The sequence below is a fragment of the Thermodesulforhabdaceae bacterium genome, from assembly GCA_037482015.1.
Lineage (GTDB): Bacteria > Desulfobacterota > Syntrophobacteria > Syntrophobacterales > Thermodesulforhabdaceae > JAOACS01.
Map to the genome: position 1 here is coordinate 57,672 of JBBFKT010000005.1, position 57,671 is coordinate 115,342.

55 protein-coding genes (2 of these 55 cut by a window edge) are annotated in these 57,671 nt (G+C 42.1%); 33 read left to right on the forward strand and 22 right to left on the reverse strand.

The genetic code is table 11. From position 1 onward, the window contains the following. A protein-coding gene (locus WHS38_07525; protein MEJ5300822.1) for a chemotaxis protein CheW crosses the window boundary here: on the reverse strand, positions 1-58 show its start. It extends 461 nt beyond the left edge of the window; 58 of the gene's 519 nt are visible here — the first part of the coding sequence; it begins with the start codon at positions 56-58; its stop codon lies off the left edge, out of view. Between the two features lie 321 nt (positions 59-379). Between WHS38_07525 and WHS38_07530 the strand changes: the two genes are divergently transcribed. Genes WHS38_07530 through WHS38_07540 form a run of 3 tightly spaced genes read left to right on the forward strand, consistent with a single transcriptional unit; the run spans position 380 to position 2,684 of the window. Then, entirely contained in the window at positions 380-1,318 is a 939-nt protein-coding gene (locus tag WHS38_07530) for a 2-dehydropantoate 2-reductase (protein ID MEJ5300823.1), read from the forward strand. Between the two features lie 25 nt (positions 1,319-1,343). Further along, on the forward strand, positions 1,344-2,171 hold the full coding sequence (gene panB / locus WHS38_07535; GenBank protein ID MEJ5300824.1) for a 3-methyl-2-oxobutanoate hydroxymethyltransferase: 828 nt from the start codon (positions 1,344-1,346) through the stop codon (positions 2,169-2,171). Positions 2,172-2,186: 15 nt separating this feature from the next. Continuing rightward, a complete protein-coding gene (locus tag WHS38_07540) occupies positions 2,187-2,684 on the forward strand; it encodes a rubrerythrin family protein (protein MEJ5300825.1) in 498 nt (165 codons plus the stop codon). 224 nt (positions 2,685-2,908) lie between these two features. Here the strand turns inward: WHS38_07540 and WHS38_07545 are convergent, their stop codons facing one another. From WHS38_07545 to WHS38_07580, 8 genes are all read right to left on the reverse strand, one after another. Then, positions 2,909-3,130 (reverse strand): DUF2283 domain-containing protein, encoded by a 222-nt coding sequence (locus tag WHS38_07545; GenBank protein ID MEJ5300826.1) that lies wholly within the window; start codon positions 3,128-3,130, stop codon positions 2,909-2,911. Further along, positions 3,112-3,393, reverse strand: a complete 282-nt coding sequence (locus WHS38_07550; GenBank protein ID MEJ5300827.1) for a DUF4258 domain-containing protein — start codon at positions 3,391-3,393, stop codon at positions 3,112-3,114. Before WHS38_07550 ends, WHS38_07545 begins: the two co-directional genes overlap by 19 nt. Positions 3,394-3,772: 379 nt before the next feature. Next, positions 3,773-5,152: a dipeptidase gene (locus tag WHS38_07555; GenBank protein ID MEJ5300828.1), complete on the reverse strand. Its 1,380-nt coding sequence runs from the start codon at positions 5,150-5,152 to the stop codon at positions 3,773-3,775. A gap of 48 nt (positions 5,153-5,200) precedes the next feature. Further along, positions 5,201-7,255 carry a ribonuclease R family protein gene (locus WHS38_07560; GenBank protein MEJ5300829.1) on the reverse strand — a complete coding sequence of 685 codons (2,055 nt, stop codon included), beginning with the start codon at positions 7,253-7,255 and terminating at the stop codon, positions 5,201-5,203. A gap of 48 nt (positions 7,256-7,303) precedes the next feature. Next, on the reverse strand, positions 7,304-8,680 hold the full coding sequence (locus WHS38_07565) for an N-acetylmuramoyl-L-alanine amidase (GenBank protein ID MEJ5300830.1): 1,377 nt from the start codon (positions 8,678-8,680) through the stop codon (positions 7,304-7,306). Beyond that, positions 8,677-11,355: a DNA mismatch repair protein MutS gene (gene mutS, locus WHS38_07570; GenBank protein ID MEJ5300831.1), complete on the reverse strand. Its 2,679-nt coding sequence runs from the start codon at positions 11,353-11,355 to the stop codon at positions 8,677-8,679. The genes WHS38_07565 and mutS overlap by 4 nt, the downstream gene beginning before the upstream one ends. A gap of 15 nt (positions 11,356-11,370) precedes the next feature. Next, positions 11,371-11,907: a hypothetical protein gene (locus WHS38_07575; protein MEJ5300832.1), complete on the reverse strand. Its 537-nt coding sequence runs from the start codon at positions 11,905-11,907 to the stop codon at positions 11,371-11,373. A 286-nt stretch (positions 11,908-12,193) separates the two neighbouring features. After that, the gene (locus tag WHS38_07580) at positions 12,194-12,922 is read right to left on the reverse strand and encodes a hypothetical protein (GenBank protein MEJ5300833.1); all 729 of its coding nucleotides are present in this window, start codon (positions 12,920-12,922) and stop codon (positions 12,194-12,196) included. A gap of 567 nt (positions 12,923-13,489) precedes the next feature. Here WHS38_07580 and WHS38_07585 point away from each other — a divergent pair. The 12 genes from WHS38_07585 (at position 13,490) to WHS38_07640 (ending at position 26,315) form a co-directional block, all read left to right on the forward strand. Continuing rightward, on the forward strand, positions 13,490-15,166 hold the full coding sequence (locus WHS38_07585; GenBank protein MEJ5300834.1) for a sensor domain-containing diguanylate cyclase: 1,677 nt from the start codon (positions 13,490-13,492) through the stop codon (positions 15,164-15,166). Between the two features lie 561 nt (positions 15,167-15,727). After that, positions 15,728-16,426 carry an ATP-binding cassette domain-containing protein gene (locus WHS38_07590; GenBank protein MEJ5300835.1) on the forward strand — a complete coding sequence of 233 codons (699 nt, stop codon included), beginning with the start codon at positions 15,728-15,730 and terminating at the stop codon, positions 16,424-16,426. Further along, the gene (locus WHS38_07595; protein MEJ5300836.1) at positions 16,423-17,349 is read left to right on the forward strand and encodes an FtsX-like permease family protein; all 927 of its coding nucleotides are present in this window, start codon (positions 16,423-16,425) and stop codon (positions 17,347-17,349) included. Before WHS38_07590 ends, WHS38_07595 begins: the two co-directional genes overlap by 4 nt. After that, the gene (locus WHS38_07600) at positions 17,337-18,419 is read left to right on the forward strand and encodes a peptidoglycan DD-metalloendopeptidase family protein (GenBank protein MEJ5300837.1); all 1,083 of its coding nucleotides are present in this window, start codon (positions 17,337-17,339) and stop codon (positions 18,417-18,419) included. Before WHS38_07595 ends, WHS38_07600 begins: the two co-directional genes overlap by 13 nt. Before the next feature lie 9 nt (positions 18,420-18,428). Beyond that, positions 18,429-19,817: a S41 family peptidase gene (locus WHS38_07605; protein ID MEJ5300838.1), complete on the forward strand. Its 1,389-nt coding sequence runs from the start codon at positions 18,429-18,431 to the stop codon at positions 19,815-19,817. Positions 19,818-19,969: 152 nt separating this feature from the next. Beyond that, complete coding sequence (locus WHS38_07610) at positions 19,970-21,088, forward strand: divergent polysaccharide deacetylase family protein (protein ID MEJ5300839.1); 1,119 nt, start codon at positions 19,970-19,972, stop codon at positions 21,086-21,088. Between the two features lie 8 nt (positions 21,089-21,096). Next, the gene (locus WHS38_07615; protein MEJ5300840.1) at positions 21,097-21,918 is read left to right on the forward strand and encodes an ABC transporter permease; all 822 of its coding nucleotides are present in this window, start codon (positions 21,097-21,099) and stop codon (positions 21,916-21,918) included. A gap of 48 nt (positions 21,919-21,966) precedes the next feature. Continuing rightward, positions 21,967-22,731 carry a nucleoside phosphorylase gene (locus WHS38_07620; GenBank protein MEJ5300841.1) on the forward strand — a complete coding sequence of 255 codons (765 nt, stop codon included), beginning with the start codon at positions 21,967-21,969 and terminating at the stop codon, positions 22,729-22,731. A gap of 39 nt (positions 22,732-22,770) precedes the next feature. Next, positions 22,771-24,834 carry an NAD-dependent DNA ligase LigA gene (gene ligA, locus WHS38_07625; protein ID MEJ5300842.1) on the forward strand — a complete coding sequence of 688 codons (2,064 nt, stop codon included), beginning with the start codon at positions 22,771-22,773 and terminating at the stop codon, positions 24,832-24,834. A gap of 31 nt (positions 24,835-24,865) precedes the next feature. Next, on the forward strand, positions 24,866-25,141 hold the full coding sequence (locus tag WHS38_07630; protein MEJ5300843.1) for an acylphosphatase: 276 nt from the start codon (positions 24,866-24,868) through the stop codon (positions 25,139-25,141). Positions 25,142-25,167: 26 nt separating this feature from the next. Beyond that, the gene (locus tag WHS38_07635; GenBank protein ID MEJ5300844.1) at positions 25,168-25,506 is read left to right on the forward strand and encodes a hypothetical protein; all 339 of its coding nucleotides are present in this window, start codon (positions 25,168-25,170) and stop codon (positions 25,504-25,506) included. 26 nt (positions 25,507-25,532) lie between these two features. Continuing rightward, positions 25,533-26,315 (forward strand): glycosyltransferase family 2 protein, encoded by a 783-nt coding sequence (locus WHS38_07640; GenBank protein MEJ5300845.1) that lies wholly within the window; start codon positions 25,533-25,535, stop codon positions 26,313-26,315. A gap of 9 nt (positions 26,316-26,324) precedes the next feature. On the opposite strand, the gene fliS is transcribed toward WHS38_07640, so the two are convergent. From fliS to WHS38_07690, 10 genes are all read right to left on the reverse strand, one after another. Then, positions 26,325-26,729, reverse strand: a complete 405-nt coding sequence (fliS, locus tag WHS38_07645) for a flagellar export chaperone FliS (GenBank protein MEJ5300846.1) — start codon at positions 26,727-26,729, stop codon at positions 26,325-26,327. Positions 26,730-26,746: 17 nt separating this feature from the next. After that, complete coding sequence (locus tag WHS38_07650; GenBank protein MEJ5300847.1) at positions 26,747-27,166, reverse strand: hypothetical protein; 420 nt, start codon at positions 27,164-27,166, stop codon at positions 26,747-26,749. 20 nt (positions 27,167-27,186) lie between these two features. Beyond that, positions 27,187-28,482 carry a flagellar filament capping protein FliD gene (gene fliD, locus WHS38_07655; GenBank protein MEJ5300848.1) on the reverse strand — a complete coding sequence of 432 codons (1,296 nt, stop codon included), beginning with the start codon at positions 28,480-28,482 and terminating at the stop codon, positions 27,187-27,189. A gap of 160 nt (positions 28,483-28,642) precedes the next feature. Beyond that, the gene (locus WHS38_07660) at positions 28,643-29,467 is read right to left on the reverse strand and encodes a flagellin (GenBank protein ID MEJ5300849.1); all 825 of its coding nucleotides are present in this window, start codon (positions 29,465-29,467) and stop codon (positions 28,643-28,645) included. 137 nt (positions 29,468-29,604) lie between these two features. Next, a complete protein-coding gene (locus WHS38_07665) occupies positions 29,605-31,224 on the reverse strand; it encodes a glycosyltransferase (GenBank protein MEJ5300850.1) in 1,620 nt (539 codons plus the stop codon). Then, complete coding sequence (locus WHS38_07670) at positions 31,194-32,726, reverse strand: glycosyltransferase family 9 protein (protein MEJ5300851.1); 1,533 nt, start codon at positions 32,724-32,726, stop codon at positions 31,194-31,196. The genes WHS38_07665 and WHS38_07670 overlap by 31 nt, the downstream gene beginning before the upstream one ends. Further along, a complete protein-coding gene (locus tag WHS38_07675; GenBank protein MEJ5300852.1) occupies positions 32,723-34,351 on the reverse strand; it encodes a glycosyltransferase in 1,629 nt (542 codons plus the stop codon). Before WHS38_07675 ends, WHS38_07670 begins: the two co-directional genes overlap by 4 nt. Continuing rightward, positions 34,351-35,376 (reverse strand): glycosyltransferase, encoded by a 1,026-nt coding sequence (locus tag WHS38_07680; protein MEJ5300853.1) that lies wholly within the window; start codon positions 35,374-35,376, stop codon positions 34,351-34,353. The genes WHS38_07675 and WHS38_07680 overlap by 1 nt, the downstream gene beginning before the upstream one ends. A gap of 9 nt (positions 35,377-35,385) precedes the next feature. Beyond that, positions 35,386-37,113: a glycosyltransferase gene (locus WHS38_07685; GenBank protein ID MEJ5300854.1), complete on the reverse strand. Its 1,728-nt coding sequence runs from the start codon at positions 37,111-37,113 to the stop codon at positions 35,386-35,388. 60 nt (positions 37,114-37,173) lie between these two features. Further along, complete coding sequence (locus WHS38_07690; protein ID MEJ5300855.1) at positions 37,174-38,001, reverse strand: flagellin; 828 nt, start codon at positions 37,999-38,001, stop codon at positions 37,174-37,176. Positions 38,002-38,199: 198 nt separating this feature from the next. Between WHS38_07690 and WHS38_07695 the strand changes: the two genes are divergently transcribed. From WHS38_07695 to WHS38_07775, 17 genes are all read left to right on the forward strand, one after another. Then, positions 38,200-38,811: a hypothetical protein gene (locus WHS38_07695; GenBank protein MEJ5300856.1), complete on the forward strand. Its 612-nt coding sequence runs from the start codon at positions 38,200-38,202 to the stop codon at positions 38,809-38,811. 45 nt (positions 38,812-38,856) lie between these two features. Next, positions 38,857-39,252 (forward strand): flagellar protein FlaG, encoded by a 396-nt coding sequence (locus tag WHS38_07700; protein ID MEJ5300857.1) that lies wholly within the window; start codon positions 38,857-38,859, stop codon positions 39,250-39,252. A gap of 292 nt (positions 39,253-39,544) precedes the next feature. Then, positions 39,545-41,092 carry an HD domain-containing phosphohydrolase gene (locus WHS38_07705; protein ID MEJ5300858.1) on the forward strand — a complete coding sequence of 516 codons (1,548 nt, stop codon included), beginning with the start codon at positions 39,545-39,547 and terminating at the stop codon, positions 41,090-41,092. Further along, positions 41,089-41,655 carry a PilZ domain-containing protein gene (locus WHS38_07710; protein MEJ5300859.1) on the forward strand — a complete coding sequence of 189 codons (567 nt, stop codon included), beginning with the start codon at positions 41,089-41,091 and terminating at the stop codon, positions 41,653-41,655. Before WHS38_07705 ends, WHS38_07710 begins: the two co-directional genes overlap by 4 nt. After that, positions 41,630-42,406 (forward strand): ATP-binding protein, encoded by a 777-nt coding sequence (locus tag WHS38_07715; protein MEJ5300860.1) that lies wholly within the window; start codon positions 41,630-41,632, stop codon positions 42,404-42,406. Before WHS38_07710 ends, WHS38_07715 begins: the two co-directional genes overlap by 26 nt. A 139-nt stretch (positions 42,407-42,545) precedes the next feature. Further along, positions 42,546-42,995, forward strand: coding sequence for a hypothetical protein (locus WHS38_07720; GenBank protein MEJ5300861.1), 450 nt, complete (start codon positions 42,546-42,548; stop codon positions 42,993-42,995). A 14-nt stretch (positions 42,996-43,009) separates the two neighbouring features. Next, on the forward strand, positions 43,010-43,246 hold the full coding sequence (locus WHS38_07725) for a hypothetical protein (GenBank protein MEJ5300862.1): 237 nt from the start codon (positions 43,010-43,012) through the stop codon (positions 43,244-43,246). Between the two features lie 72 nt (positions 43,247-43,318). Next, on the forward strand, positions 43,319-44,161 hold the full coding sequence (locus WHS38_07730) for a protein-glutamate O-methyltransferase (protein MEJ5300863.1): 843 nt from the start codon (positions 43,319-43,321) through the stop codon (positions 44,159-44,161). A 188-nt stretch (positions 44,162-44,349) separates the two neighbouring features. After that, positions 44,350-44,832, forward strand: coding sequence for a chemotaxis protein CheD (locus tag WHS38_07735; GenBank protein MEJ5300864.1), 483 nt, complete (start codon positions 44,350-44,352; stop codon positions 44,830-44,832). Positions 44,833-44,850: 18 nt separating this feature from the next. Continuing rightward, entirely contained in the window at positions 44,851-45,270 is a 420-nt protein-coding gene (locus WHS38_07740) for a response regulator (GenBank protein ID MEJ5300865.1), read from the forward strand. Further along, positions 45,233-45,673, forward strand: coding sequence for a chemotaxis protein CheX (locus WHS38_07745; GenBank protein MEJ5300866.1), 441 nt, complete (start codon positions 45,233-45,235; stop codon positions 45,671-45,673). Before WHS38_07740 ends, WHS38_07745 begins: the two co-directional genes overlap by 38 nt. 34 nt (positions 45,674-45,707) lie before the next feature. Next, a complete protein-coding gene (locus tag WHS38_07750; protein MEJ5300867.1) occupies positions 45,708-46,223 on the forward strand; it encodes a chemotaxis protein CheD in 516 nt (171 codons plus the stop codon). A gap of 2 nt (positions 46,224-46,225) precedes the next feature. After that, on the forward strand, positions 46,226-47,320 hold the full coding sequence (locus tag WHS38_07755) for a chemotaxis response regulator protein-glutamate methylesterase (GenBank protein MEJ5300868.1): 1,095 nt from the start codon (positions 46,226-46,228) through the stop codon (positions 47,318-47,320). Positions 47,321-47,340: 20 nt separating this feature from the next. After that, on the forward strand, positions 47,341-47,727 hold the full coding sequence (locus WHS38_07760) for a response regulator (GenBank protein MEJ5300869.1): 387 nt from the start codon (positions 47,341-47,343) through the stop codon (positions 47,725-47,727). A gap of 10 nt (positions 47,728-47,737) precedes the next feature. Further along, the gene (locus WHS38_07765; GenBank protein MEJ5300870.1) at positions 47,738-49,981 is read left to right on the forward strand and encodes a chemotaxis protein CheA; all 2,244 of its coding nucleotides are present in this window, start codon (positions 47,738-47,740) and stop codon (positions 49,979-49,981) included. Between the two features lie 3 nt (positions 49,982-49,984). Beyond that, positions 49,985-51,316, forward strand: coding sequence for a protein phosphatase CheZ (locus WHS38_07770; protein MEJ5300871.1), 1,332 nt, complete (start codon positions 49,985-49,987; stop codon positions 51,314-51,316). Positions 51,317-51,436: 120 nt separating this feature from the next. Then, entirely contained in the window at positions 51,437-52,447 is a 1,011-nt protein-coding gene (locus WHS38_07775; GenBank protein MEJ5300872.1) for a glycoside hydrolase family 3 N-terminal domain-containing protein, read from the forward strand. Here WHS38_07775 and WHS38_07780 read toward each other — a convergent pair. Next, complete coding sequence (locus WHS38_07780; protein ID MEJ5300873.1) at positions 52,429-54,630, reverse strand: 6-phosphofructokinase; 2,202 nt, start codon at positions 54,628-54,630, stop codon at positions 52,429-52,431. The two genes, WHS38_07775 and WHS38_07780, sit on opposite strands and share 19 nt — an antisense overlap. 170 nt (positions 54,631-54,800) lie before the next feature. Further along, a complete protein-coding gene (locus tag WHS38_07785) occupies positions 54,801-55,550 on the reverse strand; it encodes a molybdopterin-binding protein (GenBank protein MEJ5300874.1) in 750 nt (249 codons plus the stop codon). Positions 55,551-55,665: 115 nt separating this feature from the next. On the opposite strand from WHS38_07785, the gene WHS38_07790 reads away from it, so the two are divergent. Next, on the forward strand, positions 55,666-56,742 hold the full coding sequence (locus WHS38_07790; protein ID MEJ5300875.1) for a branched-chain amino acid aminotransferase: 1,077 nt from the start codon (positions 55,666-55,668) through the stop codon (positions 56,740-56,742). Positions 56,743-57,027: 285 nt separating this feature from the next. Here the strand turns inward: WHS38_07790 and WHS38_07795 are convergent, their stop codons facing one another. Beyond that, positions 57,028-57,671 carry the 3' portion of a flagellar hook basal-body protein gene (locus WHS38_07795; protein MEJ5300876.1) on the reverse strand. 115 nt of this gene lie beyond the right edge of the window, so 644 of the gene's 759 nt are visible here — the last part of the coding sequence; the start codon falls outside the window, past its right edge — the gene reads right to left on this strand; the stop codon is at positions 57,028-57,030.

Consider the following 57,671-nt stretch of genomic DNA (forward strand, 5'->3'; position numbering starts at 1 on the left):
TAGCTCTTTTTGCTGTTGCTTCTGTTCTTTCAAGCGCCTGAGCTGCCGATGAGACCATAACTAGACCTCCTTTTAATTTTTACTGTCACCCCTGAACTAGCATTCGAGGAATCTCTCACGTATGAGAAACCAATATAGCCAGAGATTCCTCGAAGATTTTATTTTCCAGGATGACAGCCTCACCTAAGGCTAAGGATACTATTTTGCCAAGTGATGCATGCCATCCTGAAGACTTACAAATGGTTTGTTTTCAAAATACGAAAAACGAACTTTGCAGGTCAAGAAGTTGTTTATTGTTACTAGATTTTTTTCTTGTTATGCCGAATTTAGAAAGTGTAGCCTATAAAAGACCGGTTAGTCATTTGAGGAGGGGAATGTAATGAAAATTTTTATTATAGGCACTGGTGCTATAGGTGGTCTTTTGGGCGCCAGGTTTATAGAAGCAGGTGAAGAAGTCTATTTCTGCGACATAAAACCTAGTCTTGTAGAACAGCTTCTTTCGCAAGGAATTGTGGTGCGAGAAATTAACGGGCAAGAAAGGACTTTTTTTCCTAAAGGTGCATACGTTGATCCGGTATATTTGAAAGATCCCTGCGATATTTTCATATTCACGGTTAAGAGCTATGCTACCCGGGTTGCCGCTGAACGTGCCGTTTTGAGTCCTGCTCTGAGTCATGAAACTCTTATTCTTACGCTCCAGAATGGTCTTGGCAATCCCGAAATCTTAGAGAACATATTTGGCTCAGAACGGCTCATCGTAGGAACCACAGCCCAGGGGGCTACCTTACTTGAACCAGGTGTGATTCGCCATGGAGGAACAGGCCCCACTTTTATTGGTCCCTGGAAACAGGAAAATACAGCCATTGTCGAACCGGTTGTTGATATGTTTAATAAAGCCGGTCTGGAAGCTTACGTAAGAAACGATGTAAAAACTCTCATCTGGGAAAAGCTTCTTGTTAACGTAGGTATTAACGCTATCACCGCTCTTACGGGTATTTTGAATGAAGGAGTGTATCGTTTCAAACCCGCTAGCGAACTCTCAAGACAAGCTGTTAGAGAAGCAGTTGGTGTGGCTAAAAAGCTTGGGATTCCAGTGCGAGATGATATTGAAGATCATGTGCTCAAAGTTGCTCAATCTACGGGACGGAATCGATCTTCCATGGGGCAAGATGTAGATCGTAAGCATCGCACAGAAATTGACGCCATAAATGGAGCTATAGTTAACTTGGGGCAGGAGTATGGCATTTCTACCCCAGTTAACTGGACACTTGTGCAGCTTGTTAAAACCCTTGAGCTTGGATATGGTGCTGGCGAGTAAACACAAACCTTAGGGGAGCATGTCGATGAAGAAAGTTACGGTTCCCGACGTTATGGCCGCCAAAGGCCAAAGAAAACTAACTATGGTAACCGCTTACGATTATGCCACCGCCGTGTGGATAGATCGGAGTGGTATTGACATGATTCTGGTGGGAGACTCTCTGGCAATGGTCATGCTAGGTCATGAAGATACGCTATCGGTGGGAATGGATGAGATGATACATCATACTCGGGCTGTGACTCGTGCAGTTAAACGAGCTCTCGTAATAGGTGATATGCCTTTTATGTCCTATCAGGCTAGCGTTGAACAGGCGGTTATCAATGCGGGAAGATTTTTGAAAGAGGGACGAGCTCAAGCGGTGAAGCTTGAGGGAGGAGCATCAGTAATCGAGCAGGTTAGGGCTATTGTTAAAGCAGGTATACCCGTTCAGGGGCATCTGGGGCTTACTCCCCAGAGTATTGCTCAACTCGGGGGATTCAAAGTTCAAGGTAAAAATGCAGAAACAGCAAAGCGGCTTATAGATGACGCTCTTGCTCTTGCCGATGCGGGCTGTTTTAGCATTGTTCTGGAACTTATACCAGCACCAATTGCTGAACGCATAACCGAAGCTGTTCCTGTTCCTACCATTGGAATTGGAGCTGGTTCTAAGTGTGATGGGCAGGTTCTTGTGTTTCACGACATGGTGGGACTTTTCGATCGTTTCGTTCCTCGCTTCGTTAAGCAGTATGTTCATCTGGGACAAAAAATCGTTGAAGTTCTGGAACAATACAGACGTGAAATTGAAGAAGGTATTTTCCCGGGCCCGGAACATAGCTTTAGCATGCCTGAAGACGAACTGAAAAAATTGGAGTAAAGGGAATTGACCTCGATGAAGACTCAAACCCGTAAAAACCTGGAAGTTGCTTTTGTTGGGGAAAGCAAAGCCTACTTTAGATTGCTTAGCTTTGCGAAAAAGGCTGAAGAAGAAGGCTATCCCCAAATAGCTCTGCTCTTTCGAGCTGTGGCAGAGGCGGAAGCTGTGCATGCAAGAAACTATTTTTCTCTTTTGGAAGATGTAGGATCAACTGAAGAAAATCTCAAAAGATCATTTGAGAATGAGACTTTTGCAAGCGAACTTGCCTATCCCGACATGATAAAACAGGCGTGGCAGGATGAAGATAAAGCGGCTATATGGTGGTTTACTGCGGCAAGGAATGCTGATGAACGGCATGCCAAGCTTTACAAATACGCTCTCGATCATGTGATCTCGGAGAGAATGACGGTTTACCATGTATGCACCCACTGCGGCTGGATAGAGGACGGGTTTTTACCGGAAACGTGTCCAAACTGCGGAAAGAGCAGAGAATGGTTTAAGAAGATCGAATAGTAGTAGTTATTGAATAGTGGCTAAACTTTTGGCCATTAGCAATATGGCAGTTGGGCTTCCATTCGCTCCCAAGGGGTAAGAAGAGGCTTTCCTCCTGGCGAGTAAGGGTATTATGGAGAGGGGACTGTGGGGGGATTGTCCATCAGTTCCTTAAACCAATTTATAGCTGCCTGTTCGACCATGTAGTCTTCGGTAAGTTGTGCGTTCATATCTTTTCACTATTATCATACTTCTTTTATCGCTTCTTTTAGTTGAGAAGCCAAAGACTTTGCAACCATTTTTGTGATGTTATGAATTTCCACTCCTAAAATTTCCCTTTCTTTTCCATACTCAACACGCAGGTCTTCCGCTATTTCCTCTGAATCAAGCGCAGGTCCTTCTTTCAAGGAAACATAAAGTATATCCATCTCATCATCGTACCAGACTTTTATTTTATTCTTATCCATTTCAATCTCTCCTTCCTTTTAATTTCTTTATCTATATTTTTACATGGATAAGCAGTTATTATTTTTATTTCATCATCTTCTTTTTTGTGCACCACAATTAAATTTGTTTCCATTTCTCCAATTTTAATTTTTCCAATTGAAACAAAGCTTTTTGAGATGATGTCATAAAATATGAGTTCAGCATTTTTAAGTACTTTCTCTATATTCTCCAAATCAATTCTTCTTTCTTCAATTTTTAATTTCGCGTGTTTTGAAAGTTTCAATTTCGTATCTCCACCACCCTTAACTTATCAAAAACAAGTTTTGGAAGCAAAGCATCGCGTAATTTTTGCATAAGCATAATCTGTTGAGGATGATTTTTTGAAATAACAGCTCAACGAGGGAGTAGAAGCAATGTAGGATGGGGAAGAGGGAGCAGAAATTTTTTTAAAACTTTATCTGTATTTGACATACTTCACTTTATCAAAAAATCCTACCGAAGTGGAGTTTTCGCCACAGGCTTTGCAAATACGCCCTCGATCACGTGATCTCCGAAAGAATGACGATTTACTATGTATGAAGCCACTGCGTCTGAATGTCTGAATAGAGGACGCGGAGATTTACCGGAAACGTGTCCAAACTGCGGAAAGAACAGAGAATGGTTTAAGAAGATCGCGTAATAGCCAGCTCTTCAAGAAAGATAGCCGCCGCTCTTGTGCCGTTTCTGAAGTTTTCTACAGCAAAGTGTTCATTAGGGCCATGAGGACCATCGTCAGGATTGCCCCATCCAAGTAAAAGTATTGAGTTTATACCGAGAAGTTCTTTGAACGTAGAAACCACGGGTATTGATCCTCCTTCGCGAATGAACACGGGCTCCCGACCAAATCCTTTTTGAAGAGCCCTTTTGGCTGCATCAACCTCGGGTAGGTCTCTCGGGACTATTACTGGATCTGTACCGTGGAGGGATTTTACAGAGACTTTCACTCCTGATGGCGCTTTTTTTACGAGAAAATCGGTAACAAGAGAGTCTATTCGCTTTGAGGACTGATTAGGCACAAGCCTCATGCTTAACTTTGCTCCCGCTCTGGATGGAATAACCGTTTTCGCTCCTTCTCCCTGATATCCACCCCATATGCCGTTTATATCAAGAGTGGGGCGAGCGGCTTTACGTTCCAGGGCAGAATAGCCTTCTTCGCCAAAAAGTTCATCCACCCCAAGGTATGACTTGAGTTCGTCTTCATTTATGGCAAGTCTAGCCATTTCTTCACGTTCCCAGGGTTCTAGGGGCAACACGTCATCATAAAACCCTGGTATGGTTATGCGTCCTTTATCGTCTTTAAGTTGAGCTAGGAGTTGAACCAGAGTGTTTATCGGGTTTCTAACGATTCCACCGTAGCTTCCCGAATGGAGGTCAATCCGTGGTCCTACTACTTCGACTTCCAGGTAAGAAAGACCCCTGAGCCCGTAGGTTATAGCTGGAATGTCGTGGGAGTACTTTGACCCATCAGATATAGCTATAGTATCTGCAGAAAGAAGTTCTTTATGTTCCAGAATAAAACCGTGAAGGTTGGGACTTCCTATTTCTTCCTCACCTTCTATGAGGATTTTTACATTAATAGGGATGTTACCTGTTACTTCTTTTACTGTCTCCAGAGCCTTAATCCAGGTAAATAACTGTCCCTTATCGTCCGTTGCTCCTCGAGCGTAGATTAAACCGTTACGGATTGATGGTTCAAATGGTGGGGTTTCCCACTCCTCCAGTGGATCCTCAGGTTGGACATCATAATGTCCGTAGATCATAAGAGTCGGACGGTCAGAATATTGGCACAGCGAAGCAAAAAGGATGGGATGCCCCTTAGTTTGATAAATGTTGGTTTTCATACCCAGAGAGTCAAGCTTATTTTTTAGCCATTGAGCGGCGTTAAGAATATCGGCTCGGTGTTCAGATTTAGCACTTATGCTGGGAATTCTAAGGAATTCGCAAAGTTCTCCTATGAATTTATCAAGGTTTAAATCGATCGCTTTCAAAATTTTATCTTCCATGATTGCTCCTTCGTTCGTAAAGTTCCTGCTTGCATGTGCTTTGTCTGATCATTGCGGAATAACCGCTACCGTTTCTTCTCTTGGGCGGACTTTATCAATTTTTACAGGCACAATTTGCCCGAGAGCTAGAGATCTAAAAGCCTTTTTGGGAATGAAAGTTTCCAGCATAAAATCCGGTAGAACTACGTGAACGCTTCGGTCGTTGTAATCCAGTATCAGCGCAGATGTTTCACGAATGCTTTCTTGTTCAATATAACGGAGGAGCCAGTATCGGTTCCATCGTCGAGTGATCTGAAAGGCTTTAGGGATGATGTCGTTCATTTCAGTGATGATGGTTTCGAGTTCGTCCATGGTGTAAGCTGGATGTTGTCCTAAAAAGTAAGATCTAAACTGTCTTTGAAGCACAAGGTCCATGTATCTTCGAATAGGGGATGTGATGCTGGAGTAGTATTCTACTCCAAGGTTACAGTGTCGTTCTGGTGTTGTAGAGAGTTCGGCTCTGGCAAAAAGTCGTCTCTGCCGAAGGAGAACAAACAGAGGATGCACATTATCTCCGTAAGATTCATCTTCCTGCTTGGCTTCTCCCTGAGTTCGATACAGGGCAGGGATGTCATGTTCCGCGAAAAATTTTGCCGCCATAGCGTTCGCTGCAATCATGCACTCAGAAACAATTGTCTGGCTAGGTTCTTCTTGACTGTATTTTTTTAGGTGTATTAACCCCTGATCATCAACCATAGCATACACTTCGGGCACGTGAAGAATAATGGCGCCATGGCCTTTCCGTTCTTCTCTAAGAACGCTTGTCACTTTGTGAAGAAAATTAAGACGTTCGTCGCCAAGATTGAGCCTTTCGTTGACTTCTTCGTAGGTTAGTCTCTCCTTTACTTGAATGAATGAGGGCGTTATTCGAGTTTCCAAAACGGAGCCGTGATGATCCACGGTGATGAAGAAAGTGATAGCTCGTTTGTTTTCGTGGGCTATCAGGCTACAGAGATTTTCTGAAATGATGGGCGGGAGCATGGGAATTTTTTCGTCGGGTAAATATATTGAGGTCATGCGAGTTCTCGCTTCAGCGTCCAGAGGATCACCCTGTTCAATATAAGCCGCCACATCTGTGATGTGAATTCCGATACGAAATAGCCCGGAATCAAGTTCTTCTAGTGAGATAGCATCATCAATATCTTTGGTTTCTTCACTATCTATGGACACCGTCCATAGATGCCTCAAGTCTTCACGGTGCTCATCCAGAGGATCTACCGTTACATTGGGTTCTGAGGAGCCTTTTTTCTTAACCAAGTCTTCAGCATAAGAAATCACTTCAGGAGGAAAGTAACGAGGGATGCCAAACTTGTGTATCAATAAATTTTCGTCGGCCTTCCACACTCCAAGGCTAACCAGAAGGCGAAAAGCTACCTGTGGGTCAACATTAAGATCCGCTCTTTTGAAAAGTTCTTTTATTGTATTCAAATGTTCCGATTCATTTCCGGTTACGGCGAAGTCTTTGAGCTTTTCAATAATGTCTTGCTGTTCTTCAGAAAAGTCACGGTGGGAGGAAGGTTCGGATTCGCTTTTCCAAACTTCTTTAAGCCACAGGCTTCCTGACTGTAACATTAGTTCTCTTCTGACTTCCTGCTCCGCCTGAAACTTTAGGTGCTCCACATTTTCTTTAGATCTTGGTATGTAAAGGCTGTCTTTGTTTTGGAAATGAAATCGATCGGCAATAAGGGCTCGCTCCAGGGCTGCAAGCTGGTGGTGGTCAGGTTCGGTAAAAATAAAGCTGGCTAGTGCTTTGAGAGAATAGCTTCCGCCTTCCTCTTCAAGCAGTTCCCATAGTTCTTCAATGTTGATTTGGTGAGCGAGTTCTCGCCTCTTTTCACTGATTTCTTTAAGCCTTGTTACGAGTTTGTCTCTATCTTCCTTTGCATCCAGAACTGGACCAATAGTTTCCATAATGCGGTTCTGGGAGATGTTCATTTCCCTGTTTTGTTCAGAAAGGACAAATAGTCTTTGCCCTTTTGTGCCCAGTACCACTCCCGTGCAGATATTCTTTTCATTGAAAAACTCAACCACTGTTCCGCAGATAAGTTCTTGCTGTTCTCGCATTTATTTACACCACCTCATGAAGGCATGCCCCGTATCTTTCATTGTTAATTAAGGACCTGGGTTTTGAAGAGATTCTCTAGTCAATGGCTTTTCTAGTTTGTCCTTACGTTCTTTTTCCTGTGGAACTTCCGCAGACTCTTTTTTCTTAACAACTCTACCTTCTCTTTCCAGATTGTCTCGGTTTATTTCTTGCGCATATAGTTTTACTCCCTGAAGAATGCTTTTTGCAACAGCCTGAGTGAACTCGGGAGATCTAATCATATTTAGTTCTTCTTTGTTGCTGATGAAGCCAGCCTCTATTAAAACACCAGGCATGGTAATTCCAAAGAGCACATAAAAAGGTGCGCTCTTAACCCCCAAATCTTTAACGTCAGGAAAGGATGGTTTCAAAGCTTCCATCATTTGTCCATGCATTGCTCGAGCAAGTTTTGCCGATTCGGCTATGGAACTGGCTTTTAGAAGATCCTGAAGGATTGCTTCGAGGTCGGACATTTTCTTTTTTAGAACGGCATTTTCTATGGCGGCGACTCGAGCCGCTTCCTTATCCTGAGAGATATTCAGGTAGTAAGTTTCAATACCTCTCACAGAAGGATTTTCGTGGGCGTTGAAGTGAAGGGAGACAAAGAGATCTGCCTTGAGAGAGTTGGCTAATTTTACTCTTTGTTCAAGCGATAGATATTCATCACGGTATCGTGTGAGTTCAACCTTTACGTCGGGTAAAGTCTCTTCAATGATACGTTTTAAAGAACGAGCCATTATAAGAGTAAGGTCCTTTTCATAGACACCGCCAAAACCGGTAGCTCCCTTGTCCTTTCCACCGTGACCCGGGTCTATAACTATGAGCATGCTTCTCTTGACTTTGTCAGATGGATCGGACCTTGTTGGTTTCCCTTCAGGGGTGGATAAAAAGCCAACCTTTTCGGGAGAAATTACTTTGTTATTAGAAGTTGCCAGCGACTGATCGCCTGTAATTTTAGGCGAAGGTGGTTCTTTTTTAACCATTGTCACGACAATTCGAAAGGGATTTGGTGTCTCGGACCAGCTAAAGCCGACTTCTCGATAGGAAGAAATAGTTATAAGGGCTGACATCCCGGATCTGGCATTATAGCGGCTTGTTGCATTCAATGAAGCGATAAAATTCCTGTCTGGTCCAATGCGTTCAATCCGTGGATTTATCACGCAGTTTTGGATCAAAATAGTCAATTTTTTGCCTCTTTTGCCATGGCTTTGCTCGGAGATCTGGTAAGTGACCGGAGCGTCGAAAGAAAGAACAAGCTTAGCTGAATCGGAAGTCTTGGTGAAAGTCACATCTTTAAGATAGTGTAACGACCTGGGAGGTGAAAGCTCACTCGCCCCTTGAGATGTTCCACACATAAGCGAAATTGTTATCAGCAATACGACAGCGATTCGAGGAAGTCCTGTCATGACCCTTTTTCCTTTTTTAACCGTTCTTGTATTGCGTAAAGTATTTGAAGAGCGGCAAGAGGGGTTATACGGTCAAGATCCAGGGCTAAGAGTTCCTGTTTAAGCCATTCTTCGCTTAGAGCCATGATAGGAAGCTGAAAGCCAGCTTTTGGTTTTTTGACTGTTCTGGGATAAACTTTTTCAAATTCCCCTGTTTGTTGTTCTGGTTCAGCTTTGGATTGTGGTTCTTTCAAAGTATGATGGTCTTCGAGTTCTCTAAGAATGACCTGGGCTCTCTTTATGATACTTTCTGGAAGACCTGCCAGCTTTGCCACATGAATGCCGTAACTTTTGTTAATCTTTCCTGGAACCAATCGATGGGCGAATACGACCTGATCTCGCCATTCCTTTACTGCTACGCTGAAATTTTTAACTCGCGGAAGACGTTCCGCCAGCTCTGTAAGCTCGTGGTAATGAGTGGCACAGAGAGTTTTTACGCCGGCATTTTGAACATCGTGCAGGTATTCAATTACAGCCTGAGCTATGCTCATGCCGTCGTAAGTGCTTGTTCCCCTTCCGATTTCGTCCAGTATAACAAGGCTTTTGGGGGTTACTCGATGAAGTATTGAAGCTACTTCCTGCATTTCGACCAAAAAGGTGGAGCGTCCTCTTGCCAGATCATCGGAAGTACCAATACGAGTAAAGATACGATCCACAAGTCCTATGGTTGCTGCCCGAGCCGGGACAAAGCTTCCTACATGAGCAAGTAACACAATAAGAGCTGTTTGCCGCAGGATTGTAGATTTTCCCGCCATATTGGGACCTGTAATAATCAAGATCTGCTGGTCGGTCATGTTAAGTTCGATGTCATTGGGCACGAAAGAACCTCTGGGAAGATACTTTTCAACAACAGGATGTCTTCCTTCTTTGATGATGATTGACCCGTCAGTGGTAAGTATAGGCTTGGAATATCTTTCAGTGATGGCTAACTCAGCAAACGATGCAATGCAATCTACGGTAGCGATAAGGTTTGCCATTTTATGAATACGATCCTGGTAAGATAGGATCTCAGCTTTTAGTCTTTCGAAATATTCTCGTTCAATTTCCTGACGCCTGTATTCTGCTTCAAGCACTTTAGTTTCAAACTCTTTCAATTCTTCGGTTATAAACCGTTCTGCGTTTGTAAGGGTCTGCTTTCGGTAATAGTTAGGAGGTGCATAAGTTGCCTGAGTTTTCGAAAGTTCAATAAAGTAGCCAAATACCTTGTTGTATTTGATTTTTAGAGAGGAAAGCCCCGTTTTTGCCCGTTCTTGCTGTTCAAACTTTAGTAGCCATCCTTTACTGTCTTTCGCTATTTGACGATATTCGTCCAGTTGAGGATCTACGCCTTCTTTGATTATGGAGTGGGAAGACCAATTAAGGGGAGGATTGTCAACAAGTATTGAATCTATCAGAGATACGACATCCTGGAGATTATCCCATTGATCTTTTGTTCGTCTAAAAAGGGCGCTGTTACATGAATCTATAAGATCACGAATAACTGGAAGAGGCAAAAGGGACGTTTTAAGATTTTGGATGTCTCTCGGGGTTGCTGATCCAACTGTTATACGGCTTATGATTCTTTCAAGGTCGCCAATAGCTTCGAGTTGGTGACGAAGTTCCCGCAGTAGCTGAGGATTTCGAACCAACTCTTCTACTGCATTTTGACGGTCAAGAATATCGGATTTTTTGACAAGAGGATAGCGGAGCCATCGGTTGAGCATCCTTCCACCCATGGCCGTGCAAGTGCGGTCAATGATTTCAATTAGAGATCCTTTACGGCTTCTGAAGCTTTGGGAATAAAATATTTCAAGATGTTTTTCGGTGTTTTCGTCCAGTGTCATAAAATCGGAGCGGTTATAGGGAGTGAGGCTTTTCAGATGAGAAAGAGGAAGGCGATTGTCTTCGGCATAACGCACAGCGGCTCCCGCCGCACCTATGGCGGCAGAAAATCCATCCAGACCAAAACTTTCAAGGGAATATACCGAGAAAATACGGCAAAGGCGTTCTCGGGATAATTCTTCATCAAAGTATTCTGGTGGAAGGGTTTGTATCGAAGTCTGAAGAGTTGTTTTTATTTCTTCCAGTGCTGCTTCGTTGAAGTTTTCAGGTATAAGAAGTTCTTTTGGTTCAATTCTGTGGATCTCTTCCAGAAGTTCTTCGATTTTCGATACTTCAACTGCTCTGAATTCCCCTGTTGATACATCCATGAAAGCGATACCCCATGTGCGGCTATTGTGAGCTATGGCACAGAGGTAATTAGGGAGCTTTGCTGTAAGGTTCTGTTCTTCTACTATCAGACCCGGGGTTATAACTCGAACGACTTCTCGTTTTACTATCCCCTTTGCTATCTTTGGGTCTTCAACCTGTTCGCAAATAGCCACTTTGTATCCTGCGGATACAAGTCGAGCAATGTATTGTTCGGAAGCATGATGCGGAACTCCGCACATGGGCACGGCGTTTTCACTGTTTTTGTCTCTGGATGTAAGAGCAATATTGAGTATGCGAGATGCTGTAATGGCGTCGTCCATAAAGAGTTCGTAGAAATCGCCAATTCGGTATAAAAGGAGAGCATCAGGGTACTGAGATTTTATAGCAAGATACTGTTGCATCATCGGAGTAAGAAATGTCGCTATTTCTTGGGCTCGCTCTTCCATCTCCGTAAAGAACTCCTAGCAGGATGAAAGTATCTGCTGTTTTAGGTTGTTCCATCTTCTTTCGTAGTCTTTAGTGAGAGACATGAAAGCTGGCGTTTCTTCTGGGATTACGAAAACTGCATCTCCGCTTATATTTTTTTCTGCAAGTCGGGCTGTAATTTTGAGGTTTATTTCTTCTTTAAGTTTTTCAGCTTTTTCTCCATACTTATGCTGGATTTCACGGAGTTCCAGGATCTGATGCGTCAAAGGATCTTTTTCTCCAAGAAGTTTTTGAAGTAACGCGAATATAGAAGGTGCCGTTTCTAAGTCGATTCGTTCTAGCGTGGCTTCTAAGACCTTCTTCCTTGCTTCTTTACGATAAGCTTCGGGAATTTCTCTGTAGGCAGATATGACGGCTTCTTCGGAGATGGATCTATCCAGAAATTTTTGTATATGCCCCGGAATTTTTTCTATGACATCCATAGCCTGCTGACGTTCCTTTTCTTCACTGCTCATTATGAGATGCTTTGTGCGTTCCATGACAAGTTCTATGGTGCTCTTTATTTCAGCCATATTTCTCTATTCCTCCTTAACATTGTTGCTTTTTTATCTTTAATACAGCATGGATGAATACGAAAGCAAGATAACCCCGCCATCGTTTCCGACTAGATTTACGACATGCTGTTAGGAAAGTCCATCGTTTAGTATCTGGTTACGGGAGGGGGATGGTCTCTTGATGAACTATCGCTTTCTGCGATTTACGTAAAAAAGTTAAAGGGACAGAAAATTTCTAGCCCCTAATTAAATCTGGGCGTTTTTGCTATTCCAGGAAAAGGTTTTGGGAAAATCTCTTGCTTTTTTATAACCACTCAAAACTCTGAACCACTATGATGCCTATCCGTTTAGCCTTTTCCATAACGTTTGGTTTTGCAAAATGGGTTATTATTATCGGGACGACTTCTCCCCCAAACTCATTCTTCACTGCTTCAACTTGATCCCATACCTGAGAAATTTTAGATATATCGTCAAGTTTCAACACAGCATCCCCAACTAAGTAGAGTTCTTTACCTTCACGAATAGCCTTGCCAAAAACATTTGTTTCCAAATCGCCGATGTGAGTGCGAATGAGACGGTCTGTTACTTCTATTCCGTAATTCACCTTCAAAAACTCTGGCAGCTTTCGATATGCCTGGTTTTCTAGGTCAAAAGCCATGCTTCTTGAAAGCCCTCCAACCTGGTGACGAAGAATATCAACGGACGAAGCAAGTTTTGCAACTTCAATCTCGGTTTTTTTCTGAGCTTCCGCCAGTTCATCTACTCTCTTTGCTAAAGCCTCAAGTCGCTGTTCAGTTTTCTTTTGGGCTTCCGCCAGTTCATTTAGTCTTTCTTCAGTGCGTTTCTGTGCGACAGCTAATTCTTGAACTGTTTTGCCAAGTTCTCGCACAATCTCCTTAAGTTCGAGAAATTCCTTTTTTGTTACAGACTCCTCCCTTTGCCTTTCGAGCTCTTCCAGCATTGCAAGAAGAACTCTGCGCAGTTTAGGATCTACTGTGTCCAGTTCCTTAATGAAACTAACACTTACCGGCATTTAGCTATTTCCTTCTGTTTCAAAATGTATTTTGCTTTAAGATTATACGCTAAAACTCAAAAATTCAAGTCTTGTGGGAGGGTGTTCTAAAAACCCCCTTACATTTCCCTATAACGGAATCATTATTATTGTAGGGGCAGGTTAAGAACCTGCCCCTATGGCATGCCCCCAAAAGTGTAGAGCGTATAGAAATGCCAGGCAGATCTGCTTATGCAATGATCTTGATTATCTGGTCAAATGAAAACTTATTAGGTCTCATACATTTTGTATCCTTATTTATGCCTTTAAAGTGCTACATAATTGGTGTCTCACTTTTGGGAACACTTCAAACGAAGATATAGCCAGAAAAGCTTGCCAGGATTCGGAGAAACCGTTTCTAAATTCAGTAAAGCCTTTTTCCCTGCAGAGATACTTGGCTAAACACTGTGTAAAAATGCAAAGCGATTGTTTTTATTTACTTGAACTTTGTAGATACGTAGAATTGAGCCATGTATGGGGATGATGAAAGGAAAGAAAAGTAACATTCCAGGGGTTTAACTATATTGTTTCAACGAGCGAGGGGAGCCTATGGACGATCGTAGTGTTTGTTTGGATGTGAGCCAGGAGTTGGCTGCGCTGCGGGCAGTATTCGATAGCCTTGCGGAACACGTGGCCGTACTGGACCGAAATGGCATTATAGTGGACGTCAATGATGCCTGGCGCCGTTTTGTGTCTGCCAATGGTGGGGACGTGGAAAAGATCGTGGGAACTAACTATCTCGAGGTGTGTGATACGGCTAGTGGTAGGGATTGCGATGAAGCTAGCCGGGCGGCCCATGGTATCCGGGAGATTATTTCCGGAAATTTAAAGGAATTCTACCTGGAGTATCCGTGCCATTCTCCCATGGAAAAGCGCTGGTTTTTGATGCACGTCCGGCCGTGGATGCAGGACGGCCAGATCCAAGGTGCCGTTGTGTCCCACATCCCCATCACTCAGCGCAAATTAGCCGAGTTGACTCTTAAACGTTACGAAAGGGTCATATCATCATCCCCGTTCCTTATCAGTCTTGTAGATCGCAATTATACATATTTACTGGTAAATGATGCATATTTACTCTACCATGCACGAAAAAGAGAAGAGATAGAAGGACATAAAGTCCAGGAGATTCTGGGAAAGAATGCCTTTGAAAAACTAGTCAAACCCAATTTAGATAAATGTCTTGCTGGTGATACGGTCCAATATGAAGCCTGGTTCCAGATGGCTGGAATGGGCAGACGATATATGCAGGTTACCTATTATCCTTCCCGTGAAGAAGATGGGACCATTAGCGGTGTCGTCGTTGCAGCTTACGATGAGACTCGTAGAAGAATCTTAGAAGAAGAGATCAAAAGGACAGCAGAACTATTATCCGAAGCCCAAGAGCTTGCACATGTGGGAAGTTTTGAGCACAACATCGCCCTGGGTACAGATTTTTGGTCCGATGAACTGTACCGGATTTTAGGTTATATGCCCAACGCTGTTGCACCGCAGTTTGAGCTTTTTTTTAAGCATATCCACCCCGACGACCGGGATCGTCTCCTGCACGGTATGGCGCAGGGTTCTGGTGAAAAAAATCCGTTGAAACTGGATCTCCGATTGCGGACTCAAAAGGGCGAGAATCGCTGGGTCTCAGTGTTTTTGGTTCGTAACCGTGATGAAAGTGGTGTGGTGACCCGTATCCATGGGGCAGTAGCAGATATTACGGAACGCCGCTTAGCAGAGATCAGACTTCAGGAGATGGCTACCACTGATGCCCTCACCGGGCTGGCAAATCGCCGCCGATTTTTTGAGCTTCTTGCCGATGAGGTGAATCGGGCGAAGCGGTTTGCCCGACCACTGTGTGTGGCTATGCTGGACATTGATAACTTCAAGGGCGTGAACGACACTTACGGACACAGTGTGGGGGATGCGGTGCTGGTGGCTGTTGCCAGGATCCTGCGTCAAACATTGCGGGCAGTTGACCGAGCGGCCCGGATTGGTGGAGAGGAGTTTGCGGTGATCCTGCCTGAGACCAATGGCTTGGGGGCTGTTCAGGCTATGGAGAGAGTGCGCCAGATGGTGGCTATGTCTCCCGTGACCGATTCCCATGCCAATGTCTCCGTGACCCTCAGTTGCGGGGTCGCATCCTGGAAGGATGGCGAGGACGGGGAAAGGACTCTTGCTAGGGCTGATGCCGCCCTGTATGCTGCCAAAGGAAGAGGCAAGAACCAGGTAGTGCTTGCCTAGTGGTTCTCATTACAAAAAGTCCTGTAGACCTACTTAGTGAAGTTGTCTGTTATAGCGTTTTCCTGGTCAAATTCCTTTTCCATTGTGGGGATGATCTCTTTCAATTTGGGAGCGAACCCATAGAGAGAGGATGTTCTAAAACTTCTCTTATGAGTTGGCGAAACATAGAAAAGGCAGGGACAAAACTCAGCTTGGAAGACCTTCCCAGACTCAGGTGGCTAAAAACGACCTCAATATATGATTCACCACATAACTGTAGGGGCGACGCATGCGTCGCCCCTACAATTCTTACGGATTTTTTTAGAACACCATCAATAAAGCTTAGTTTTCCTAATTTTAACATCCCTCCCAATATTAAACCTTTTATTTGCCCCACTGTTTCTTAGAGTTCATCCACAAATTTATACCATAAATCGCAATTTTAAAACATCCCCAACAAGGCGGAATTATCGAGTACTTTTTGTTGGACATTGTATAAGCTTAAATAAATAGTGTAAATTAAAAATTGTTATTTGCTAAGCGTTTTTGGTAGCAACTTACAAAGAAAGTTATGAAGCGGTGATGGACGCAATCGTATACGCGGAGAATCTTTATAAGCGATATCCTGGGGGAAATTGGATTTTCGAGGATGTGAACTTTTCCCTTCATGCGGGGGATTTTCTATTTCTTCTGGGATCCAGTGGTTCCGGTAAGACAACCCTTATAAAAGTCATTTCGGGACAAGAAACTTTCGATAAGGGGACTGTCCTTGTAGCTGGTAAAAACCTGAAGAAACTCTATCCCAATAAAATTCATCAGTGGAGACGCCATATAGGAATAGTTTTTCAGGATTTTAGGCTTCTTATGGATCTATCGGTCGAAGAAAATATTGCTCTTCCTTTAGTTGTTATTGGATTCTCAAAGGAAGAAATCCAGAAACGAGTTTCGGCTGTTTTACGATTAATTGACCTTGAATTGAAAAGAAAAACAAAGTGTCGTTTTCTTTCGGGGGGAGAGAGACAGTTGGTAGCTATTGGACGGGCTATAGTCCACAGTCCTATGTTAATACTTGCTGATGAACCAACCGGTAATCTTGACGATGATCATGCCAAGCGAATATTAAAGCTTTTTTCAGCATTTCATAAACGAGGACAAACTCTAATCGTAGCCACACACGATCGCCGCCTGCCATTGTGGGTCGATGGAGTCAAAATTGTTATGATTCATAACCGAAATATTGTAGAAGCTGTTCCAGTGAGAAAGGAAGAAAAGGCGCTGTGAAAATTCCGTGGGGAGTTATATTTCAGCGAGTTTATCAAGATATTGTTGGTGAACCATTAATTTTTATTACAGCCATTTTGTGTATAACTCTTGCCTGCCTTGCGGGACCTCTTGCTTTGGGTAGTAAGGGGATTGAAGCTTGTTTGATGCCCCCATGGGCTAATCGAGCTGTGGTTATGGTTTCGTGGAAAATGAAAACATCGGTGCAAGATCGACAGAAAGTTCTCGAAACAATTAGATCGTCTGCGTGGTGTGAATCTGTCAGAGAAGTGTCCGGAAAAGAGATTGCAAAGGAAGTGGAGGGACTTGCAAAAAGCTTTGGACAGGGATTTTCTCTGGGAGATCTATCAGAGGTGACCGGTTATGTAGAGATTATCTTAAGCGGGAAATGTCTCGATCATCCCCAGAAGTGCCAGGCTTTCGTAGATAGCCTTGGAGCCGATCCGGCTGTCGATAGTGTCTATTCTGGTATAGCATTGGCAGTTGAAGCAAGAAATTGGTTTAGTTTTGTCAGGCATTCCATGATAACTTTGACCGCCTTTTTATTGCTTCTAATGTTGGTAATGCTTTTCTTGCTTTATAGACTTTCTTTTTATCGTCGGATGAAAGAAATCTATTTGTGGGATCTTCTGGGGGCTTCACCTTCTTTCAAACGTCTTGCCTGTTATATGCAGGCACTTCCAATGATTGCTATAGCATGGACCCTGTCGCTTTTTTTGCTTTATAGACTTAAAAAATACTGGCAACACTTAGAGCATTTTTTCGGAACCGAACAGAATTGCCTCCCTTCTTATGGGACTCTTTTTGGATTTTCCATTATCACTCTTGTTTTGGTAATCTTTATTGTGTTTGTCACTGTAGAGTGGGTTCTTAAAAGAAATTGGGTTGTATCAAGCAGGACAGACTGGATATGGAGCGATTGAACTCAAAATTGGTTCATCTTTGCCGGGATGGTTCAACCTTACCATTTTCCTGTCTGGTTTTGTCGATGTTTATCGTGGTTTTCCTTACTTGTTGTGATTCAGCCTATGCTCAATCGCAAAGACAAGCAGAGTTGTCGTCACAGGAAGAAAAAGCAGTTGATGAAATGGCAAAATTGGTTAACGAAAGTGAAAAAAGAAAAAGGGAAATTGCTCGAGCTCTTCAAGAAAACAAGAAAGCTTACGATCAGCTTGAAAGAGAGTTGTCTTATGCTAGAAAATCTGCCACCGAGAACTTAATAAAACTTCAACGAGTGATAGCCTTTAGGCGTCTTATGGCGGAACAGAATATAGTCTATGAGAAAGCCTGGTGGAATGCCGAGATGGCTTTACGGGCGGTCATTGAAGACAGCCTCAGAAGGCAGGCTACCTGTAGGGCGCAAATGGAAGAACTCGATCGCTTAGAGAAAGTTTTGGAAAGAAATTTACGGGAAATGGTGGAGGCTGAATCATCTTTTAGAAAAAACCTTCAGCGTCTTGTGTCGGTAAGTAGAGATATTCTAAAAAAGCGTGGAACTCTTGAACATAGTGAAGACAGTTCGTTAGGATTGTTCTTCAGTGAGATACCCCCATCACAAGCATCTTTACCACAGCAAAAGCTGCCTAAACTTATCATTCCAGTAGATGGTGTTGTGGAGTCCAGTGTGGAATTAAAAAAAGATGTAGATTCGATCCCTTTGGTGTATAGTAAAGGTGTCTTTATAAAAGCTCGAGAGGGAACCCCTGTTCGAGCGGTTGCTGATGGACGGGTAATGTTTGCGGGGTGGTTTCGAGAGTTTGGAAGGACGGTGATAATTGATCACGGGAATCATTATTTTAGTGTAACGACGTATCTTGGATCTTTACGAGTCCAGGAAGGTGGTCGAGTAATGCGAGGTGATGTGATCGGAGATGTTGCTCAGTCAGAGATATTAGGTGAAAGCGGTATTTATTTTGAGTGGAGGCATAATGGGAAACCGTTGGATGTTATACAATGGTTCGCCCTCAAGACTAATGAAAAGAAAGGAGAGTAATTCACGGGTATGAAAAAGGGCAAAAAAAGTTTTATAGCAATTATTAGCTTGGTAGTGCTTCTGGGAGTGTGGGGGGTTTTTCAAAGCATTACTGCTTATTGCTCCGAAGAAAAAAAAGAAAAAAACAGGACAGACACCATTTTTAAGCAACTTAAGCTGTTCAGCGAAGTTCTTAACTTGGTGGAAGATCAATATGTGGAACCGGTTGATGACGCCAAGCTGATTCAAGGAGCAATAAAAGGTATGCTCCAGTCTCTAGATCCCCATTCGACCTATATGAACCCTGATGAATACAAGGAACTTCAGGTAGAAACCCGTGGAACTTTCGGTGGTATCGGTATTGAGATTACGGTTAGAGATGGAGTGCTTACGGTTGTTTCTCCCATTGAAGGTACCCCCGCAGATAAGGCGGGTATAAGGGCAAACGATCAGATTATCAAGATAGATGGTGAATCAACAAAGGATATGAGCATAACCGAAGCAGTTAAGAGACTGAGAGGTCCTGAGGGGACGAAGGTGCGAGTCACCATTATTCGTGAAGGTGAGACAAAGCCATTAGAGTTCGAACTGGTGCGAGCTTTAATCCATATTCAAAGCGTTAAATACCGCACTCTTGAGCCCGGTTTTGGCTACGTAAGGATAGCCAGCTTTCAAAGCGATACTTCTCAGCAACTTCGCAAGGCTCTTGATGCCCTGGAAAATGAGAACAAACCCCTTAAAGGGTTAATCCTCGATTTGCGTAATAATCCCGGCGGACTTTTAGATCAGGCTGTTCAGGTTAGCGACGAATTCATAGATAGCGGGTTGATCGTTTATACTAAGGGAAGGAAAGAAGAACAGCAGATGAAGTTTGAGGCTCACAAAAAGGACAAAGTGCACAAATACCCCATCATAGTTATAGTCAATGGAGGCAGTGCAAGCGCATCGGAAATAGTTGCTGGAGCTCTTCAAGACCATAAAGTGGCACTGATCCTTGGTGAGCCTACCTTTGGTAAAGGTTCTGTTCAGACCGTAATACCTCTTGAAGATGGATCTGCCGTGCGGCTTACAACGGCTCTTTACTATACACCTTCTGGGCGTTCAATCCAGGCAAAGGGCATCCAGCCGGATATTTATGTGCCTAGAGAGGAAAAAGTAGCGGCTGTGGATCAATCTAAAAGTCGTTTTTCCATAAAAGAAAAGGATCTGCCCAGACATATGGAGAACGCTGGTGAGGGTGAAGTGGTGCCCAAAAAAGGTGAGCGTAGTTTTAAGAAAGATAGTTCACAGGGAGGTGCTCCTGCAGCAGATAGCAAAGATAAACAGTCAGAAGAAGTTCAAAAAATACTTGCTCAGGACAATCAACTTCAAAGAGCGCTTGATCTCCTAAAAGGTTTGACCATTCTCGCTAAGCCTTAAAATAACTCAGGGGCGAAAATCTTTCGCCCCTCGTTTAAAAAGAGTTCCGCATAATTATATGGTTAGTTGCGTCTAATGGTTATTTTTAGCGGCTTATTAGACGATGGATTTCCTTTTTTAGAAATGTCCATAAAAGGATGTTTTTTGAAACGATGGCAAAGATTTTGAGAAATTCGGCTAGGGAAGTGAAAAAAAACAAAAAAGGTGATAGTGACCAGGTTAGACATGCCTCAAAAACCAGTCTTAGAAGGTTTTTAATAAATTTGTGGATCCTTGGAGCAATTATCTGGGTTGGACTTCTCCTGTGGGCTTATAATTGGTCATCCAAAAAGTCTGAACTACGTCAAAAAGTTGTTGAGGAATATTCAAGTAAAGACACATCTCAAGGGAGTTCTGGAGTTAAAGAGTCTAAAAATTCTTCCCCTCTTGAGAATCGTCATTCACTTCCTTCAACTACATCTTCATCGAGCCTTATGGAAAGTCAAAACACTACACCGTCTAGCTCTTATGATGCCAATAAGCCTGAGAAGGATGATGGTAATAATTTGGGGTTGAACGGCAAGAACTCACCCAAAAACATTTCTACAACTCATTCTGCTGTATTTAGCACCCAGAGGAAGATCAGCATCATTATAGATGACATGGGAGGCAGTATAGATATTGCTAGAAAATTTATAGCACTCCCATATCCTATTGCTTTTGCGGTATTACCCTATGAGCCCTATTCGCGAGAAGTTGCTCGACTTGCCAAAGAACATGGCAAAGTCGTGCTTCTTCACATGCCTATGGAACCTCACGGTTATCCTGAAAAGAACCCCGGCAAAGGGGCTTTACTTATGGGACAAGATAAGGAAACGCAGAGGAGGCTTTTTTTTAAAGCTTTGGAGCAAGTTCCCGGAGCGGTTGGTGTCAATAACCATATGGGCTCCAGATTTACTGAAAATCGAGAAGCTATGAGTGTTTTTCTAGAGCTAGTTAAGGAAAAGAAGCTGTTTTTTATCGATAGTGCAACAACCGATAAAACTGTTGCTTGTGATGTGGCTCGTGAAGTTGGTGTGCCCTGCCTTAGAAGAGATGTTTTTTTGGATCATGAAGTTACTGTGTCTTTCACTCGCGCCCAGTTGGTAAGACTTTTTGATGTTGCGAAGACAAAGGAGTTAACCATCGCCATTGGCCATCCTCACAGAGTTACTTTAGAATTGTTGCAAAAAGGACTTACGGAGACTCGCAGTAAAAATCTTGAAATAGTCTCTCTCGATGTCAGAAGGTGATAACAGCAATGACACGTCAAAACAGCTTATTGCTCTCCCTTGTTATTGCGCCTTTTTCTCGCTGGCAACTCATTACAAGCCTTGTAAAGAAGGATCTGGTGGGGCGTTATACAGGATCTTTTCTTGGATTCTTCTGGGCAATTCTGCATCCAGTTGTTCTGGTTGGGATTTACTATTTTGTCTGTTCCCTTGTATTTCGCCTGTCCATAAAATCGGGAGCATACGGCTTTTTTGAGTTTCTGATTTGCGGGTTGATTCCATGGATTGCTTTTAGTGAAGGTATTTCCCGTTCCTGCACGGCTGTTGTTGAACAGAGTTATCTAGTCAAAAAAGTTTTCTTTCCTTCGGAGGTTCTTATACCAGTCGCTGTAATAAGTAGTATGGTTCAACTTGTTATTGGATGCGGAATATTTCTGATTTATCTCTTTATAGCGAAATTGGATACGCTCAGGAATTACTGGTGGCATTTATTCTTGTTACCCCTTCCTTTCATAATCCAGTTGTCTTTTTCGATAGGTCTGGGATGGATTGTTGGTGCTGTAAATGTTTTTTGGAGAGATGTAGGGCATGTTTTACCTCTTCTCATGACCATTTGGTTTTATGCAACCCCCATAGTTTATCCTTACGATCTTCTTCCCGAAGCCTTTAAACATATTACTCAATTAAATCCGCTTTTTTGCTTGATTGAAAGCTACCGTTGGGTGCTTCTTGGGGTCGGGCAATTTGATATGTGGCATTTGACGTATATCCTGTTTGTTTCTCTCGCTTTATATGTTTTTGGTGGGTTCTTTTTTGGAAAACTTAAAGAGGATTTTTCTTCGGTGATGTAATGATAGACTCAATTAGATAGCTAAATTATTTGTTCAATAGAGTAGCCTATGTGGTGGACATATGATAACAGAGTCTTAATTGAACCTAGACGTGGTCAAAAGGAATCTCTTCTCCCTTCAAAGGCTCTGATGGTCATTGTGCCGGAAGATCTTGATGAGCTTGTTTCTATAATGAAAGGGGTTCGTCAAAGTAGAAGTATTTTCTTGAGCCGGCTTTACCATATTGAAGATAACAATAAAATATGTATTGTGGGGCCTTTGCTAGGATCTCCACAGGCGGTGATGATCCTCGAGAAACTTATTGCTCTCGGGGTTCGGGAAGTTATCGTCTTGGGGTGGTGTGGATCTCTGCAAGATTATGTGAGAATTGGTGACGTGGTTATTCCGACCGGAGCCTATTCTGAAGAAGGGACGTCCCATCATTATGTTGTTTCATGTGAGCACGGAAGTATAGGCGATTTTGGTGGTTTTATCACAACTCCGAAGATCCCCGAAGAATTTAAGCTTCTTGTTGATTACATGAAGACTCAGGATGTTAGATGTCATTCGGGCAGTGTATGGACTACTGATGCCCCCTATCGGGAAACTATCTCGAAGGTTATTTTTTATCAAAACCGTGGAGTCCTTGGAGTAGATATGGAAACTTCAGCTCTAATAAGTGTAGCGAGGTTTAGAGGAATATCCTTGGGTGTAATGCTTTTGGTTTCTGATAGTCTAGCTAATCTTAAATGGAAGCCAGGCATGAAATCATCGGAGTTTTTAAATTCCAGGAATATTATCCTTGGGGCATTTAGAAACTTTGCGCAGAAATGATGTTTGAAGTCCGTAGCTGATTATTATGTGGAGGAAAAGATGGAAGATCTCAAAAAGGTCCAGGAACGAATAGAGTCTCTCCGAAAAGAAATTACCCTCCACAATTATTACTATTACGCTCTGGATAGACCCGTAATTAGTGACGAAGAATACGATGCTCTTTTCCGGGAACTTGAACAACTTGAAAAAGCCTATCCTCAATTTATTACACCCGATTCGCCAACCCAGAAGGTTGGGCATCCGCCACTAAAAGAATTCAAACCTTTTGAACACACAACTCCTATGTTGAGTCTCGAAAACGCAATGACGGAGGAAGATGTTATACAGTTTGACATAAGAGTTCATAAGGGGTTGAAATCTGCATCCGATCGCAGTGTTTTCAAGCCGCATGGTATGTTGTATGTAGCAGAACCCAAGATAGATGGAGTAGCAGTAGAAATTATCTATGAAAACGGAATTCTAGTTGCCGGAGGCACAAGAGGAGATGGTAGAGTTGGAGAAGATGTTACACCCAATATTAAGACTATTCGAGGACTGTCTCTAAGGTTAATGGCTTTTGATGGGGCTCCTGATCCTCCTCCCTTTCTTTCAGTAAGGGGAGAGGTTTATATGGAAAAAAAGGATTTTCAAAAACTTAATGAGGAACAACAAGCTAAGGGACTTGCGCTTTTTGCTAACCCTCGCAATGCTGCTGCTGGATCTTTGCGACAGCTTGATTCTTCTATAACGGCTCAACGTCCCTTAAAGATATTTTGCTATGGTATAGGTGGTATAGAAGGAATTTCTGTTGTTTCTCATTGGGAAGTTTTGAATCTTCTCAAAAAATGGGGGTTGCCGGTTAACCCTTTGAGCAGACCATGTAGTTCCATTCAAGATGCTCTTGAATTTGCTAAGTGGCTTAGAGACCAACGCCAAAATCTTCCTTATGAAATTGATGGCGTTGTAATTAAATTAAACAGTCTTGAAGCTCAAAGGCAGCTTGGCGAAACTACGAGAAGCCCCAGATGGGCAATAGCTTATAAGTTTTCGGCTTACACGGCTGAAACGAGGGTTAGGAACATCAGAGTCCAAGTTGGAAGAACCGGAATCCTTACCCCGGTTGCAGAGCTTGATCCTGTGTCCATTGGAGGGGTTATTGTTCGCAATGCAACGCTTCATAATTATGATGAGATCCTGAGAAAGGATATCCGCGTTGGTGATTGGGTAATTGTTCAACGTGCAGGAGATGTAATACCCGAAGTGGTAGAAGTTATAGCTGACAGGCGGACTGGTGAGGAACTAGAGTTTGTTATGCCTTCTTCTTGCCCGGTTTGTGGATCTGAAGTAGTTAGAATCTCAGGCGAAGTGGCTCACCGATGTTCCAATCCAAAGTGCCCAGCTAGAATAAAAGCCGCTATCATCCATTTTGCCAGTAGAGAAGCCATGGATATTGATGGATTGGGTGAGAAGACGGTTAATTTGCTTGTAGATAGAGGACTTCTTAAGTCTATACCAGATATTTACAGACTCAGAAAAAAAGATCTGGTAGATCTTCCTGGTTTTGGAGATCTTTCCGCCGAAAACCTTATAGAAGCTATTGAGAAGAGCAAAAAAGCCACTTTAGATCGGTTTCTTTTTGCTCTAGGGATTCCTTACGTCGGTCGTTATACCGCTCGGTTGATAACTGAAAAATTTCCTTCCATAGATGCCATTATGTCCGCAAAAAAGGAAGACCTGATGGCTATCCCAGGGGTTGGCGAAAAGATAGCAGGAGCGGTGAGCGATTATTTCGCCGATCCGAATAATAGAAAAATGGTGCAAGATTTGCTGGAAGAAGGTGTGACCATGGAAATTCCGGGTGGGATCGAAGAAGAGGCTATAGATAAGGCCTCCTTCTTTACTGGAAAAACTGTGGTATTTACGGGCGCTTTGTCTTCCATGACCAGGGAACAGGCAGAGGAATTGGTGACAAGAATGGGAGGCACAGTGACAAAAAGTGTTAGCAAAAAAACGGATATTGTGGTGGTTGGTGAAAATCCCGGTTCAAAATACGAGAAGGCTGTTTCTCTTGGAATTAGAATAATGAGAGAATCAGAATTTTTGGAATATACGGGTAAATCTTAGTCTGGAACATTAGGAGGAGGTGCTAGGGGCTATGAAGAAGAGAGTTCATGTATGGATTGATGGTAGAGTTCAGGGAGTCTTCTTTCGAGCTTATATGAGAGATGCAGCTAAGAAGGAAGGAGTAGGAGGGTGGGTTAAAAATACACCTGACGGTAGAGTAGAAGCTGTTATGGAAGGGGATGCTGATGCAGTGGACCGAATGATTAAATGGTGTCATCGTGGTAGCCCCCTTAGCAGAGTTGACGACGTGGTTGTAGAAGAGGAACTTTTCAAAGACGAATTTTCTGATTTTGTTATATTGCGTTAAGAAATAACGAGGAGGTGCTTCCTTTTATGGAAAGCGTAAGCAAATTTTTTTCTAACGTCTGGGAAATAATTAAAACTTACGATATTCAAAAAATTCTCGACCTTATTCACAGTATTAACTGGCTAGAGATGTCAAAATCTCCCATTACATGGGTTGTAGCGGGGATTATTATTCTAACAATAATAATCTCAAAGCGTTATCGATATATTATTGTTGCGATTTCCGCTGTAGCTTTCGTCTATCTTATAGATAAAACCTTGCCAGCTCAGTTGGACAATGTGGAACTTAAAAATCTAATTGGCTTTTTCCTGGGAGCTGTGGTTATCGTAGGGATAAATTTTTATTTCCTTGTCGTTCGAGAGTAGGTATCGTTAGTTCAGGGTTTTTGGAAATGGTTCAACCTTCAAATATTTCCGCCTTTGTTATTACGAAGAATGAAGAAAAATCCATCGAAGGATGCCTTTTATCGCTTTCTTTCCTTGACGATGTCGTGGTTGTGGATGACTTCAGTAGTGATGGCACAGAAGAGATCTGCAGATCTTTTAGTAATGTGAGGTTCTATAAGAATAAGTTCGAAAATTTTACTTCCCAAAAAGCCTTTGCTATGTCTCTTACCAGACACGACTGGGTGCTGGAGATCGACGCAGATGAGAGAGTTTCAGACGAAATGAAGAAAGCAATTCTTCAACTCTCTGATGCTGACCTCTCCTTTTACAATTGCTTCATGTTTAGGCGAAAGACTTTCTTTTGCGGCAGGTGGATACGGCACGGCGGGTTTTATCCAGATTACAAGGGCAGGCTTTATAATAAGAATAAGGGACGCTGGAGTGCGTTGAGGGTTCATGAAAGGTTTATTGTAGATCCCCCCTGGAGAAAACTGCCTGTGGACATCTTGCATTATCAATGTGGCGATTTGAAGGCGTATTTACTAAAGCAAATTCGCTATTCTGAAATGAGCGCCATGGATCTTTACGAAAGAGGTGTGAGAGTTCGCTGGTATCACTATACTTTGCGACCTCTCTACACCTTTTTGTATCGATATTTTTTTAGGCTCGGACTTTTGGATGGATTCCATGGTTTTGCCCTTGCGACTATTGGTTCAATAGCAACCTGGGCAAAATACACATTCCTTAATTCTACAAAGTGTAATCAAATTTCTATTCGACCCCACTAAACTAGCAAACTATGCCGTAAACGAACCTGGACTTAGCGGTTGAACCTGTTGCTGACTAGCTATTTGATCCCACGCTTCCTTCAGGCTTTCCATGATCCTTATGAGAGGATCGTAATATTCAGGTTTGGTTCTTGTGTTTACGGTGATAAGTTGCCTTAGCACAAAGTTATAGATTCTCCCAAGATTTACAGCAATTTCACCGCCTCGTTCATAATCAAGTCCAACAAGTAGTTCTGTGATTAAGTCCTGAGCGTGTCTGACTTTGTCGTAGGATCCTTCGATGTTTCGCTCCTGGTGAAACTTTTTAGCATCCTGTAAGTCTTTTATGATCGCTTCGTAACACATAACTATAAGTTTTAAGGGATCTATCGTTTCAAGTTTGGTTTTGCGATAGGCATCAATAGGGTGTGTCATAAAGATCCTCCTTTATTTTAGAATGTCCTGTGTTTTTCGTAGCCTCGAATTGCTTTGTTGGTTTGCCTTATGCGAGTCATAGCTTTATCAAGCTTTTCCATATTCAGATTGAGGTTGTGCATGGCTCGTAGAGTAATATCTTGGGCTTCTCTAAGTTTTTCCCGGAAAACTCTATACCATGTCCTTAAGTCATTGTCTTGATCAAAATATTTAGAAACCGTGGCAAGGAGTTTATTCATTTCTTCAAGGGTCTTGTCAATTTCAGTTCTGAGCACCTGGCATCTTTTGACAAGTTTTTCTAATTCTCCTATTTCACCATAGGCATCATCCGCAATGGCTTCAGTGCAAGCTTTGAGTTCCTCGATTTTTGCAAGCGATTCTTCGAATAGTGTATGTAACCGACTTTTTTGTCCGATATAAACATCCTCATTGCCCATTTTTCTTTCCAGTCGGTTTTTTATCCAGCTCTACTAAGGCCCGCCAATTGAGCACCTAGCCAATTAGACTGAGCCTGCATTTGCGAAAAAGCCGATTCCATAGCTTCAAATTGCTTTCTCATTGCTTCGATTTGTCTATCAATTCGAGTTTGCTCCGAATTTATCCGATCATCAAGTCTTTTTATCATATTTTGAAGACTATTTTCTTTTAGCGTCAGAGTTCCGTCAATTGGATCTGTCAATCTGTTAAGCTGGTTATACATGTTGGTTGCGAAGGTCTGTAATTTTGACGTTGAACCGTCAAAGTCAGATTGGATAGCCTGATTAAAGGTTGTTTCATCAAATTCCAGACGATTGTTATCGTTTATTGTTATCCCAAGCTTAAAAAGCTCACCTTTCAAATATACATTCTGGATGTTGGATTTTACTGTCTGAAGAGTAAAGTCCGAATTAAGAACCCCTGACTTAGCTCCAACCGTAGTGTTGCCCGTAATATGCTTTCCAATTTCGTCCAGAACGGCGTTGTAAGAATCGACAAACTTTTTTACCTTATCTTTTATTGCTGAATAATCTCGATCGACTGAAAGAGTTACAGTCGTTGACGAATCAGCTTTGTTTAACTGGAAGGTAACTCCCTGTATGGCATCAGATATTGTGTTGGTGGATCGTTGTATTGTGAGACCATCTATGGAAATAATCGCATCCTGACCTGCCTGGTGAGTAAAGGTCATGTTGGAATTTGAAGCATCAAAAGAAAATCCCTCTGCACCTGTGTTCTTGCTTACGAGAACAAGCCTGTAGTCGTTATCTGCCACTTTTACAATATTTGCCGATACACCTGCATTAAGAGCATTAATGTCTGATCTGATTTGGTTAAGGCTTTTACCGTCTAGAGATACGTTTTGACCGCCGATTTGCAGATAACCTGTTTTCCCAGCGTCTTGATCCAGGGATGTAAAAGATTCGCTGAATTCCTTTTGGTAATCTGCAGTCTGATGCACCTGAATTTGGTAAACTCCGGCTGACGCCGTTGATCCTAGACTGACAGAAAATAAAGAATCGGGAGAGACCGAAGCATTTGAAGATGTTGTCTTTGCCGCAAACGCATTGTAATCCCAGGGGTCTCTTAAGTCGTTTGCGGCATTCTTAAGTTCCGAAAGTTTTGATCCTAAATCCTTCCATGCAGTGAGTCTGTCGTTTAAAGTATCTTGCTGATTTTTAATAAGGTCTATTTTTTTCTGCATGGTGGACTGGAGCTTGTCCAGAATGTCCTGCCAGTTTATTCCGCTGCTGAGACCACTAACGCTGATACCCATGATGTGGCCCTCCTCTCATAGTCAATCCAATCCGTTTATATATTCGGCATTGTTGTTCTTCTTCTTCAATTATTTTTTAAAAGCAATGACTGTGCCAAAAAATAAAGCGGGCTCGAAAGCCCGCTTGCGTGCATTATGTCTTGGTAAGTTAAGTTAGAACTTAGCCCAGAAGTTGGACCAGTCGCTGAGGAGCCATATTGGCTTGAGCAAGCATTGCAATACCGGATTGCTGGAGAATCATGAATTTAGTGAACCTTGTAGCTTCCTCTGCCATATCCACATCTCTTATGGTCGATTCGGATGCAGAGAAGTTTTCAATGCTGATTTCAAGGTTTTCCATCGTGTATTGCAGTCTGTTCTGATTGGCTCCGATCTGGCTCATATACTGGTTGATGCTGGTAATTGCGCTGTCAATGGCATCCATAGCTTCTCTTGCACTGGCAGCGGTTTCAATTGAAATGTCCTCAACTCCTAGAGCATCAGCGTCAGCAGTAGCTAGTCTGATGTTCAATTGAAATTCAGCACCATTTGTCTGACCGATCTGGAAGGTAAGACCATCCGTAGCAATGTCTCCACCGCTAATAAGAACAGTGGTATTATACTTAGTAGATTGAGCAATACGAGTAATTTCAGACTGAAGGTTCATAAATTCAGATGTAAGCTGCGTCTGGACAGTTTGATCAGAAGCTGCCTGAGTGGCAAGTTCTTTCATCCTGACCAAAATGTCGTAAATTTTGCTGTAAGCTCCATCTGCTATTTGAAGCATTGATTGTGCTTCCGATGCGTTCTGGCGGGCTACCTTAAGTGATGCAATGTCAGCTCTGAATTTGTTAGCAACAGCAAAACCAGATGCATCATCCTTGGCAGAGTTGACTCTATAGCCGGAAGAAAGTCTCTTCATAGAGTCAGCAAGGTTTTTGTTAGTTAGCAAAAGGTTTCTGTGTACATTTATTGCTTCTATGTTTGTGTTAATTCTGAGTCCCATAGTTATACCTCCTTGTTTTGCTGGTAACGGTGACTTTCCTGTTCACCGCCTTTTTGTTCTTGGTTTTGTGTTTAGCATGTCCTTTCAATCCCTAAAATCGGACGAGTTATCGGAAAACTTTAGTAATTTTCTGAAGTCTAAAAGGCTTTTTTTATAATTTTCAGAATAAGCCTTATAAATGGAAGAGTTTCGGGTCGTCCTTCTTTTTTTGCCTGTTCTAAGGCAACAATCAGATTGTTCAACAATCTGGTTTTCTCCCATGACATTTTAATCTGATAATCTTGGAAGTTTGTCTCTTCGGGTTGTTCAAATCTTCTAAAGGTTTTTTCGAAAATTTCTATGTTCTGCCCATTTTTCATAATACTGCAGAAAAGCCCCCCAATGATTACGTCATACTCTAAGACACCACTTAAAACCAACTCTTTATAGAGTCCCAGGGCTCTATGGTAGGATCCGTTTAGAAGATACCCCAGAGCTAATCCTCGTTTGCAATGTTTGTTCTCTCTGTCTTTTCTAAGGCTGGCATGTAGATTTTTCATAGCTTCTTCTATGTTTCCCGAAAAAAGAGACGTGATGCCCTTATAGAATTGATGCTTGTCTTCTGGTATTTTCCTATCATGGCCCAGCTCACCAATAACTTTTTCGGAAGTTGAATATTGTTCCAGGGCTATAAGATGCCACATTAACCAGTCGAAAGCTCTATCCTTCGATAGATCATTTGTTGCCTCTTTGAAAAAGTTTTTAGCTTCTTCATATTTACCTAACCCCAGCAAAATCCCCGTTATTCTGAGGTTAACTTCCCATTTGGGAGGATCCGGGATGGTTGGAACAGGGCGGATCGAATATGGTGCGTCAAGAGAAAGCTGGAAGGATCGCAAAGCTCGTTTAAACTCTCCGAGAGTTTCATAAAAACACCCCAGTCTGTATAGCTCCGCTTTCCCCAACTCTCCAATCGCTTCTGCTCTTACAAACCAGCGTAGAGCTTCTGCTTTGTTGTTTCTCAGGGATTCTATGTGTCCAAGCATTTGATAAATCTCGCCTAAAGCGACCCTATTTACAGTATTAAAGGAATGTTGTTCGATATAGTCCTTCAGCACAGATAATGCTTCGTCGTGTCTTTCAAAGTAAAGATAGGAAATAGCAAGCAGCAGGATATAGTCCGCACTGTGACGCCTAAAATCAAAGTCTTTTAGTAGAAGTTCAAGATTTCTTTTCATCTTTCTCTTAAGAATAACTGGATCAGTATAACCGTAGTGGCGTATAACAATATCAGTGGTAGCCCCTTTACAACCAGCTTCTGTTAGAGATGATAGGAGTTCTTCATGGACTCTATGTCGAAACCGAATATCCTTTCTCAAAGGTGCACATCTTATTTGATAAAAACAGGAATTGACCTTTTGGTTTTTGATATCTTCAAGGATGAACAGAAAAAAGGTTTTTCTGTCAAAGTATTTTTTCAGTAATGAAAGTTTTTTGACACTATCTTCGGGCAAACGATCGTCGGCATCCAACCACAGAAAGTAATCCCCGTGAGCATGCTCTAGAGCAAAGTTTCTAGCAAGAGCAAAATCATCCTTCCACGGGAACGAAAATACAAAGGGGGTATAACGATTAGCAATTTCCACAGTGTTATCTTCCGAACCAGTATCTACAATGATAATTTCATCTACTGCATCTTTTACCTGGTTTAGGAGTTCTCCCAGTTGATGAGCTTCATTTTTTACAATCATGCAGAGCGATAGTTTTTTATCGCCCATTTTTGAATCTCCGTAAGCTGCTGTATAATTTTAACCACTGTAAGGGGAATATCTTCAGCACAGCCGCTGTGGATGCTGAGATTAAAAAAATCAATCAACAATGAAGATACCCGAAGTAAATCTGACGTGTTAACAATATGTTTCTTAAATACGATAGCATCACGGACTTCTTCAAAAATTGCCTTTGTCTTTAAAGACCACCTTTTTATTTCATCCTCAGGTAGTGAAGAAAGTATTGAAAAATCCGACGGGATTCCCAAAGGACCGTCCCAAAGAATCCTAAGCAAGTTTTTGCGGAATAATGACTGTTTCAGTTTATTTTCAGAAATATCGTAGGGTTCATATATAAGAGTTCCATTTGACAGAAATCTAGATTTGAGAATGGTAGCTTCTTCCTGGTGAATCTCTTCGGTAGTGCTGTCACCTGTGAGCACTTTTGTGGCTATTTTAAACACGGTTGATGGAGTAATGGCGTCTCGGCAAGTAATTCCACAAGGAAAGCCCGATGCTTCATCCATACAGGGGTAGCATTCCATTTTCGGACACACAACGTAATGTCCTTCACCATATGGAGCTGTTTCGCCAGGGTATGCCGTAGAGAGATAAATGCCTATTGTAGAAGTTCCCACACTGGCTGCAATGTGGATTGGACCTGTGTCATTACTAACAAGTAGTTTGCATCGCTTAAGAACAGCTATTAGATCCTGCATTTTTGTGGAACCTATCAAGCTGAATATGTGGCCTTTCTCGATGAAAATCCTGGGTATTTTGGCGGAGAATTCTTCAAAGAGAGTTTTTTCTTGGGTTGATCCTGTGAGTAAAATTTGAGCATTGTGATGTCTTATAAGAAGTTCGGCAAGTTGAGAAAAATATTCAAGTTTCCAGGTTCTGTGAAGTCTGTTTGCACCCATGTGAAAGGCTATTAAGGGGCGATCGCGAGAGATTGAAAGCCATGCAAAGAGCTTTTCGATACGTTCTTCAGTTTTTTCATCTGTTTTTAGATAGCGTCTTACGGGAGAGTGTCGAATTTTTCCCATCCCTATATGAATGTCCACAAGATTAAAGGAATTTTCTTCCCTGTTACTAACAGACGCAAAAAGATAACGTCCCCATGTATCTTTGATTACCAAATAAGCCGATCCGTTTTCTGCTATTGCTCCTGTTTTTTCTTTCGCATTGATACGATTAGCTATGATGGCTGAAGAAAGATCATGAGTCAGGTTTATCACTAAATCGTAAGACTCTCTTAGAAAAGGATGAGCTAGAAGGTTAAGAATTTGATCCATGTCGGGAAGCTTAAGTTTTACAGCCTCTTGAGGTTGAATCTTTACATATCGGTTTACCAGCGGAACCGCTTTCATGATTTCGGCAAAACGATCTACGCAAACGAACGTCACATGCACTCGGGGAATTTCCTCGTGAAGTCTAACCAACAATGGCATCGTCTGTATGATGTCCCCCATTCTGGTTAACTGAAGAATCAGCACCTTGTATGGAATCATAGCTTCACACCCTTGATTCTTTCAACCATTCTAACAAGTGATGAAGCTTCCCGCTTTTTGCCTGCATAAATTAAAAGTCCCACGTGTAGCTTTAATATTTCTTGCTCTTCAGGAGAAATTTCCGGTTTGCTGAGAATAGATTTTACCTGGTAAAGGCTCTGTCCTATCGCTTCATCAATGTTTCCGCTTTTTATCGCCAAAAGCATTCCAAGCCTTTTGTTACTTAAGTCGTTTGGGTCATCTTTTTCGACCAATCTAAAAAACCAGGAACTTTTCTTTTGAGAAACTATGATGTCCACAAATGGTGATAGAGTCTTCCTCCAATCCGGTCTCAATCCTAGAAGTTTCAGGAATTTGTTAATGCCTTGCACCACATGGGATGATGTATCGGATGCTTTAGATAGAATTCTCTCGAAAGATTTAAGTATATGTTCTGTAGGAAAAGTAAGCTTATGATGATCTAGGTTGGCAAGATATGCGATGGCTCCTTCAATGTCTCCCTTATCCATAGCTATAGTTGCAAGAACTGGGAGAATTTCAGCATTTTCATCGCTAATCATAGCAATAGCTTTTTGGTGTTGACCTGTATTTGCGTAACAGCGAGCCAGTAAATTTTTTATGTCTCTGGACGGTATTGTAAGTTCCATGCTCAGACTAGATGGATCTTTGAGTGGATCTCCTGCTAAATTTTGAAAATAAAAAGCTTCTTCAAGCCATGGTATAGCTTCATCCCATTTGTGTAGAATAGTATAAGCTACTCCTTTGATGATCCTTGCGCTCCTTTGTTGGGGGATCAAAGAAAGAGAATTCTCAGCGAGTTCTATAGCTTCTTGATAGTTTCCTTTTTCTAGCAATATCCTGGATTTAAGATTCAAGATAAAGCAGTGAAGGTGCTTGTCGGTAATGTTTTTAGACTGTTTGATAATCTGGTGAGCTTTGTCGATGACTCTTAGAGCAGTTCGATGTCTTCCTAGCTGAAATGCTGGAAGTGCAAGGTGATAGAGAAAATAGGGGTCTTTTGGGGTTTTACGGATTTGTTTTAGAGCGAGTTTGAAGTTTCTTTCAAGCTTTAGACGAAGCTTATCCTGACTAACTTCGTAGCCGAAATGATCTATGATAAAAGGAGCCTGTTTTATTATGCTTCCACGTTTTAAAAGCGATGGAAAAACACTTTCATGTATGATGCCAGAAAATTCCACATCGGGGAGCTTTTTAAATAAGCGAACTGCCCAATCGAAAGAGCCTGAAATTTTATCGTTATCTAAATGGAAGCTTCTAATCCTCACACTATAGGCATCTACACCTTTAACTTTTATAAGTTCTCTGATGATGTTCTTTCGCCCTAAGGGGTTTAGCCTTTCGTCGGCATCTATTGTGAGAACCCAGGATCCTTTGGCTTCTCTAAGAGATACATTGCGGGCTTCGGCAAAGTCATCTCGCCATGGAAATTCAATAATTCGCACCTTTGGTCCGAAGGACGTGACTATCTCTTTGGTTTTATCTGTAGATCCTGTATCAACTACAACAATTTCATCCACTTCATGGATTAGGCTTTGGAGACAACCTTTTATGTGGGCTTCCTCGTTTTTAACAATCATACAGCATGATATTTCCACAGCGCTCATCAGGCGTGCTCCTTAACAATCCTAATGAGTTCAGCCATCCTGTGAAGATAGGTGTGTTCTTTTAGAGTTCTCCTATATCCTTTGGAAGCGATTTCCAATCTCCATGCTTCGTCTTTTATTGCACTATCAACAAGATGCTTCATCTCTTCCACCGTTCTGCAAACAGCTAGCTCATCTTCAGCATATAGCTCTCCAAGAAGCGATCTTGAGTCAACAACTTGGAAGGCTCTGCATGCCGCTATTTCAAAAGTTCGGGGGTTTACAAAATCACCTTTTCCTATTTCTTGGGGGTTTGTAGAAGAGTGAAGATTCAGGTTTACGACTGAAGCATTAAAAATTTTAACATATTCTTCCACAGAAACTCTTGTCCCGTTTTTTTGTATAACTTTGATAAGGGGAGAACCGGGGGTAAGGTTCCAATCGGAGCCCCAGATCTTGAAATCTTTAAAATCTAGTCTTTCAAAAATGGTAATACGGTTTGGGTAGCCCGCTCCCACAAAAGACACGGTGGAACCATATTCACGCCTTTCGTCTTCCGATAAAAGAAGCGGGCGATGGATGGAAACGTCGGCTGCTAGTGGAAGGTAAAATGGCCGTGTGCCCAACTTTTTTAGCATGTTAATAAGCGGCTCTTTTTGGATCACAAAGAAAAAGTCGTAAAGTGAGGCTATTTTTTGCCAGTAGGCGAACCGTTCAAAGTCTTCAACAAACCAGAAGACTCTAAGTATTCCCCGCTGCTTGCATAGTCTGAGAACACTGGAAAAGATGGGTGCCTGTGCAATGCCGAACAGGATGTCAGGGTGCACGTTATCGATAGCCTCGAAAAGAGTCCTGGAAGCTGTTTCTTTAAGAAGTCTGGCTGCAGCTGAATCGCTGGTTGTTTTTATATACTGAAATAGGGAAAGTAAAGGAGAGAAATCAACCACTGTGACATCATGTCCGAGCTGTTGTAAAGCCCGGATGGCGTAACCCATAACTGGATAACTGCCGCCGTATATAGGCTTAACAGCCAGTATTTTTGCCACAACTTGCTCCTAACTAAGATTTAGCTCATCCATAATGAAAGAAAGGCGCTTTCTCAAACTATGTTCCTTAAGGACTTTTTCGTATCCTTTTTGAGCAATTTCCTTTCTTTCATCTTCGTGTTTCAAATAATACTCACATATTGAGGGGATTTGGGAGATTTTTTTGAAGGAAATAATTTCTTCGCCTTTTCTAAAGAGTAAGTTCAACTCAGGAGAATCGTCCGCAAGAACGAAGGCTTTACAGGCAAGAATGTCAAAAATCCTGAGAGTGACAATATCTTTCTGATAAAGTCTATTTATGTCGAGGTTTATCCGGCTGGCGTTGTATATAACGGGAAGTTCGTGGAAATGCCCTGCTGGTCCAGCATAAATTATGGGCGGAGATAGTCTTTTGCGCCAGCCTTCATCACCCCAGACCTTTACGACTTTCTCTTTTGCAAGTCCGGCAAGAGTGTTCACGGCCTGGATGCGACGTTCTGATGCCGCCTTTTCGCTTAAACATGTTTCAATGTTTATTTTTCTGCCCTTTTCATCTGTAACAACCGATGAATAATAACTCATCTGGTGGAGCATATCATGGATAAGCTTAGGCAAGACAAATGCGTCAGGATAGGCAAGTTGGGCATTTATCATGTTAAAGACAATTTCTTCGACATTAAGTTGCGGGTTTAGTCGTCTTAACAAGGAAATAGCTTTTTCCAAAAGCCAATCTCCCTGTAACTGCATGGAATTTCCAACGAAAGAAACATCTGCTTCGTATCCTTTGTAAATGTTGAGATCTATTTTCATAGGACGGTATTTTCTGGTGTTGGCTGCAAGGGGCAAATATTTTGCGTGTCGAAATCCTGTTTTTGTGTAGTCGGTTACAAGACTTCGCTTGTAGGTATAGATGCGAACCGTGTTCCTAACGGCTTCTGAACTGATTTCATCATCGGGAAGTAATTCAATTCTCGGATCAATTTCCCATATAACTAGGGGAATGCCCAGTCTAGCGCAAATTTTTGGAAGTCCTTTTACATGATTTATCGTCATAAGGAAGTGGGGAGATAACTTTTTAATTTGCGAGGTTATTTCTGATGGAGACAATGCTTCAACATCGATGGGATAGGCATTGATTCCCATACTCAGGAATTCATCCAGGATATCTCTTGCTAACAGCCCCTTGGAATTTACAAGGCAGGTAAGAGGCCTTTGGAAACCGGCATGGTGTTTTTCCCACCAAAGACATTCTTCCTGATAGATTGTTCCAAGTATTGGGTGAAAAATTAATCCTGGCAAATTTTCATGATCCCATGGATAGGCTGCAAGATCAGAGCCTAAAAGGAAGATAATACGGTTGGAAAAAATTTCCCTTGAATAATCTCTCATGCTGAGGGCAAGTTTGAGCAACTCCGGGTAGCGCTCATAGGCAAAAATTTTTATTTTTGAAGAAGTTTCGCTCAATATAGCATCGAGTTCAAAACCCAATCCTATGCCTAAAAGAAGAATAGAGGATCGAATGAAAGGATCATTTTTTAGCTTTTCTTTTATTTTGGGGATGGTCTGCTGGTCATGTAACCATGGATGGTGCCATCCGATAAAACGAACATTTATTTTCCCGGAAGGATCTTTAAGAACTTCTATAGGAGCCCCACCTGCCGGCGATTCTAAACGTTTTACTAAGTCGCCGTGCCCTACAGCTGAGAGAGCATGGAGGTTTTTAACCAATATGCCAGTAGATGGAGCATCAATTAGCATGCTTAAATGATGGGCAGGGCAATCGGCAGGTCAATTAACCCTGCCCGCCAAAGAGAACTTTTAGCCTTGCAGTAATCTAAGAACCTGCTGAGGAGCCATATTAGCCTGAGCAAGCATTGCAATACCAGACTGCTGGAGAATCTGAAGTTTGGTGAAGTTTGTTACTTCTTCTGCCATGTCCACATCTCTTATGGTCGATTCGGATGCGGAGAAGTTTTCAATGCTTATTTCGAGATTTTCCATCGTGTATTGGAGCCTGTTCTGATTGGCTCCGATCTGGCTCATATACTGGTTGATGCTGTCAATTGCGCTGTCAATGGCTGTCATGGCCGCTCTCGCGCTGGCGGCAGTTTCAATTGAAATGTCACCTATATCTACACCAAGAGCGTCGGCATCGGCAGTGGCTAGTTTGATATTTAATTGAAATTCAGCATCGTTTGTCTGACCGATCTGGAAGGTAAGACCTTGCGTAGCAATGGTACCACCATTAATAAGGACAGTAGTATTATACTTGGTAGATTCAGCGATACGGGTAATTTCGGATTGAAGGTTAATAAATTCGGATGTAAGCTGTTCATTAACAGTTTGATCAGAAGCTGCCTGGGTGGCAAGTTCTTTCATTCGAACTAAGATGTCATAAATCTTGCTGTAAGCCCCATCTGCCACCTGAAGCATTGATTGGGCTTCCGCCGCGTTCTGGTGAGCTACCTTAAGTGATGCAATGTCAGCGCGGAATCGGTTTGCCACAGCGAGTCCTGAAGCGTCATCTTTCGCTGAATTAATACGGTATCCCGAGGATAACTTCTTAAGTGACTCCGCAAACTTGCGGCTGTTAAGAGTTAAATTGCGATATACATTGATTGCAGGCACATTGGTATTGACTCTCATAGGCTTATCTCCTTCAAACAAATGTGAATTTGCCGTCCTTGGCTAAACACTATTAAGTTCGCATTTATGATTTAGCAATAAAAGTGCCATTTTGATAAAAACTGGCTAGTTATTTCCATCTTTCAGACATTACTTTAATCTTGGACGAAAACTTTCTTCAGTGTATTTTAAAGAAGTCTTTCTGCCGGGAGAATAACTATGATTGGACGCAATCCTTCGACATTCATCGCTAATCTTGTGATAATTGCTTTGATAATTAGCGGATGTGCTACTTTGGGCTTTCGGACTCTTTCGCTTACTTCGCCTAGAGTATTAGTGTCTCTTGATGAATCAATAAACGTTAATGCGTCAGTTATTTGTGCAATTCCTTTTTCATCTCAAGAAAATATTCCTTCACAATGGCTACTTAAAATTGGAGAAAACTATGCTAGAAGTCTCCAAGCCAGAAATATTGGCGCTATGGTTAGGTTTTTTGACAGTTATCGAAATTTTCTCGTACACCGTAGGGAATGTCATCTTCTTCTTGAAGGCTCGGTTGAACGTATGGTAGCCACAGGGGGTGGACAACCACAAGAACTTGCTGTTCTGGTGCAGATCAGGGATGTAGCCACTGAACGTGTTGTTTTTTCCGTCCAGCAGGAAGGAATTTCCTACCCGGGCAGGGATACAGATTTGTATTGGTCCACAAAGTTAGGGGAAGCCAGTTTCCCCATACGGACAATTATCAGAGCTATGAGTGATCAATTTGGAATTTTTTTACAGGAAGAAGTGGTTAAAAATTTAAGAAAGTCTTCCAAAATCCGAATTTAATAATGAAGCTTGTTATCTTGGCATACAATTAAAGAGGAGTAAGCCATGGAAGTAAAAGTTCCTGAAATACAACCAGTTACGCTTGAACAATGGATTAGGCCGACTGGGGAATTGAAAAAGGAAGAACTTGTAAAGCCTGTGGAAGCATCTGAGGGACAGACAACCCAGGATGTTAGAACTTCTAAAGCAGGTGTTCAAACTAAACTCCTTAAAACGAGCATTGAAGAAACCAAAAAGCTTGCTGAAGAGATACAGAAGTATCTTTCAGAAATGAACGTCAGTCTCTCCTTCGATGTGGACGATAAAACACACGACATTGTGGTGAAGGTTATAAACCGTGAAACTGGTAAACTAGTTCGGCAGATTCCGCCGGAGGAACTTCTCAAATTGCGTCAAAAACTTGAAGAATTAGTGGGGGTGTTATTGAATAAAAAGGTCTAGCTGGTTTTGTTCAAGCTAAAGACCTTATTAAATTAATATGGTTTTGAAATTTTGCCTTTGATCGCAAAGTTTAGTTGGATAGATACTATATTGTCTTTTTATTGCACCCTTCCATTTATCTACTTTTTTCTAAACAATACAGGCCTATTTAATAAATACTGCTTTGTGAATAATGCTGGCGAACCAACTTCCATTGATGGGCCGATTTTTATCTACTGTCCAAAAGGTTTACATATTGGCACACTCAAGTTATAAAGGTTATGACGAAAACTGGCTTGGTGAGGTCTTTGATATGAAGATAATTATCGTAGAAGATGATCTGGTTCTTGGTGGATTGTTAAAGGGTTATCTTTCTCAGATCGGGGGATACGAAGTCCATCATGTGGAAAAAGGAAAGGCAGCTTTGAAATCTCTAGAAACATACCGGTATGATTGCGCCTTTGTAGATCTTCAGCTTCCCGATATGACAGGAATCGCTGTGCTGGAAGCAATTAAGTCAAAAGACCCGACAGTGTCTGTAATAATGATGAGCGGTCGAGTTTCGATGGATGCTTCTATTGAAGCCATGAGATTAGGTGCTTCCGATTTTCTTGCCAAACCTTTTACTTTTCAGCAACTTGCCTTTAGTCTTGAGAGAGCTTTTAGAGAGCGTCAGATCCTCCTGGATAATATTTCCCTTATGTTGGAGATTGAGGCAAAAAAGGAACTTGAAAGGCTGAATAAAGAGTTAGAGCAAAACCTGGCTCTTCAAAAACTGTTGTTTGATATATCACGAGAATTTGATGATGTCAGGTCCAGTGAAGAACTTTACCAGTTGCTTGTTAGGTGGGCTTTGAATCTAACTAATGCTAAGGAAGTGGGTTTCTTTGTTATTCTTCCTTCTAATGACGCCTTGTTCTTGCTTGCAAGAGAAGTAGCCCCAGGAGGGAAGGAATTGTTTCCTAAAGTCATAAATCTGTTTCATGAAACTCACATCATAATAGTGCCGGATAATTCCTCGCCTTTAAGTAGTATATCTTCACACTTACACCCCAAATTGGATCTAATCCTTGGTGCTGTAGCTAATAGTTTGAATGTTTCTTCTGACGAGATATCTTTGTGGCCTGTAGTAGTTAGAACGGAAGTTTTTGGTTTTGTCATTGCGTATGATCTTGAATATAAAAGCAGAATCTGGGTTGATGAGAATCAGAAGCATGTCTTTGAATTTCTTCTAAAAAAGGCATCTCTTGTGATTGAAAACCTTGCGTTATATGAAAGTCTTATGGCCAACTTTTACAGCATATTACGAACTTTAGTAAACGCCTTAGAAGCAAAGGATATCTACACAGGAAAACATTCGGAGCGTGTAACGAAAGTAGCGGCCATCATTGCAAAAAGTATGGGTCGTTCTCTGGAAGAAATGGAAGCTATTAACACGGTAGGTTACCTCCATGATATTGGTAAAATAGGAATCCCCGACCACGTGCTTAACAAGCCAGGAAGATTGAATAACGAAGAATTTGAACTTATTAAACGCCATCCTGTAATTGGCGAAAGCATCGTTGGCGAACTGGGACTTAGTGATATCGAAAGATCGATTATTCGTAATCATCATGAAAGATGGGATGGAAAAGGATATCCCGATAAGATAGGCGGCAATGATATTCCTTTGATAACCCGTGTTATCACTGTTGCCGATGCTTACGATGCTATGGCTACTAACAGACCATACAGAAAGGCGCTTAGTAAAGACGCTGTATGGAATGAATTTGCCAAGTATAAGGGGTCTCAGTTTGATCCGCAGGTAATTGATGCGCTTTTTGATGTTTTTGATGAAGTGCATCACGAGGTTCAAGAATGAAGACCTCAGATGAAAAGAGATCTTATCTACGAATGCCTATTCCTGGTCTGAAAGTTAAATACAATATTGTTGGAACAGAAGGGATTCTCATTCCACGACTTCCTCGCCCTAGAGACGCTTACACAATGCTACCTGAGAACATTGAGAATATTGAACCAATTTTCCAGCTCATGTTTGAACGCCTTGAGCGGATTGAGATGAAGTTAGATTACCTGTTGAGGATGATGAGTCGAGGGGGCCAAGAAAAGATCTTCAAATACGACAGTGCAGTTATTGATATTAGTGGAGGAGGTCTTTCTTTTACTCACTGTCAAGGTTTATCAGTTGGTGATGTGCTGGAACTCTGCATTTATTCAACCGCTGGGGAAATTACACCAATTTTCGCTGTAGGAAAAGTTTGCCGAGTTGAGTATAAAGATGATGGAAAATATTGCCTTGTAGGGGTAGAGTTTTCCGATATTTACGAAGAAGACAGGCAGCTTATCATCAGGATGATTTTTGACACCGAAAGAAAAAGTAGGCGTCGTGTGAATACCGATGAAAGCAGTAGCAGAAATCCATGATAGTGAAGCAATTCTTTTGCTGTATTATTACGCCTTTAAAGGGAAGCTGTTAAGTGGCTTAATTCATAATGTTGGATCTCCTCTGCAGAGCGTGATGTTTTTAGTGGAACTTATGGGATCAACTGTAAATTTGCTTTCTGATTTCGATGAAACCGCTAAACCAAAGCTCGATATCATTTCTCGCGAAGTTAAAATTATCGCTGATACTTTTAGCGATTTCCGCATATTACAGCAATTGGCTGATTCAGAAGAAGAGGTTCTTGATGTTTGCGAATTTTATCATCTAATTACTAGGATTCTTAAAGCTGATATATTTTGCAAGCATAACGTTTCTATATCGATAAAATCATCGTTACGTGTAGCGATTCCCCAAATGCCTTCAAGGGTCTTTGTGATTATGTTTGTTGAGTTGGTAAGAAATGCCCTTAAAGCAATAAAAAGCAGCTCGGATAAAGGCGGAGTAGAATTTTGCATCGATCCTTCCACGCTGTCCAAGCATGAAATTATCGTGAGGGTTATAGATACTGGTTGCGGATGGGATCCAGACTTTGATTCTTCTTTGTTATTTCAACCATCATATTCGTCGTGGGATTTTCCAAAAGAAGATTTTGATGAAATACCATCTTTTGGGCTTGGACTTTGTTGCATTCAGGATTTGTTATCTATTTATGGAGGCAGTATTTCCGTAAATCGAGATAACAATTTTACCCAGGTTGAGATGAAAATTCCTGCTAGAATGATAATTCCTTAGGAAAAATTTTCTTTCTGAAGAGTTGAAATTTTGCCATCTTCTTAGAAAATAAGGCTTTTTAAGTAGAACAGCCTATTGGCAATATAATTGCTTAGAAGCTATGATGAGATGTAAATAAACCATCAGGGAGGATGTTTTTATGAAGATAACAAAAGTGCAATTATCCCCGGATGACCGAAACATTACGCCTTCTTCAACTCAGAAACCCGCCGATGATTTTTCTTCTTACCTTAGAGAAATTTTAAGCCAGGAAAAGAGTGAAAGTGTAGGTGCTGTTATGGCAAATGAGATTAGCCCTTCTTTGAGCAACGATGGTCTTGATAGTCTATTGAATGCCAGGGAATCTTTTGAGAGAATTGCTGAGAATTTGAATTCCGCCGTTGATCAACTTGAATCTATTGCGAGTCTTCTTGGTTCTCCTGAGACTGATCTTAGACAGATTGATGATCTTGTAGATGTAATGGCTAAGTTGAATTTCACAAGTAAAGATACAACTTCGACCGATACCTCTTTAATGTCAATTGAAGAGGAAATAAAAATGTGCTCTTTCCTGGAATCTATTAAATGGAAGCGGGGTGATTATCTGTGAAAAGGTGGCTTTGTTTGTCTATCCTTGTTACTTTCGTATTAATGTTGCCCTTTAGATCGCTTGGAGGTGAAGTCTGTGAAGATAGGAATGATGAAATTGTTTGTCGTAGCGGCCCTTCTAACGAAGATGTTGAGCTTAACCGCCTTCGCTCTTTGACAAGGGAAGAGCGGGCCTGGGAAATGCTTCAATCTATGGATGTAAAGATAAAATTAAAGCTTGAGAAACCTCACGGAGAAACCCTCCGTAAATAACTTGCCCACCTGGTAACATCCACATATAATGCAAAATGAGTTCATTTAATATATGGGGTTAGGAGTTGTTATATGGCGGATCAGGAGTTGAGTGATTCCTTATTCAGGAAATTCAGTGAGCTAATATATGAAGCGGCTGGAATAAACATTCATGAAGGAAAAAAACCTCTTCTTCAAGCGAGACTTAGCAAACGTCTTCGAGCCACGGGAATAAAGAGCTTTGAGGACTACTATCGATACCTGACTAATCCCAACAACTTTGCAGAGTTTATCAATTTTATAGATGCTATTTCAACAAATCTCACATATTTTTTCCGTGAAGAGCAGCATTTTGTTTTTCTCGAAGAAGTTGTTTTGCCGGAACTTGTTTACAAGAAGGAGAAAGAACACGATCGACGGATTAGAATGTGGAGTGCGGCATGCTCTTCTGGCGAAGAGCCATACAGTATAGCCATGTGCGTGTTGGAATACCTGGAAAAAAGACCGGTTAAACCAGGTTGGGATTTTAAGATTTTGGCGACAGATATATCCACAAGAGTTCTTCGTTTAGCTATTAGTGGAGTTTATTCTGGGGAAAGAGTTCAAAAGGTTCCACCAGCCCTTCGGCAGAAATATTTTGAAAAGATTCGCCAGAACAATGAGCATGTTTATCAGGTGTCTAATAAGTTAAAGGATGTTGTAGTTTTTAGAAGACTTAATCTCAAGGAACCTTACCCTTTTAAAGGACCTTTTGAAGTTATATTTTGTCGTAATGTTATGATCTACTTTGACAAGCCCACCCAACAAGACATCATAAACCGCATGGCCTCCTACCTTGCGCCGGGGGGATATTTTTTTGTCGGGCATTCGGAAAGTCTTGCAGGTCTTAAACATGATCTAATTTATGTCCGCCCTGCGGTATATCGTAAGCGATAGCATTTTGGTTTGCGTTGACACTGATTGAGCGATCAAGAATCTTGCCCCCGCTATGTTAAACAGGTTGGCTGTATATTAGAAAATCTTTAAGTAGGTTAGGAGTCAAAGATCTTGACCCTTTTGCTGAATATCTTTAAAACCACAACTAGAATAAGTTGCAAATTTATTTCTGGGCAGGAGAAAGATTTATGGCAAGAATTGTTGTTGGTGTAGGGGATATGGCGGTGAGCAATAAGTCTGATGATGTGCTCATTACCTATTCCCTTGGATCATGTATTGGAGTGGCAGTTTACGATCCCGTGGTAAGAGTAGGGGGGCTTCTCCATTACATGCTTCCGGAATCATCAATAGATCCTGAAAAAGCCAAGAAAAATCCAGCTATGTTTGGCGATACGGGTATTCCTCTTTTATTTAAGATGTGTTACAGTCTTGGAGCAACAAAGGCTAACATGATTGTTAAAGTTGCCGGGGGTGGACAAATACTTGATGAAAATGGAGTGTTCAATATAGGCAAAAGGAATTACATGATCCTAAAAAAGCTCTTTTGGCGTAATAATGTCAGAATTGCTGCAGAAGATGTGGGTGGGTCTGTTAATAGAACAATGCGGTTACACATTGATTCAGGAAAAGTTTTTCTAAAAATATCTGGAGACGGAGAGATTGAGTTTTAAAGGGTAAGGTGGAGTGTTATGTCATACAATATTTTGATCGTAGACGACTCCAGTTCTATGAGAAAGGTTATTCGTAAGGTTTTGCAGATTTCTGGTTTTGATGTAGGAGAAATTTTTGAGGCATCCAATGGCAAGGAAGCTCTTGAAGTGCTTGATTCAAACTGGGTAGATCTTATTCTTTCAGATATTCACATGCCTGTTATGGATGGTTATCAATTTCTGGAAGAGCTTCGGAAAAAAGAAGATTTTAATAATGTGCCAGTAGTTTTGATAACAACGGAATCTGACGAAACGAGATTACAAAGAGCTATGTCTTTGGGAGCCCAGGGATATATAAGGAAGCCCTTTGAACCCGATCAGATCAGGGAATATCTTAAAGGAATAATGGGAGAACCTGTCTATGCAGTGGGTGGAATTAGCGAAGGAAGCGATTTTTAAAACCCTCGAGAAAATGTTTTATACTATGCCCGAACTTGATTCTTCGGGTGAAGACCCATCTTACAAAGGCAAAAACAAGATTACTTCTCATATAAAGCTGTCAGGTGATAACTCCAAGATATTTATTGTGATTACTCTTAGTGAACCTTCTGCTTATCAAATGGCGGCTGACTTTATGGGAACGATCGTGGATAAAATAAAGCGTGAAGATGTAGAAGACTGTCTTAAGGAATTAGCTAATATGGTAGGAGGATACTGTTTGGGCTCGGCTGGTGGAAAATATATGTTAAGTCTTCCTCAGATTGGAAACCCTGAGGAATTAAAAAAAGTCGAACAGTGTCAATCCTTCCCTCTTTTTGTGCTTGGGGAAAAGTTGGGTGAAGTAACCGTCTGCGTTTTATGATCAAGAGAAATTCCCAGGAATCTATAGACTAGCTATGGACTTCAAGCGAAACGTTCAGAAAAGCGAGTATTTTCTCAGGAAGGGGTATATTTACATTCCCAGTGTGCCTACTCTGATATCAACTGTTTTGGGAAGTGGAGTTTCAGTATGCCTTTGGGATAGGAAAAGACAGCGTGGAGGCATGAACTATTTTTTGTATCCCGAAACGCATAACTCTCTAGATGCTAGGCCTATTTATGGTAATGTGGCGACAATAGCTCTCGTTAAGTTTTTCCGAGAAGATGGCAGCGAGATTAAAGATATAGAAGCCCAAATCATAGGTGGGGCTGTGCCAATAAATGCATCACCGGAATCTACCTGTATCGCTCGAGATAATATCGACGTTGCTCGAAAAATACTCAAAAATTATGGTATTCCTATAGTAGCGGAAGATGTGGGAGGGAAAAAAGGCCGGAAGGTGGTCTTTAATACTTTTACAAACGAAATAGCGATCCTGCATGTTGATCGCATTCGCAGTGAAGATTGGTATCCTTACGAGGGAGATCGTTAAATATGGCGGTGATTGAACCAAAGAGAAAAATAAGAGTCCTAATTGTGGATGACTCTGCTATTGTTAGGAAGATTTTTGCACAGGAGCTTTCAAAATATCCCGATATTGAAGTGGTCGGGACGGCTCCAGATCCTTATGTTGCCAGGGACAAAATAGTGACCTTAAAACCCGACGTGATTACTCTTGATATTGAAATGCCCCGAATGGACGGTTTGACCTTTCTCAAAAAACTAATGAAATATTATCCTGTTCCCACAATTGTGGTCAGTTCCCTTACCCCTAAGAACAGTGCAATGGCTTTAGAAGCTCTTGAAGCCGGTGCTGTGGAAGTTATGGTAAAACCAGGGGGATCCTATTCTGTGGGGGATATGAGTGTCCAGTTGGTGGAAAAGATTAGAGCGGCTGCTAAGGCTAAACTATTGAAGGCTTCTCCACATGAAAAACCATCTGTAGAAACCGTAAGAGAAACTTCTAGACTCTCCCTGGCTCAGACAACCCACAAGGTCATTGCAATGGGTGCCTCCACCGGAGGTACAGAAGCGCTCAAAGCCGTTCTGACTCAGATGCCCCCAACATCACCTGGTATCGTGATTGTTCAGCATATGCCGCCCAAATTTACTCAGGCTTTTGCTGAGCGCCTAAATAACCTCTGTCAAGTCACAGTAAAAGAAGCTCAAAATGGAGACTCTGTTGTTCCTGGAGTTGCGCTTATTGCCCCGGGGAACTACCACATGGTTCTTAAAAGAAGTGGTGCAAGATACTATGTGGAAGTGAAAGATGGTCCCCTAGTATGTTATCAGCGTCCCTCCGTTGATGTGCTTTTCCATTCTGTAGCTCGTTATGCAGGCGCTAATGCTATTGGAGTAATCATGACAGGAATGGGACGGGACGGGGCAAGTGGACTGCTGGAAATGAAAAAATCAGGAGCCAAGACTATTGCCCAAGATGAGGAAACTTGTGTAGTCTTTGGGATGCCCAAGGAAGCGATTAAACTTGGAGCAGTAGATGTGGTTGCACCTCTTTCTGAAATACCAAGAGTAATTCTTGGCATGCTACAAGAGGATGAGAAGGAACAAATGGCTAAAGCCAAAAATTAAGGATAAAAGGAGGTAAAGCTGTGCCGTCCTATAAGGATATGACAGTTCTTGTTGTGGATGACTTTGCTACAATGCGAAGGATAGTTCGCAATATATTACGTGACCTGGAGTTCAAAAAAATACTTGAAGCTGAAGATGGAACCGCCGCCGTAGATATTCTAAAAACTCAAAAAGTGGATCTAATTATTTCAGACTGGAATATGCCTAAAATGACAGGGCTGGAACTTCTGAAATGGGTTCGTTCTAATGAAGACACAAAAGACATTCCCTTTCTTATGGTGACAGCCGAAGCTCAGAAAGAAAATGTTATCGAGGCTGTTAAAGCAAAGGTTAGCAATTATATCGTTAAACCATTTACCGCTCAGACTCTCGCAGAAAAGCTAGAAAAGATTATTCCTAAAGAATAAAGGGCATCCTATGAGTGGACGATCGAAACAAGAATTGCTGGATAGAATAGCCACCAGCGTTATAGCTGGTATGGACGATCTAATGGGTATGGGTGAGATACTCAATCTCCTCGATGAACTGGAAGCTTTTAGCCTTTCCGCTCAAGAGACCGAACTTGTTAACCAGCTAAAAAGTATCTTCAAAAAGCTTATACTTGAGGAATCTTCGGACCCTCCAAAAGACTGGGAAACCATACATGAAACAATTCGTATGCTTTGCGATCGTGCATCTGAGGAATCCGTCATCTTAGAAGAAACTGATGTTCCACCATCTTTTACTTCTTTTCAGCAGTCGGATCAAATACAGTCCGATGAAAGAGACATAGAACCCATTACGATTGACCTAATGAGTGAAACGCCAGAAAAGGAATCATCTCTGGAGATTTCTCTCGATAAGGATAAACAGGATGAAGAGAGGGCAGCTCAGTTGGTTTCTATACCAGTTGAAGACCCTGATCTTTTCAAAGACTTTCTTGAAGAATCTCGAGAACATCTAGCATCTATAGAACTCAACATTATTTCGCTTGAGGAAGATCCCGAAAATAAGGAAGTCATCAATGCTATTTTTAGACCCTTTCACAGCATTAAAGGGGTTGCCGGCTTTCTAAACTTGAAGGATATTCACGAACTCAGCCATGAAGTTGAAAATCTGCTAGATGGTGCCCGATCGGGAAACTTTCCTGTCACTGAGTCAGTCATAGATATTGTTCTTCAAGCCGTGGATATACTCAAAGAACAGTTGACAACCCTCGAGGCTGGTCTGGCAAAAGGGGAAATAACCGTTCAGGGGGATGCTAGAGTAAGTAAGTTCCTAAAATACGTAAGAAACTTTGACCCAACCCAGGCTAATCCTCCTATAAGAATCCCCAAAGTGGGTGAAATACTTGTTGAAAAAGGCGTTGTAGAAGAAGAAAAGATCGAAGAAGCGCTTCAAGAAGCTAGGCAAGAGGGCAAGAGAATTGGCGAAAAGCTTGTAGAAAAAGGTGCTGCAGCACCTAAGGACGTGGCACTTGCTATTAGAGAGCAGAAACAATTGAAAGAGTCTGTTGCTTCAATAAGAGTTGATACTCATAAGCTCGATAACCTCGTGGATATGATTGGTGAGCTGGTTATTGCTCAATCTATGGTGCTTCAGAATCCGGAGGTTCAGAAGATAAAGGATCAAAAATTCCAGAAAGACATCGTTCAACTCCGACGTATTACCGGTGAGCTTCAGCGCATAAGCACATCTCTTAGAATGGTGCCCATAAAGGCAACGTTTCAAAAAATGATTCGCCTTGTAAGGGATCTTTCTAGAAAATCAGGAAAAGAAGTTGTCCTTCAAATGTCGGGAGAAGAGACCGAGATAGATCGTAACATGGTTGACCAGATTTATGAGCCTCTTGTTCATATGATACGTAATGCTGTGGATCATGGCATTGAACCGCCGGAGGAGCGAGTTAGGTCTGGAAAGCCACCGCATGGAACGATATTTTTATCAGCGGAACAGAAAGGTGGGAATATCGTCATTGATATCAGAGACGACGGCAAAGGATTAGACGCGGAAAAAATTCGAAAACGAGCGATTGAGCGAGGGCTTGTCCAGCCAGAAGATAAACTAGATGAAAGTGTTCTATTCGATTTAATCTTTCATCCCGGCTTTTCCACCAAAGATGAAGTAACCGATGTATCCGGTCGTGGAGTCGGGATGGATGTTGTAAAGCGCACAGTAGAGGAACTGCGGGGTAAAATAGAAATAAAAAGTAAACGCGGTGAAGGAACCCTCTTTCAGCTAAAACTGCCTCTCACAATGGCAATCATAGACGGAATGATTATCAAGGTGGGATCTGAACGTTATGTAGTTCCAACAGTTTCTTTGCAAGAATCGTTCCGCCCGTCTGTTGATGATTACAGAACGGTGCATGGCAAAGGTGAGATGATTAACGTTCGAGGCAAGCTCATGCCGCTTGTGAGGCTCCATGAACTTTTGGGGCTTGAACCACTTAACTACAATCCATGGGAGGCTCTGCTCCTTGTTGTTAGCGAAGATGGACGTGATTACTGTCTTCTGGCTGATGAAATTATTGGAAGACAGGAAGTAGTAATTAAAAGTCTTGGAAGTGCCTTAAAACATGTAATGGGGATTTCAGGTGGTGCGATTCTTGGCGACGGTAGAGTCGCTCTAATCATAGATGTAAAAGGCATCGTTACAGCTTTTGAAAGGGGAATCAGGTAAATTATGGGAGAGCTAATAGAAATTTTTGCTACTTTAGAAGCGTCATGCTCGACTGCTGGAGCTAATTATAAAAAGGACGACTTATTAAACCAGCTTGATAGACTCTCTTTTGTATCGTCAAATAAGGGATTCAAGAATCTTGCCCAATTAGCTATTTCTGTAAAATCCTTTGTTCAATGGCTTGATTGGGACGATCCTTCTAGCGCTGAAATTAAACAGCTTTTGCAGTTCGCCTTTGCAACGCTTAGAGAAAGGCTGGGATCTAACGGCGAAAAGCCAGCCCCAGAACATCTGGCTGAATTTTACGAACTTACAGGTATCGATCCTAATGCTGGCTATACAGCCAGGGAAGGCGAAAAAGAAGAAAATGAAAATGTCAAAATCGAAGCCATACTAGAGTCTTCACCAGAGTACGATGAAATTAAGTCTGAAGTGTCGAGCCTTAAGGTTTTTGTAGAAAGAGCCGGGGGTGAAATATTTGACTTAAGTGGGGATGGCTTTGTTTCCATCCGATTCCCTGCCAAAAGTTCCATCATTTCATACCTTAAGCGTGTATTTGCCCTTTCTGACCCTGATGAAGATATTCTTGAAAAAAGCAATTATGTCGATCCAAAGTTGTCCTGGGTTGTAGGAAAAATCAAGGAATTTATGTTTGCCTTTGCTCATGGCAATGTTATTCGAGCAAGAGAAATTCTTAAGGAACTTGCAGAAAATCAGTGTTCGAATGAGAGTTTGTATGATGAAATAGGAAAATTAGCTAGACAGCTTCATGACGCTTTGAAAAATCTATCTCGGTCTTTAGATCCTCAGCTTAGAGAGTTTGTAGAAGAAAAGCTTCCAGATTCGGGAGATCGGTTGGAACATATTCTTAAGCTCACAGAGCACGCCGCTAACACAACCTTGGATCATGTGGAGTTGTTACAGAATCGTAAGAACGAAGCGGAAACCACCCTGGCTAGAATGAGGACCATCTTGAAAGTTCTTTATCCTCTTGGAGATAATGCTAAAGCGAATCTTCAAGAAGTTATGAACTTGCTAGATACTTTACAGGTTCAGCTTCAAGCAGATCAGGAAGATCTCCTAAAAATTATGACGGCTCAGGACTTTCAGGATCTGACCGGTCAGATCATTATAAAAATCATGCGTCTTCTGAAGGACTTAGAATTGAGCTTGATAAATCTCATCACAAGCTTTGGTATTCCCGTTTCTGGAAGAAAGAAAGAAAAGGATAAAGCTCCTAAAGAGTTTCTTTACGGACCTGCTCACGAAAAGAAAGAGGATGCTCTAAAATCCCAAGAAGACGTGGATGCTTTGCTTGCTGAATTCGGTTTTTGATGGTGTGTTTAAAAAAGTTTGTCGCTATGGATTTGGAGAAAGACGCTAGGCTTTGCTCTTTTCAAGGATTGCCAGGAGCTACCTGAAGCGGTTTCCAAATGAAAGGATCTGCGCTAAACTATGTCCAAACTTCTTAAAAGCACTGCTGGCATTCGTTTCTGGGTTGGTTTTAATGGAACGACCTGGAATGATGAACTTAGATCACTTATAAACGAATATCAGATTGGGGGCTTGGTTCTTTTCAGACGAAATATTGTGGATTCTGGACAGCTTTCCGAGCTTATATCGACCATCCAATCTAACGCATTAGCCCATTTAGGAAGAAAGCTTTTCATTGCGGTAGATCAGGAAGGGGGAACGGTAAGGCGACTTCCTTTTTTGGAAAATCCGGCCCCCTGGCTTATGGTAACAACCGGGAAAACTCCTGAAGAGCGGCAGATGAATATATCCCGATCGTCATCGGAAACGGCTCAAGTTCTTAGATTTCACGGTATTAACGTTAACCTTGCCCCCGTCCTTGATAGGGTCCACAACGAAAAAACCCATTTTCTTGGGACCCGCTCCTTCGGTAGCGACCCGGCTGAAGTTGGACTTTTGGGTTCTCTCTGGATTCAGATCCATAGGAAACAGGGCGTCCATTCAGTAGCTAAACATTTTCCCGGACTTTCCCGTGGTTTGGTTGATCCTCATGAGAAAAAGCTTTCTGTAGTATGGCTTTCTCCTTCAGATATGAGAGCCGATCTTCAACCCTTTGAAGCAGCTATCAGAGCTGGAGTGTGGGGCATAATGATTTCTCACGGAATATATCCACTCTGGGATCCTCAATGGCCAGGTCCTCTGTCAACTACTGTGTGTCGAGAATGGCTCCGAAAACGCCTTTCATTCGAAGGGCTTGTGTTAAGCGATGATCTGGATATGAAAGCCATTTCTGATCACTTCTCGCCAGAAATTATAGTTGAACGTTCGACTCTTGCAGGCATAGATTGCCTCCTTGTTTGTAATGATCTTGAACATTTTGACAGGCTTTATGGAGCTCTTTATCGCCTTGTTGAAACAAATTCTTTTGCAAGGGATGCTCATTACGAATCCGTATGCCGCATTGAGCAAAAGTTTCAGCGACGGTTGCAATAAGGGAAGGGGAGAGCGAGTTTATCTGCCACGTCTATTAGTTCAAGAAACCATTGATTTTTTGGTCTGTCGTTTTCCCTATCCATTTCGTTCATAGCTTCTTCTAAAGGTGTTGCTGCAATTCCCCGCCCTCTTATACCCAATACAACAGCGCTTTTAGATTGATCCTTTTCGTTAATGAACTCTGTCATTAGAGAAGCTGCATAGGCGCCGAAACGACAGGCAAGCACACGATCAAAAGCTGTTGGCATTCCACCTCTCTGAATGTGTCCCAATATAGTTGTTCTTACACCAAATTTTCCACCACCCTCTTCTTCAAACACCCTTCGGATAAAGTCAGTTGTGTAATATCTTGATGAAGCCTCGTTTTTCAAAAAGACCACCATTTTTTTGCCACATTCAAAACTTTCTTTAAGCATTTCAACATCATTTACGAGATCCTTTAGGGAGATACCCTGTTCGGGAATGTAGGCTTTTTCGCCTCCAGAAGCCATGGCTCCCATAAGAGCTAAAAACCCGCTCTGGCGTCCCATAACTTCAACTATGAAAGCTCGACGGCTGGCTCCTGCTGTGTTCCTGATTTTATCCACTGCATCAACCACAGCGTTTAGAGCGGTATCGGCTCCTATGGAGAATTCAGTTCCTGGCAGATTATTATCTATTGACGCTGGAATAAGAATAACGGGAATGTTGAAACTTGGGAATCGTTCTCTCAAAGTTACAAATTTCTCCATGTAGTAATAAGTTTTAAGTCCTCCCACTGCCACAATGCCTATAATTTTATGACGCTCCAGTTGTTCAGATATTTTTGCGTAATCGCTGTCTTTGAGTTCTATTCTCATTGTGCCAATTTCGGAACTTGGTCTGTTAATCCATTTTACCAGTTCATCCCATGTTAGAGTGGAAATATCCCCCTGAATTAGCCCAAGGAAAGTGTTTCTTGCCGCAACTACTCTAATGCCATGGTTTAATAGACAACGTCCGAGCACGCTCAAGAGAGTGTTCATTCCAGGGGAGTCGGCTCCTCCTGTGAAGACGAGAACAGAACCTTCATCGGAGCAAGTTTTGGCGGGATGTATCTGAGATAACATTTTGGCAAGCTCTAGAGCCTTTCTGAAACTTTCGCCTCTAAGTTCTTGAGCACGTTTATAGTCACCGTTTTCAACAGCTTCCCCCACTTCTCTGCTCTTGGAAATTACCTCCTCAAGTGGTGTAAAGGCAGGTTTATTTTTAATAAGCCCTACCATATGACAAACCTGGCTATTCTGATTTTCCACAAGAAAATCAACAGCTGCAACACCTAGCCTTGTTGCAAGAATCCTATCAAAAGCTGTCGGAGCCCCTCCTCTTTGGATGTGACCTAAAACGGTTAACCTGACATCTAGCCCAAGCTTTTTTGAGATGAGTTCTTTAATTTCTTCGGATTTGATTTTAAGTCCATCTGGGTGCCTTGCTCCTTCGGAAACCACTATCATTTGGTGAGATCTTCCAGCTTTGCGAGACTTATCTATGGCTTCGATCATTTTCTGATGCCACCGAATATCTAGTTCCTCTTCGGGAATAAGTATCCATGATGCTCCACCAGCCAGTCCAGCCATAAGAGCCAGATATCCACAGTGGCGGCCCATGGTTTCTATGACGAAGGTTCGCTGATGAGAAGCCGCCGTAGATGTGAGATCATCCATAGCCCTGATAATATGGTTTAAGGCGGTGTCGGCACCAATGGACATATCAGTGCCGTAAAGATCGTTATCGATTGAACCAGGAAGTCCTAAGATCTTTAATGTGTTCACCTGACTTGTATCAATTCCCTCGGCTTGAAAGACTTTTATATGCTCTTCCCACTCATCTGCTAATACCTTGGCGCCCGTGAGTGATCCGTCGCCTCCAATAACAACCAGCGCGTCAATCTGAAAGCGAACAAGATTCTTAGCAGCTTCCCGTCTTCCTTCCAGGGTCCTGAATTTTTCGGATCGAGCTGTGCCCAGAAAAGTTCCGCCACGGTTAATGATGCCGCCGACATCATGCCAGCCGAGGGATCTTATCTGTCCTGATACAAGCCCTTCAAAGCCGTTTTCTATACCAAACACTTCTATGCTGTGATTAAGAGCCTGACGAACTATGGCTCTTACCGCCGCATTCATTCCTGGAGAATCCCCACCGCTTGTCATAACGCCTATCTTCATATTTTACCCCTCGCTTTCTATGGATTGCCTTAACAACAATGTTTATTTCGATCAGTGGTTCACGGTATCTTGTGTTAATAGTTACCTTATACGGCTAAACAGCATTACAGTTCTTTACATTTTGCACACAATTGGTTGAATCTTTTTACGTTAGTAACCCTTTGCCTTAATTATGTCCTCAATCCCATAGAATTGATTAGCCTGTCAAGCGTGTCAGGAATGTCCTGTCTTTCCCTGGGATATCTTAGTCTTACAGTTACCTGTTGTTTTGTGCCTTTTATGATATGGGGATAAAGTCCTATATAAGCTTCTGGGTGTTGCCTTGCAAAATTTTCTATAAGTTCCCCAATCTCGCCCTCACTTATGGGTAACAACCATTCTTTTGTTACCAAGGGAGCTCTGGCAAGATTTTTTGCAAGTATTTCATGGAAAACCCACTGAAACATTGGCTTTAACATTTCGGGAAAGCCTGGGAAGCAGAAGATATTATCCACCATGAATCCCGGTGCACCTATAGGATTTGGAATAAGGGACGATCCTTCGGGGAGCCATGCCATCCGTTGACGTTGTTCTGTAAATCTTGAGCCGTATTTTTCCGCGAGAATACGGAAACATTCCTCATGTTTAATAAGTTGCTTCCCAAGGGCAATCGCAACTCCCTGACGAGTTCTGTCGTCATGAGTGCCTCCAATGCCTCCGGATACGAAAATTGGGCTACATTGATAAGCCTTGAGTTCGCCGATCCATTGCCCGATAATTTCTTCATCATCTGGGAGGCTTACAGCTATATTAGCTGATAGGCCTTGCAGGCGTAGCTCATTTAACATCCACAGTCTGTTGTCGTCCGGGCGTTCTCCCCAGATAATTTCATTTCCAACCGTGACTACAGCAGGTTTTAACATACTACCTGTTGTTTGCATGACTGACCTCCTAGATTTTCTCTTGAAAACTGTGCCTCATAGTCTTATCAATCTGTATCGTAATTGAGAATTTATTTTTGAAATATCAACAATTATGTTAACGGAGGCTTTGCTGATGATACAAATTCAGATTTCCCCCGCAAGTGAAGGGCAACGAAGACCCAAGCCGCAAGATGAGAATAACCTTGTCTTTGGCAAACATTTCAGCGACCATATGTTCCTTATGGATTACGAGATTGGTAAAGGCTGGCTCAACGCTCGTATAGTACCTTATGAGAATCTAAGCCTAGATCCAGCAGCTATGGTTTTGCATTATGGTCAGGGTATTTTTGAAGGTCTGAAAGCTTACAGATGTGCCGATGGCACCATACAGCTCTTCAGGCCTTACAAAAACTTTGAAAGATTCAACCGCTCTGCCAGGCGCATGTGTATGCCGGAAATTGATACCGATGTTCAAATGCAGGTTTTGGAAACGCTCCTTAAACTTGACGCAGACTGGGTGCCAAAAAATCGGGGAACCTCGCTTTACATTCGTCCAACCATGATAGCGACTGAACCAGCTCTGGGCGTGAGGCCTGCCCATAAGTATCTTTATTACATTATCACCTGTCCTGTGGGAGCCTATTACGCAGAAGGGTTCAACCCGGTAAAGATTTATGTAACCGACGAATATGTTAGAGCCGTCCGCGGAGGTGTAGGCGAAGCTAAAACAATGGCAAACTACGCAGCAAGTCTTTACGCCGCTGAAGAGGCAAAGAAAAAAGGGTTTACTCAGGTGCTATGGCTTGACGCTGTTGAGCGTCGCTATGTGGAAGAAGTAGGGACAATGAATATATTTTTCCGCATAGGCGATGAACTTATCACACCGCCTCTTAGCGGTTCTATCCTTCCTGGGGTAACCAGAGATTCTGTAATTCACATGGCTAAACACTGGGGAATCAAGGTCAGCGAACGGCCTATTACCATAGATGAAGTGATAGAAACCGCTCAATCCGGTGAGATGAAGGAGTGCTTTGGAACTGGAACCGCTGCCGTTATATCTCCTGTGGGCGAGATTTGCTATCGTGATAAAAGCTATGTTGTAAGTAACGGTCAGGTGGGTGAATGGTCCAGGAAGTTTTACGATGAAATCGTGGGAATTCAATACGGAGAAAAAGAAGATATTTTCGGCTGGATTCGTAAAATAACGTAGAGAAAAAATAAACTTCCGCTTTGTTTGATAGCGTTCAAAAAATATCCCGGTGATAACTCTCGCGGTTGCCATATGGTAGGGGCATGGCATTTTATGCCCCTACCCATTAGGTATTATTCCAACGATCTTGTTCCAACTTCATAAAAACGTAGGGAGGTAAAAAGATCTCAAATAAAGGACAATTTTCGAACAACTTCACTTTGTTCTGCTTTTAATAAAGCAATTGTGGGAGCATAGCAATGCTGGGCTCCCACAAACACGGGTCAGAAAGTTTCAATTGTTGGTCTATGTTTTTATGTCAAGGAGAGCCTTATTCATGTCGTTTGCGGTAGAAATAACCTTGGCGTTTGCTTCGTAGGCCGTTTTAGCCAAAATTGTTCCAACCATTTCTTCTTCAATTCTTACGTTAGATCCTTCTATAAATCCGCTTATCAGTAAACCTCTGCCATCAGAACCAGGTTGTCCCATATCAGGCGGGCCGGACTGAGGAGATGCCATGTACAGGGTTCCTCCTTCGGATACCAATCCTGATTCGTTTGGAAATTTTGCAACACCTATTTGATAGTCATTTCCTAAGTTTTGAACCGTGCCGTCTGATCTAATTCCCCATATATGTCCCTGATCATCGACCTGAAAAGCATTATATGAGGAAGGATCTAGCGATGGGATAGGATTTCCCTGAGAGTTCATCAACCTGTAGCCCTGATCGTTTACGAGAAAGCCCTGGTCATCAAGATGAAATGATCCGTTTCTTGTATAGTGAACCTTCCCACTAGGGTCCTGAAGGGCAAAATACCCTGATCCGTTCAGAGCTAGGTTGCTCCAGTCGCCGGTTTCTATAATTGGTCCTGGCGATGTGGAATGGCTAAGAGCGAGGAGTGATACTCCAGCCCCTTCACCGCTTCCTGTTACCACATCGGCAGAATGCA

What these genes read in the sequence shown, in the direction of transcription:
- WHS38_07530 (MEJ5300823.1), top strand. Translation starts at nt 380, where the DNA reads ATGAAAATTTTTATTATAGGCACTGGTGCTATAGGTGGTCTTTTGGGC.
- panB (MEJ5300824.1), top strand. Translation starts at nt 1,344, where the DNA reads ATGAAGAAAGTTACGGTTCCCGACGTTATGGCCGCCAAAGGCCAAAGA.
- WHS38_07540 (MEJ5300825.1), top strand. Translation starts at nt 2,187, where the DNA reads ATGAAGACTCAAACCCGTAAAAACCTGGAAGTTGCTTTTGTTGGGGAA.
- WHS38_07545 (MEJ5300826.1), bottom strand. Translation starts at nt 3,130, where the DNA reads ATGGATAAGAATAAAATAAAAGTCTGGTACGATGATGAGATGGATATA.
- WHS38_07555 (MEJ5300828.1), bottom strand. Translation starts at nt 5,152, where the DNA reads ATGGAAGATAAAATTTTGAAAGCGATCGATTTAAACCTTGATAAATTC.
- WHS38_07560 (MEJ5300829.1), bottom strand. Translation starts at nt 7,255, where the DNA reads ATGCGAGAACAGCAAGAACTTATCTGCGGAACAGTGGTTGAGTTTTTC.
- WHS38_07565 (MEJ5300830.1), bottom strand. Translation starts at nt 8,680, where the DNA reads ATGACAGGACTTCCTCGAATCGCTGTCGTATTGCTGATAACAATTTCG.
- mutS (MEJ5300831.1), bottom strand. Translation starts at nt 11,355, where the DNA reads ATGGAAGAGCGAGCCCAAGAAATAGCGACATTTCTTACTCCGATGATG.
- WHS38_07575 (MEJ5300832.1), bottom strand. Translation starts at nt 11,907, where the DNA reads ATGGCTGAAATAAAGAGCACCATAGAACTTGTCATGGAACGCACAAAG.
- WHS38_07580 (MEJ5300833.1), bottom strand. Translation starts at nt 12,922, where the DNA reads ATGCCGGTAAGTGTTAGTTTCATTAAGGAACTGGACACAGTAGATCCT.
- WHS38_07585 (MEJ5300834.1), top strand. Translation starts at nt 13,490, where the DNA reads ATGGACGATCGTAGTGTTTGTTTGGATGTGAGCCAGGAGTTGGCTGCG.
- WHS38_07590 (MEJ5300835.1), top strand. Translation starts at nt 15,728, where the DNA reads ATGGACGCAATCGTATACGCGGAGAATCTTTATAAGCGATATCCTGGG.
- WHS38_07600 (MEJ5300837.1), top strand. Translation starts at nt 17,337, where the DNA reads ATGGAGCGATTGAACTCAAAATTGGTTCATCTTTGCCGGGATGGTTCA.
- WHS38_07605 (MEJ5300838.1), top strand. Translation starts at nt 18,429, where the DNA reads ATGAAAAAGGGCAAAAAAAGTTTTATAGCAATTATTAGCTTGGTAGTG.
- WHS38_07610 (MEJ5300839.1), top strand. Translation starts at nt 19,970, where the DNA reads ATGGCAAAGATTTTGAGAAATTCGGCTAGGGAAGTGAAAAAAAACAAA.
- WHS38_07615 (MEJ5300840.1), top strand. Translation starts at nt 21,097, where the DNA reads ATGACACGTCAAAACAGCTTATTGCTCTCCCTTGTTATTGCGCCTTTT.
- WHS38_07620 (MEJ5300841.1), top strand. Translation starts at nt 21,967, where the DNA reads ATGTGGTGGACATATGATAACAGAGTCTTAATTGAACCTAGACGTGGT.
- ligA (MEJ5300842.1), top strand. Translation starts at nt 22,771, where the DNA reads ATGGAAGATCTCAAAAAGGTCCAGGAACGAATAGAGTCTCTCCGAAAA.
- WHS38_07630 (MEJ5300843.1), top strand. Translation starts at nt 24,866, where the DNA reads ATGAAGAAGAGAGTTCATGTATGGATTGATGGTAGAGTTCAGGGAGTC.
- WHS38_07635 (MEJ5300844.1), top strand. Translation starts at nt 25,168, where the DNA reads ATGGAAAGCGTAAGCAAATTTTTTTCTAACGTCTGGGAAATAATTAAA.
- WHS38_07640 (MEJ5300845.1), top strand. Translation starts at nt 25,533, where the DNA reads ATGGTTCAACCTTCAAATATTTCCGCCTTTGTTATTACGAAGAATGAA.
- fliS (MEJ5300846.1), bottom strand. Translation starts at nt 26,729, where the DNA reads ATGACACACCCTATTGATGCCTATCGCAAAACCAAACTTGAAACGATA.
- WHS38_07650 (MEJ5300847.1), bottom strand. Translation starts at nt 27,166, where the DNA reads ATGGGCAATGAGGATGTTTATATCGGACAAAAAAGTCGGTTACATACA.
- fliD (MEJ5300848.1), bottom strand. Translation starts at nt 28,482, where the DNA reads ATGGGTATCAGCGTTAGTGGTCTCAGCAGCGGAATAAACTGGCAGGAC.
- WHS38_07660 (MEJ5300849.1), bottom strand. Translation starts at nt 29,467, where the DNA reads ATGGGACTCAGAATTAACACAAACATAGAAGCAATAAATGTACACAGA.
- WHS38_07665 (MEJ5300850.1), bottom strand. Translation starts at nt 31,224, where the DNA reads ATGGGCGATAAAAAACTATCGCTCTGCATGATTGTAAAAAATGAAGCT.
- WHS38_07670 (MEJ5300851.1), bottom strand. Translation starts at nt 32,726, where the DNA reads ATGATTCCATACAAGGTGCTGATTCTTCAGTTAACCAGAATGGGGGAC.
- WHS38_07675 (MEJ5300852.1), bottom strand. Translation starts at nt 34,351, where the DNA reads ATGAGCGCTGTGGAAATATCATGCTGTATGATTGTTAAAAACGAGGAA.
- WHS38_07685 (MEJ5300854.1), bottom strand. Translation starts at nt 37,113, where the DNA reads ATGCTAATTGATGCTCCATCTACTGGCATATTGGTTAAAAACCTCCAT.
- WHS38_07690 (MEJ5300855.1), bottom strand. Translation starts at nt 38,001, where the DNA reads ATGAGAGTCAATACCAATGTGCCTGCAATCAATGTATATCGCAATTTA.
- WHS38_07695 (MEJ5300856.1), top strand. Translation starts at nt 38,200, where the DNA reads ATGATTGGACGCAATCCTTCGACATTCATCGCTAATCTTGTGATAATT.
- WHS38_07700 (MEJ5300857.1), top strand. Translation starts at nt 38,857, where the DNA reads ATGGAAGTAAAAGTTCCTGAAATACAACCAGTTACGCTTGAACAATGG.
- WHS38_07705 (MEJ5300858.1), top strand. Translation starts at nt 39,545, where the DNA reads ATGAAGATAATTATCGTAGAAGATGATCTGGTTCTTGGTGGATTGTTA.
- WHS38_07710 (MEJ5300859.1), top strand. Translation starts at nt 41,089, where the DNA reads ATGAAGACCTCAGATGAAAAGAGATCTTATCTACGAATGCCTATTCCT.
- WHS38_07715 (MEJ5300860.1), top strand. Translation starts at nt 41,630, where the DNA reads ATGAAAGCAGTAGCAGAAATCCATGATAGTGAAGCAATTCTTTTGCTG.
- WHS38_07720 (MEJ5300861.1), top strand. Translation starts at nt 42,546, where the DNA reads ATGAAGATAACAAAAGTGCAATTATCCCCGGATGACCGAAACATTACG.
- WHS38_07730 (MEJ5300863.1), top strand. Translation starts at nt 43,319, where the DNA reads ATGGCGGATCAGGAGTTGAGTGATTCCTTATTCAGGAAATTCAGTGAG.
- WHS38_07735 (MEJ5300864.1), top strand. Translation starts at nt 44,350, where the DNA reads ATGGCAAGAATTGTTGTTGGTGTAGGGGATATGGCGGTGAGCAATAAG.
- WHS38_07740 (MEJ5300865.1), top strand. Translation starts at nt 44,851, where the DNA reads ATGTCATACAATATTTTGATCGTAGACGACTCCAGTTCTATGAGAAAG.
- WHS38_07745 (MEJ5300866.1), top strand. Translation starts at nt 45,233, where the DNA reads ATGCAGTGGGTGGAATTAGCGAAGGAAGCGATTTTTAAAACCCTCGAG.
- WHS38_07750 (MEJ5300867.1), top strand. Translation starts at nt 45,708, where the DNA reads ATGGACTTCAAGCGAAACGTTCAGAAAAGCGAGTATTTTCTCAGGAAG.
- WHS38_07755 (MEJ5300868.1), top strand. Translation starts at nt 46,226, where the DNA reads ATGGCGGTGATTGAACCAAAGAGAAAAATAAGAGTCCTAATTGTGGAT.
- WHS38_07765 (MEJ5300870.1), top strand. Translation starts at nt 47,738, where the DNA reads ATGAGTGGACGATCGAAACAAGAATTGCTGGATAGAATAGCCACCAGC.
- WHS38_07770 (MEJ5300871.1), top strand. Translation starts at nt 49,985, where the DNA reads ATGGGAGAGCTAATAGAAATTTTTGCTACTTTAGAAGCGTCATGCTCG.
- WHS38_07775 (MEJ5300872.1), top strand. Translation starts at nt 51,437, where the DNA reads ATGTCCAAACTTCTTAAAAGCACTGCTGGCATTCGTTTCTGGGTTGGT.
- WHS38_07780 (MEJ5300873.1), bottom strand. Translation starts at nt 54,630, where the DNA reads ATGAAGATAGGCGTTATGACAAGCGGTGGGGATTCTCCAGGAATGAAT.
- WHS38_07785 (MEJ5300874.1), bottom strand. Translation starts at nt 55,550, where the DNA reads ATGCAAACAACAGGTAGTATGTTAAAACCTGCTGTAGTCACGGTTGGA.
- WHS38_07790 (MEJ5300875.1), top strand. Translation starts at nt 55,666, where the DNA reads ATGATACAAATTCAGATTTCCCCCGCAAGTGAAGGGCAACGAAGACCC.